Origin of the sequence: Sporosarcina sp. P13 (assembly GCF_002743055.1) — a bacterium.
Classification (GTDB): domain Bacteria; phylum Bacillota; class Bacilli; order Bacillales_A; family Planococcaceae; genus Sporosarcina.
On record NZ_PDYM01000023.1, the window covers coordinates 1 to 50716 of the forward strand.

A 50716-nucleotide genomic window follows, 5' to 3' on the forward strand; every position below is an offset into this window, starting at 1 on the left:
AACTTCAGCACCTTTCTTATCCTCCGTTTCATCAGTTATCAAATACACTCTAAGTTTAACTGATAGGAGGATGTGTGAGCGAAAAGTGTTCATTTTTATCGAGCAGAAACTGTCCAGTTTAGTTTAGCAGTTACATTTGACCAAGCGTCGTCAAAATTGCAATACACAAATTTACGATAAAAGAACGGATACACATACTATTTTCTTGTGTACTGTAATTACTTATTAGCGCATTGATTACTTAGATCAAATCAGATTGAATATCAAATGTTGTGGCCTGTAGAAATCGCTTCAGCTGCGTGCAAAACATTTTATAAGCTGTTCGATATATGTGCGAGTGTATTCATAATCGTCAAAAGTAAGCATGAAACTCCTCATCAGTTGTCAATATAATGTTTATTCCTTCACTTTCCAGCGGTTATTTAGAAAGTGCAAACTTTTTGTCAGAAAACTGCTCTCTAAATTGCCACTTTCTAATGAAATGATGTAGGATAGAGGAAGCAAACTCTTATGGAGCGGGAAGAAGGAGAAGTTAGATGAAAATAGTAAATGGTAAAGCAGAAGAACTGGTAGATCCTACTGGTATTATAGAGGGGCAACGTTATGAGTTCTTATTGACTGTAACCTTTGATGAGGATGATGAGTTGTTCAATGAAAAAGGAACAGGTTTACGTTTACTGTATTCAGTAAAGGATGGTCAGCGCAAAATGTTAACCTATCAGTTTTATGAACTGGCTACGGAAAGTCCATTTGATTTGGAATGGGATGAAGAGGAACAAACAACAGCAGAACAATATTGTATTGAATATTTTCAGGGAATCTGAATATAAAATAGATGTATTTCTCTTTAAAATAGTAGATAATATACGTAAGCAACATAAGTGGTACACAATGAATAGCTTATCAAAACAGAATCGATTATGGGAGTGTTTTACATGAATCAAGAAATAGTGGATATTACGATTATCGGTGGAGGGCCTACTGGATTATTTTCGACATTCTATGCAGGTATGCGTGAAATGTCTGTTAAAATTATCGACAGCTTACCACAACTAGGTGGCCAATTAATCGAGCTATATCCTGATAAATACATTTATGATGTAGGTGGATTCCCTAAAATATTAGCGAAGGATCTTATATCCAATCTTGTGACCCAAGCACATTATGCGAAGCCGGAGATTTGTCTAGGCGAAGCAGCATTGTCTGTAGAAAAGAAAGATGATCATTTTGTCTTAACAACAGATAAAGGACAGCACTTGACACGCACCATTTTATTAACTGCCGGAATTGGTGCATTCCAACCACGTAAAATTGGTTTAAAAGAAGAGTCTGTATTTGAAGGTAAAACGTTGCATTATGGTATTAAGGATCTTTCTATGTTTAAAGACCAAGAGATCCTGGTTTGTGGTGGTGGAGACTCCGCACTAGACTGGGCTTTGATGCTTGAAAATATTGCGAAGAGAGTAACGCTAGTTCACCGCAGAGAACGATTTACTGCACACGAAACAAGTGTCAATCAGCTTCATAATTCTACAGTCAATGTATTAACATCACATGCGATAAGCGAAATCCACGGTGATGGTGAGACCATTGAAAAAGTGGTTTTGAAAGAAAAAGACGGCAATGAAAAACAGCTAGAAGTAGATCATGTAGTTGTGAACTATGGTAATATTTCTTCCCTTGGACCATTGAAGCAGTGGGGGCTTGATATGGATCGAAACTCGATTATAGTCAATTCCCGAATGGAAACAACTATCGAAGGAATTTATGCAGCCGGTGACGTAACAACATACGATGGCAAAGTAAAATTGATAGCTGTTGGTATGGGTGAAGCGCCAATCGCGATTAGCCATGCAAAAGCATTTCTTGATCCAAAGGCAAAAGTTCAACCGCTTCACAGTACAAGTGTTTTTGGCTAACGATATAAAATAGAAGAAACTATTTGACAATTCGATAGCTATTTGTTATTTTTAACGTAAGAGTACGGTGAAATTAAATAGTTTCAGCCAGTTTGTTGATGTGAAGTACTTCCATACTTTACATAGTCAGCAAATAGCGGCATTAATCTTTGGGTTTATTCCTCTGATTAATGTCGCTTTTTTTTATAAACTAAGGGGGATATTAGATGATGAAAAGAGTTGCGATAATAGATGCTGTTAGAACACCGATTGGTAGATATGCGGGAGGTTTAAGTACAGTTCGTCCGGATGATTTAGGTGCTATTGTTATTCGTGGATTGCTTGATAGAAATCCGCAGCTAGATCCGATGCAGATTGATGATATTATTTTCGGTAATGCGAATGGAGCGGGAGAAGAAAATCGTAACGTGGCACGAATGTCTGCTTTACTTGCAGGGTTGCCAATTGAAGTAGGTGGAGCGACTGTTAATCGACTATGCGGATCTGGCTTGGACGCGATCAATATCGCAGCTCGATCTATTCTGTCTGGAGAACTTAGTGTAGTCATTGCTGGCGGGACGGAGAGCATGTCACGGGCACCTTTAGTTATGGCGAAACCAGATAAAGCTTTACCCCGTGGAAATATGCAATTACAAGATACAACAATTGGTTGGCGTTTTATTAATCCGCAGCTTGAAGAAAAGTATGGTGTAGATTCGATGCCTGAAACTGCAGAGAATGTTGCACAGGAATTTGGTATTTCTAGACAACGTCAAGATGAATTTGCACTTTCTTCTCAAATGAAAACGAAACAGGCGATGGAAGCAGATGTATTTAAAGAGGAGATATTGCCTGTTTCATATCAAACAAGAAAAGGGGATGTAGTGATTACAGCAGATGAACATCCTCGTCATGATTCCTCGGCAGCCGCTTTAGAAAAACTGAAGCCACTTTTTGCTGATGGTTCCATAACAGCAGGAAATGCTTCAGGAGTGAATGATGGAGCCTCTGCCTTACTATTGATGGATGAAGAATTAGCAAAATCGATGAATTTAGAGATTCTCGGTTTTTATAAAATGTCAGCAACAGCAGGCGTTGAGCCACGTGTGATGGGAATTGGTCCAATCGCGTCCACGAGAAAGTTGTTGGAAAAAGCTCATGTGGAAATGGAGCAAATCGATTTAATAGAATTGAATGAAGCATTTGCTGCACAAGCTTTAGCATGTATTGATGGATTAGAACTGCCAATGGACAAAGTGAATGTGAACGGAGGCGCTATTGCGCTTGGACATCCGTTAGGTGCAAGCGGTGCCAGAATTTTAACGACATTACTACATGAAATGAAACGTAGGGATGCAAAGTTAGGACTTGCCACGATGTGTATCGGCGTAGGACAGGGAATTTCTACATTGGTGGAAAGAGATTGAGTACACAGTAACTAGTGAATATAAAAAAGCAACAAACCTCCTGAATAAAAGGAGGTTTGCTGCTTTTTTTAGTTAGGAAACAGTTTCGCTTGAACGTGACGCTTCAATGTTTGCTATACGTTGATCGAATTCGTCAACAGTTAAGTTATGCTCTACAAAATAACGATTGCGTGGATGTGTACGGCAGTCATCTGAACAGCTACGCATGTAGAAGTGTTCGTTCTCTTCAGAGCAGAGGATCTTCGCGTTACATTCAGGGTTTGCACAGTTAACATAGCGTTCACATGGTGTTCCGTCAAAATGATCACGGCCAACGATTACATGTTCCACTTGATTGATTGGAACAGCAATGCGCTCATCGAATACATAACATTGACCATCCCAAAGTTGACCTTTTGCTACAGGATCTTTACCGTAAGAAACGATTCCACCATGTAAATGGGCAACATCTTCAAAACCTTCACGCTTTAACCAACCAGTAAACTTTTCACAACGGATTCCACCAGTACAGTAAGCTAAAATCTTTTTTCCTTCAAGCTGTTCTTTGTTTTCTAGAACCCATTCAGGAAGATCACGGAAGTTTTCGATGTCTGGACGAATAGCACCGCGGAAATGACCTAAATCATACTCATAGTCATTACGAGCATCTAGTACAACTGTATTTTCATCTTGCATTTGCTGTAAGAATTGTTCAGGCTCTAGATATTCACCTGTTAGTTCTAAAGGATTAACATCATCAGGTAAGCTTAAGTTTACAATTTCCGGACGGTGGCGTACGTGCATTTTTTTGAATGCATGGCCATCAGTTTCATCAATTTTAAACCAAACATCAGCAAAACGTGGATCAGCTTTCATATGATCCATATATGCATTGGTTTGTTCAACCGTACCTGAACAGGTACCGTTGATACCTTCTTCTCCAACAAGAATTCGTCCTTTTAAACCAGTTTCTTTACAAAATGCTAGATGAGAAGCCGCAAACTCTTCAGGATCCTCAATTGTCAGATATTTGTAAAATAATAATACTCGATAGTCTTTCTTTTCCATTGTAATTACCGCCTTCTGTTTTCTCTTTGCAATAGACAACAGCCGAGATCGGTGTGTATAAAAGGGAAGTAGTATCCCTTCGTCCGGATTTGCAAGATTCGGACTTACGCATTATAACATAAAATATATTGTAGTAAAAGTATATCAACACTAAATTAGGTGGAAAAACAGTGTAACACAAGGAAATGATTGTTTCATTCCAATTTTGTAGTATACTATTAGCCAGATGTATATTCGTAGTTTAGGCTATGGATAGGTAATGTACATATAAAAGAAGAAGTTGTTATATGGAAAAAGGGGTCTTAAGATGAAGAAAGACAACAAGAGAAAAAGGCGTGCACGTTTAATAGATATCGGTTTTTTGAGTGTAATCGGCATTCTGTCTGTGATTGCAGTATTATTAGTCATGGATACATTCAGTAGTTCAACGAGCGCGTCACCAAATAAAATTACACACAAAAAACCTGATGTGCCAAAAGCAGAAGTGGTAGTTCGTTCAACGGACTCTAACTTCCCGGGCATAAAAATTGTGACTGAAACAACGGATGATACAACGAAGCCATTTACGATACAATACCCTCAAAGTGAATTTGAAGAATTTAATAGGGAAATTACAGACTATATCGAGAAAGTGAAAACGGACTATCAAGCAGTGGAAACAGGGTCTGCGAACGCAACACATAATCAATTGAGTATTTTCTTTGATACCTTGCATCATTCGTCTGGGAATTATTCATTGGTCCTACACACGACGACATCAACAAGTAATAAGGATAGTATAACGGAAATACGGACATTCCATATCGATCCTATTACAGGAATTGAATTAACTATGGCGGATGTAGTCGATCGTAATGCTGAAAAATTAAAACGAGTAGCTAAAGTAGTGAGAGATCATATTTACCAGGATCCAGCGTTGCAAGAGACATTAATTGCTGACAGTGTGTGGCAACCGACTGAACCTACTTGGATGAATTACCGAAATTTCGCATTGACTGATGACACATTAATTCTATATTATGGTACCGGGGTAATAACGAAACGACAAGCGGGTCCAATACAAGTAGAAGTGCCGTTAGAAAAAGTAAATTCTTTACTGTCTAAGAAATTTCAAGTGCAGACGGCCGTAGCAGGTCCTGAGAAAAAAGTTGCTTTAACATTTGATGATGGGCCTGATCCGCACTTTACGAAGAAAGTACTCGAAACGTTACAAAAATATAATGTGAAAGCAACATTCTTTATGCTTGGAAACCGAGTGGAGGAGTACCCAAACATCGCGAAGATGGTAGCGGAGGCAGGTCATGAAATAGGAAATCATTCATGGAATCATCCTCCGTTAACGGGGTTAACGGATGAAGAACTTCATGATGAAGTACGAGCTACGGAAGATATTATTTTACAAGCAACTGGTCAGCGTGCTACGGTGTTCAGACCGCCATACGGAGCGGTAAATCAACAGGTTCGAGAGAGTTCAAAATTGCCGGTCGTTTTATGGAATGTTGATACATTAGATTGGCAACATTTGGATCCGGAAAAGTTATTGGAGAACATCGAAGCTGATGTGAAAAGCGATAGTATTGTATTGATGCATGATATTCATAAGTCTACAGCAGAAGGGCTTGACGCAGTACTTGAATTTTTACAATCACAAGGCTATTCATTTGTCACTGTTTCTGAAATGGAGAATTATTGATTTGAAAGTTGTTCCATTGTTTTCATTAAACAATGGAACAACTTTTGTTTTGCAACAGTCCTATATAGGGGAAACTATTCATAGGATAAAAAATAGGATTCTATACAGACACAGATAGTTGCAATATGCAATCTGCAGTAAGTACCGTGGTATACTGTAAGGAATGAAATCATTGGAGGAACAGAAGGTATGGAGTGGAGAAATTTATATCGTGGATTTTTAATGGGAATCAGTGACCTAGTTCCGGGTGTTAGTGGCGGAACAATTGCTTTTATATTAGGTATTTATGATCGATTACTCATTTCAATTAGTGGATTTTTCAGCAAGGATTGGAAAAAACATATTGGATTCTTGTTGCCACTCGGTATTGGAATGGGTGCAACTATTATTATATTTAGTAAAGTAATTTCTTATTTACTAAAGCATTATCATGAGCCGACGCAATACTTATTTTTAGGGTTGATCATAGGTGTCATTCCTTTCGTTTCTAAGCAGGCGGGATTAAAAAAGAATTTTAAGTTCCATCATTTAGTGTTGATGTTAGTCGTAGCAGTAGCGCTCGCCTCAACTATCTGGCTGAAGCCGGTAGATCCTCTTGTTATTACGCATCTTACTGTAAAAACAGCGATTATTTTGTTTTTCTCAGGATGGGCAGGCAGTATGGCAATGCTTTTGCCTGGAGTAAGTGGATCGTTTGTGTTGCTGTTACTTGGTGTCTACACGACGGTTATTACAGCCATTTCAGATTTCAACATACCAATTATTTTAGCTACAGGTGCAGGAATAGCGGTTGGTTTCATTGTGAGTAGTAAGTTGATTCGTTTGTTATTGGCGCATTATCGAACTGGTATGTTTGCGGTGATTATAGGATTGATTATCGGTTCGGTATTTGTGATTTTTCCAGGAATTCCAGAGAGTGGAACACCGTACGTCATGAGCATCATAGCGATTATTACAGGATTAATCATCGCTAATATTTTAAATGGTATGGGTGAAAATTAAATGAACTATCAAAAAGCCCGGTGATTTCAAATCTCCGGGCTTTTTGTGGTTCTAATTAGTCTTCTACAATTGTAGTAGTATTTTCGATGTCTACGTCTGCCATTGGAATATCAAGAGCTTTTGCTACACCTTCGCCATATTTCGTATCTGCTAAGTAACAGTGGCGGATATGTTTGATCTTGATTTCTTTTGGAGCGTCGCCCATATTGCGAGCTGTATTGTCGAATAGGCGTTGCTGTTCTTCGCTAGTTAAAATATTAAATAATTTACCTGGCTGTGTGAAGTAATCATCATCATCTTCACGGAAATTCCAGTTATCTGCATCGCCTTGAATTTTAAGTGGTGGCTCTTTGAAATCTGGTTGTTCTTTCCACTCGCCATAGCTGTTTGGTTCATAGTGAATTGTAGAACCCATATTGCCGTCCACACGCATTTGACCATCACGATGGAAGCTATGAAATGGACATTTCGGTGCGTTGACCGGAATTTGGTGGTGATTGACACCTAAACGATAACGTTGTGCATCGCCGTAAGAGAATAAGCGAGCTTGTAGCATTTTGTCTGGAGAGAAACCGATACCAGGCACGATTGCTGCAGGTGTGAACGCTGCTTGTTCTACTTCTGCAAAATAGTTTTCAGCATTGCGATTTAATTCGAATTCCCCTACTTCAATTAAAGGAAAGTCCTTTTTGTACCAAACTTTAGTTACGTCAAATGGGTGGTATGGTAAGTTATTGGCTTGTTCTTCTGTCATCACTTGAATGAACATCTTCCATTTTGGGAAGTTACCTTCGTCTATGTTTGTTAGTAAGTCGCGCTGTGAACTTTCACGATCATCTGCAATAATTGATGCAGATTCTTCATCCGTCAAATTTTTAATGCCTTGTTGGGAACGGAAGTGGAATTTAACCCAATGACGCTCGTTGTTTGCATTAATCATGCTGAACGTGTGGCTTCCGAATCCGTGCATTTCGCGGAATGATTTTGGAATTCCACGATCACTCATCAGGATTGTAATCTGATGGAGTGCTTCAGGAAGAGATGTCCAGAAGTCCCAGTTGTTTGTTGCGCTTCTCATATTCGTCCGTGGATCGCGTTTAACAGCATGATTCAAGTCAGGGAACTGTAGTGGATCACGGAAGAAAAATACAGGTGTATTATTACCGACTAAATCCCAGTTACCTTCTTCTGTATAGAATTTCAGTGCGAATCCGCGGATATCTCGTTCAGCATCTGCAGCGCCACGTTCGCCTGCAACTGTTGAGAAACGTGCAAACATCTCGGTCTTCTTACCAATCTCTGAAAATAACTTAGCTTTCGTATATTGCGTAATATCATGTGTCACAGTAAACGTACCATACGCTCCTGATCCTTTAGCGTGCATACGACGCTCAGGAATAACTTCGCGATCAAAATGCGCTAACTTTTCCAATAGCCAAACGTCTTGAAGTAATAGAGGACCTCGTGACCCTGCTGACATAGAGTTTTGATTATCAACTACAGGTGCACCAGCGGCTGTCGTTAATTTTCTTTTTTGAGACTTGTTTTCATTAATCGTCATAATATACTCCTCCTAGATTTTCATTATTACTTTGTAAATCCATTATAGCAAAGGGTTATATAAATTAAAAGAGTTATTTATAATAATTATCAACTAATAATTATTATTAAAAAATAGGTATTATTGTAATATTAAATTCATCATAATTTGTAGGCCGCGAATTGTCTATAAAAACGTATTACCTACGAAAAATGTTAGGATGATGTATAATAATGATAGATATTGCTTAATATAGAAAGGACTTAGTCTAATGAAATTGATTACTAAATTAAATATGAGTCTTATAGTAGTTTGTAGTTTGCTATTGATCATGGGGGCTTGTAGTAAGAAAGATGAAACGCCAGAGCCTGTGAAAAAGCCAGACGTCATCCCGCCCGAAGAAGTTGTCATAATACCTGCTTTAACTGATGAAGCGTTTTTTGAAAAGGTGCATACCAAATTGCAAAACGAAGGTTTTACGGTAAGTGAACCGTTACAAGCAAACGTAGAGATGTTTCGTGCTGATACTGGTATCACACTAGTAGTGAACGGTGAATCATTGTTACCACTTCATATTTATAAAATTGCATCTGCTGATGAACGTCTGGGATTAGTAGATGAAACGGGAAATATAGAAGTATCACTAGGTAGTAAACGTGAACCATTGGCTGTCAAACGAATGGGGAACTTCATTATATATCTTCATAAAGCTCATCCGGATTTTGAACAGATTATGAAAACGGTACTATAATAATTTCATTTGATGGGGATGGTGAAGATGAAGATGAAGATGGATACTATTCTCTTCTTGGAAGATGGCGAGATTGTCATGCATGGAACACATGAAGAACTGCTTGCTAAAAATGAAAGGTATCGGAAGTTATATGAGTTAGATGAAGTATTTTGATAAATACTAGAAAAAGGCTACGGATTCATCCCGTAGCCTTTTTTTCATGTGATAGGATCAAACCATAGAGGCGCTACATCGTCTGGATCGCCATTATAGTTTATTGTTATTTCATCGCCTGGAGCTATTGTCTGGATTGCATAGAAGTCAATTGTTCGATTTTTACTATTTACTTCAAATCGGACATTCGGTTGATAGGAATGATTAATTAGTGAACCATATCCAAGAGCGATTGCGGCTTTACTATAGTCTTCTCCCCAAATAAAGAAGTAATTACTCAAAATGGTCTTTTTTATATACTTACACTCTTTTTTCTCTATGATGATGACGGGTGACGCTTCAATTAGATCGTTGGATTGAATTTCTTTTTCGGCAAATACTCCCCTATCATATTTTCCGGTATCTCGTACGCTTATTAACAATGAACCATCCTTTCGACACGTTCATTATGGGGCTAGCAAATACTTTTTTAGATATTCGCTTCGATCTTGTATGAATTGAAAGATTAACTCGGGTTCTTGATCAAATTGGTGAACCTTATTATTTATATAAGGATCAAGCAGGACGGATGGTCTAATTTTTTCTACGATAGCATTCACTTTTTCTTCTATATGTTGCACAGTAAATAGAGTGTCTAATGTTTCTTCCAAAAGCAACCGGTATTGATTGCGAAAAGCGGGTATTCGCATCATTAAATAGCATAAATGATTTGAAATTTTACCTTCAGGTGGGACGTATTGGTGATGCATAATTCCACCGCTCACTTTTCTTCCCCATGTCGCATCATAATCCCAAGGAATGATTTCGAATAAATCAGTTTCGTTATTTCTATACAATGCATAATTATGGGTGAATCCATCATTATTCATTGTGCACACAACTCCAACCAACCACCGTAAATACGACTCAATATTCAAATGCTGTTCAAGTGCTTCAGGAAATTCTGGAAAGGGTGTCGTATTGATTAGTTGAATAAGTTTTACTAATTCTTGATCACTATTCGCATCGCCAACTACGCGGTGATATCCTGACAGTAAGTTTTTTTTTGGACGTCTTTCATGTAATAAGGAGAAGTTAGCTTGACTGTTTACAGCATAATAAATAGAGCCCTTTGGCAATCCTCTATTTTGTAAAAACTTGCTGTCAACGGCTTCTAATTGTAAGTACACACCATTTCTCGCACCATTTCTAAATAAATTCACATGTTTACTTTCCGGTGCTAAGACGCCCAACTCTTGAAAAAAGTCTAGTGATAGTTTGTTTCGTACCAACGATGGATCATTATATTCAGCATTCATATGAATTTCTCGTGCCCCATGGAATGAAGATGGGTTGATAAATACTATATGATAAGAACGTTTTGGAAGCTTTCTTGTATACGAACCTCTATAAGCGATATCGAGATCGTATATGTGATTATTACATACTAAATCAGCTGGAACGGGATCGTTATTCCAAATATCGCTTTGCAGTTCAGTTAAATTTTCATCTGTAAATTGTAAATAATATGATGGAAGTCGATTGGGCATAGATCTCATCCCTTCTATCTATTCAGCCAACTTCATTTCCGTTTCCTTAGCCCTTCCCTTTGCCTTTCCCTTTGCCTTTACCATTATTACCAGATTTGCTAGAAGAGCTGGAGCTACTGGAGCTACCAGATCCGCTTGAGGTACAGGAGCTACTAGAACTACTAGAACTACTAGAACTACTGGAACTACTAGAGCTACTATGTCCTGAACCGTTTGAACGACTCGTGCAATGATTCTCCATACTTGTTTCTTCGCTTGATGATGAATACCTTCGTTTTCTTCTCACCAATTTAATTCCACCCTTCGTAGGTTATTCCCCATTCTATGCAATAAAGAAGGAAATGTGCTAGAAACAATCTCCTCAATTATAAATAATAAGTTGGAAGTCGATAGGGCATAGATCTCATCCATACTATTATTCAGCCAACTTCATTTCCGTTTTCTTAGCCCTTCCCTTTGCCTTTACCTTTACCTTTACCTTTACCATTATTGCCAGATCTGCTAGAAGAGCAGGAGCTACTGGAGCTGCCAGATCCGCTTGAGGTACAGGAGCTACTGGAGCTGCCAGATCCGCTTGAGGTACAGGAGCTACTAGAGCTACTATGTCCTGAACCGTTTGAACGACTCGTGCAATGATTCTCCATACTTGTTTCTTCGCTTGATGATGAATACCTTCGTTTTCTTCTTGCCAATTTAATTCCACCCTTCGTAGGTTATGCCTCATTCTATGCAATTGAAAAGGAATTGTGTTAGAAACAAAAATTCTTAATAGAAGTGAACGATGAATGTAGCTATGTGGTAAGAAAACTAAACTGTAACTCGAACTGGGCGAATGACCATCCCCAACTAAGCCTAGGATACATATAGATAATAGGACACCAAAAAAGGAGGCTACAAAAATTGAATAAAGAAATGTTAAGCTCATTAGTAGGGAAGGTAATAAAGGTAGATCGTGGGGGACCAGAGTCCCGAATTGGAAAGTTATTGTCGGGAAATGAACAGTATCTTACATTATTAACAGAAGACGATGGAATTGTTTATTATAAGACGCATCACATCAAAAGCATTACAGATAATTCGAAAAATGAAATGTCCATTGATGTAGAATTACCAATAGATTTCAAATTGATTGAGGAAGCGGATTTTCCAGGTGTATTGAAAACGCTTGAATATCAATGGGTGAAAATTAATCGTGGTGGACCTGAGACTTTAGAAGGTGTCGTAAAAGCCGTAACAAATGACTTTGTTGAGATTGTTTATAATGAAGAAGTCATTCGACTATCAATGTTTCATATCCGAAATGTTAGTCATGGAGTAAAATTTGAAAGTGCAAAAGCGAAAGATGTGCAAGAAGAATCTAAAGATAATAAGAAAAAAGAATAAATATAATGGTCATCACTTCTTTTAGAAGCGATGACCATTTTATAAAGGAGGTGTGTTGATTGAATACTAATAATTTTGGAAAAAATTGTCGCAACTTGCAAGGATATAAGATAAGCGTGTTACTTTCATCTGATGAACCGATAGAAGGAATACTTATCAGCTTGCATCAGGATTATATTCTTTTGAAAGTTGATGAATTCGTTCTATATATAATGTTACCATCGATTGTATCGATTACTAAAAATACCAAAGAGATGCGTGTAACCCCTGAGGTTGAATGTTATCGTTCTCCTCAATTTTTTTCTAATGTATTGCTAGACCTGCATGACAAATGGGTGACGTTAAATGAATTTAGTGAACAGCCGGTACATGGAGTCCTTAGTGAAGTTAAAGAATCGTATGTTCTATTGATTGATAAAGAGGAGCTATTAATAATACCTATTACTTCCATTCAAACATTGCGAATAGGAAGTGTTCAATTAGAAGAACCAATGAAGTCACAAATAGAACAATCGAATGAAACTGTTTTATTGGCGAAGGATAAAGAGTATTCTAGAAGTGAAGTTCTATCAAATGTTTCAGAAATAAAGCAGGTAAAAGATGAACTACCTATGGCTATAGAAGTAGAGATAAAAGAAAAAAATGATGAAGTAGAAAAAGTAATCGATGAACCTAATCAAAAATCGAGCATCGAGACCGAAAAATCTCATAAGCCACCAAGTACTAATGATATACTTTCCGAAATTGGGGCTATTGATGAAGAAAAACATATAGAAACCGTAAGTGGAAATAATATTTCGGATGAAGAAAAACAAGAACTCCCTATAAACGAGAAGAACGTATTAAATAACGCTACATTTGTTTCAGAAATTAAGGCACTAATAGATGAATTACCCTTTTCAAAAGATGTAGAGATAAAAGAAAAAAATGATGAAGTAGAAAAAGTAATCGATGAACCTAGTCCAAAATCGAACATAGAGACGGAAAACACTTATAAGCCACTAAGTGCTAATGAAAAATACTCCGAATTCGGATCTATTGATGAAGAAAAACAGAATGAGACTGTAAATGAAAATGATATGTTGGTAGAAGAAAAAAAGGATCATCCTATAAAAGGGATTAACGTATTAAATAACGATCCATTCATTTCAGAAATAAAGCAGGTGGAAGATGAACTACTCGTTGCTAAAGAAGTAGAGCTAGAAGCCAAAAATGATGAAGTAGAAAAAGTAATTGATGAACCTAACCAAAAATCGAGCATAGAGACTGAAAACACTCATAAGCCACTAAGTACTAATGATAAATACTCCAAATTCGGATCTATTGATGAAGAAAAACAGAATGAGACTGTAAATGAAAATGATATGTTGGTGGAAGAAAAAAAGGATCATCCTATAAAAGAGATTAACGTATTAAATAACGCTCCATTTATTTCAGAAATAAAGCAGGTGGAAGATGAACTACCCGTTGCTAAAGAAGTAGAGTTAGTAGCCAAAAATGATAAAGTAGAAAAAGTAATTGATGAACCTAACCAAAAATCGAGCATAGAGACTGAAAACACTCATAAAACACTAAGTACTAATGAAAAATACTCCAAATTCGGAGCTATTGAGGAAGAAAAACAGAATGAGACTGTAAATGAAAATGATATGTTGGTAGAAGAACAAAAGGAACACCCTATAAAAGGGATTAATGTATTAAATAATGCTCCATTTATTTCAGAAATAAAGCAGGTGGAAGATGAACTACCCGTTGCTATAGAAGTAGAAATGAAAGCAAAAATTGAAGAAGTAGAAAAAGTAGTCGATGAACCTAATCCAAAATCGAACATCAAGACTGAAAACACTGATACGCCACTAAGTACTAGTGATAAACTTTGTAAATTTGAGGCTATTGAAGACGAAAAACATAACGAGACTATAAGTGAAAGAGATGTATTGGTAGAAGAAAAAATGGAACTTCCCATAAATGAGATTAGAGTATTAAATAACGCTTCATTTAAAGAGTTAATGGGGAAGATGAATGAGGACCGGAATCAGGACATCGAATTGGTAGAAGATGAAGAAGAAATTGTACATTTCAACACGGAAAATCGGCCAACTACCGGAATGAAAAACGAAAAAGTCTTGCCGTGTGTCGACTGTTTGCAAAATCCCGGCGGAGGCAACTCACAAAATGACTCGAAACATCTTATGCCACGACAAGAAAAAGAAGGCTTGGAAACGCTTGGCACGACACATGCAAAAATGAGACCTGAAGAACAAAATGCTATGTTAGAAAAACAATATCATGCATTGATGAAGCATGCAGCGAAGAATTCAAGTTCGTCTAATGGTATCTATGATAAGGGTTCAGTCGAAAGAATTGCAACAGAGAAACAGTATACTTCACTATTAAAGCATGCTGCAGACATGCACCATCATATTCTACACAAATAAGAAAACGCTGAACCTCCCAATTGGAAGGTTCAGCGTTTTTTTGACTATATGTAAATTTACTTGAATTATGGACTAACGACTCTACGAGGGCTTCATTGTCTGAATATACATAGTAAGACAAGTTAGAAAGTGCAAAAAGAAAATAGGAAAGGAGAATAGACAGAATGACTTTTCAAATCATCTTTACCTGTATAGTATTTTTATCAACTATGCTCGTGATTTTTTGGCGACCGAAAGGGATCAATGAAGCATGGCCAGCCGCTGTCGGGGCAGTTCTTATAATCGTTACAGGAATTGTTTCAAGAGTCGATTTACTAGATATTTTCGACAAAATTGGAGGAGCCTCGGTAACGATTATTTCGACGATTGTGATGGCGGTCATATTGGAAAGCTTTGGTTTTTTTCACTGGGCTGCGATTAAGCTTGCCGCATTTTCAAAGCAATCAGGCTATCGACTATATTGGAATATTCAGTTACTATGTTTTCTGATGACATTACTCTTTAACAATGATGGCAGTATTTTAATTACTACACCTATACTACTGTTACTGTTAAAAAATTTACAGCTGAAAACAGAACAACAAATTCCTTATTTACTGAGTGGTGCATTAATCGCAACAGCGTCAAGTGCCCCAATTGGTGTTAGTAATATTGTGAATTTAATCGCATTGAAGATCGTTGATATGTCCCTTTGGATGCATACAGCCATGATGTTTGTTCCGGCCACCATTGGCTTGATCTTCATGTCGACCCTTATGTTCTACGTTGTTCGTAAAAAGTTGCCTCAAACTCTTCCAGATATAGTCTCTATAGAGAATGTATTCGAAAAAAAGTTTTTTAAAAAGTTACAACGAAAAAAAATATTTAATAATGAAAAAACACGCACCATATTTATGCTGAAAATCTTGTTCTTTGTTTTCTTTATGCGATGTATGTTGTTTGTTGCATCGTATATTAACGTCCCCGTAGAAATCGTTGCCGTCCTAGGATCTGTAGCATTGCTCATTTGGCGTTGGATTCAATTAGGAATATCTCCGTGGGATATCTTACGAAAAACACCTTGGAATATACTTGTGTTCGCTTTCTCTATGTATGTCATCATCTACGGACTGCATAATGTCGGGCTGACTGAATTACTAGTTAGCTGGAGCGAACCCATTGTCAATCAAGGGTTACTATCAGCAAGTCTTTTAATGGGGGGTGTGGTTTCCCTTTTATCCAATATATTCAATAACCATCCTGCGTTGATGATTGGAACGATTACGCTGACTGAAATGGGAATTGATCCGATTACATTAAAGACCATATATTTAGCCAATATTATAGGAAGTGATATAGGTTCATTATTATTGCCAATCGGAACGCTCGCTTCACTCATTTGGTTCCACATTTTGCGTAAACACCGAATTGAAATCACGTGGAGAGACTATATGAATGTTTCATTCAAAGTGATTCCACTCACAACCTTAGTGACTTTAATTCTATTGTATTTTTGGATACAGTTAGTGTTTAACTAAATAAAATGTGATTTGTATTCAGTATGAATCAGTAGCCAAAAGATTTCATATTGTCTAGTAACCGAACTAAGTCTATGATAAAGGTAGGGTATATAGCCTGCTTCTACCAAATTGAAGGTGCTTGCAAAAGGTCAAAAAAATCGAAGTATAGATAAGAAAGCTGTTAGATAGCTGTAAGTAGACGCGGTTAATCTTCCTCAAACAGGAGAAGATCAACCGTTTTTATTTTTCAGAAGAAAGGTAGACGAAGGAAGTAACCTAAATTAAAGCAAATAATTGTAGATAAAATCACGCCGGGAATGGCAAAGAGAACGTAGCGTCTTATACTCATGCCACTCATACCTGAAACATAACAGACTACATGTCGCATACCGGGTAAGAAATAGCCGAAAGTTACCGCCCAAGAACCGTGTTCCATGAAAAAGCGTTCCACTTTTTGCAGACGATGAGGCGATAGGAATAAATAATTGCCGAATCGCTGGATCAAGGGTTTGCCAATTTTTCTGCCAAGCATATAGGTGACTAACGTTCCGACCATTACACCGGAAGTTGTAAATATAATCGCGAATACAAAACGAAACGTACCTACAGAAGCTAAATAGCCCGCAAAGGTTACGATGAGTTCATCAGGCATTGGTAATCCGAAAATTCCTAACGCCAAAAAGGTGAAGACGGACAAGTACCCATATTGTGCGATAAACCCTTGAATTTGTTCCATTATAAACCTCATCTATTTAGGATTGCCACACTCCAATTCTATCACCTACTTGCACTTCTTTAAAAGCGTCAATTGTTGGAGTTAGTTCACTCTTATTTTCAATAAATAAAATTACGGTAGACCCAAATGCAAAATGACCGAAATCCTGTCCTTTTATACATTCTCTGAAAGAATTTTCTATCCGAATACTATTAACATTCAGTGCCCCGACCTTCACTACTGAGACTTTACCAAACGTACTTTGTATTTCTGAAATGATGCGATAATTAGATGAAAACAAATCATCCTTTAAACGAACCCCTAATTCGTTGACTGGATAAGAAGTCGTTCCAAGTGCATAGCGGCTGATTAGTTTCCCTGAAACGGGATAGTGAAAATGATGGTAATGTTTAGGCGATAGATAAAATAAATAATAATAACCGTTTTGGTAAGGTGCCGCTTTGGAGGGGTCTCCTAACAACGCGGGAAGACTGTATGTTTTGTCCTTTACGACGAATTCTTGCTGTTCGTTGACAAGACCTGAGCAACTTAACACACCGTCTACAGGTGAAATAAGTACATTTGGGTCGCTATCGATTGGACGACTATTAGCTTTTAATGAGCGAGTGAAATAATCATTTAGGCTCTTATACTCGTTTATTGGGTATTCTGCTTCCTCTTGTTGTATATGATAGAAAGACGCAAACGGCTTAATTAATGGCTTACTTATTGCAGAGGTAGTGAATTTCTGTAACAGTGTAGAACTAAACGGATGACCTGTTAATTCTACAAATGATTTAAAAACTTGGCTTTTCATCTTTTCATCCTTTCATTTTAAGACTATAATAAGTTAGTTAAAGAGGAGGCAATGCGGTGTTTTCATTCAGATATTTTGATTATACTAAACTAAAATCACAATTGGCGAACATCATTACACTTTTTAATTTAAGTTTAGGAATAATAGCAATAATACTCGTATTAAAAGGCCATGGCCACATGAGTTTGATGTTCATCTTTTTTGCAGCATTATTCGATAGATTTGATGGTATGGTCGCTAGACATTATAATGCGGAGTCTGCTTTTGGTAAAGAACTTGATTCACTTAGCGATTTAGTTTCATTTGGCGTAGCACCTGCTATGCTGATTTATCATGCGGCTTTATCAGATACACTTTGGATTGGTTTATCGGCGGTGGTATTCTATATTCTAGCCGGTGCAGTGCGTTTGGCACGTTATAACGTAGAAGAATTTGATGGTTCGTTTTATGGTCTGCCGATAACAGTGGCAGGTGTTTTTCTTACATTAGGCTATTTTGCTGTTCCTTATATTGCTGCACCATACTTTGTCATCTATATGTCTATTTTAGCATGGATGATGGTGAGTCGAATACGTATCGCGAAAGTCTAAAGTAGGTCTTGTAGGGTGAACCCCTGCAAGGCTTTTTCATTTTGAGAAACTTTCATAGCTTTGTTAATTCTGTTATGCTTAGGATAAAGAAGAAGGAGTGGTTTATGTGTCTGGACCCGCATTAAGACAGCTTCATTCCCATCGGGCGATTCACGAAGGCGGCCTATCTGGGGCTGTAATGAACACAGAAAATTTAATTGGTTATCTACAGCGAGGAGAAGTGGAAATGGTTAACCAAGCATGCGACCATTTACTTGAGTATTGGAAAACTAGAGTCATCAGTCATGCAGACGCTGAAGAAGAAGGTTTCTATAAGCAATTGTTGGAGGAGAATCCTGGACTCGAGCGTGAAATCATTCAACTGACACGTGATCATGATCTTCTACGTTTACTTGTTGCAGATATTGAAGCTGCGCGACAGAAGGATCTAAACGTAACGGCGGAGATCATGCAGAAATTTCATGCATTATTAGTCATTAACGAATTACATAGTCGTGAAGAAGAACGATTGTTATTTCAATAAAATGATAGGTATAGAAGAAGGAGGTGGCGATGATCCAAGATCCATTAGACATTTTAGCTAAGTATTTTGGTTATTCAGCATTTCGTGATGGTCAACAACGTGTCATCGATCAAGTATTGCAAGGTGATGATACACTTTGTGTCATGCCAACAGGTGGCGGAAAGTCTGTTTGTTATCAAGTGCCTGCTTTAGCGATGGAAGGGACCGTTCTTGTAATATCCCCACTCATTTCATTGATGAAGGATCAGGTCGATGCATTGCACCAGCTAGGTATTCCTGCAGCGTATATCAATAGTACGTTATCAACGGAAGAGTATTTCGGTACGATGGATCTCGCATTAGCAGGGAAATATAAATTATTATACGTGGCGCCTGAGCGATTAGATTCGGAATCATTTCTCAATCAATTGCGGAAAATGACAATTCCTTTAATCGCGATTGATGAAGCGCATTGTATTTCACAATGGGGGCATGATTTCCGACCGAGCTATCGCAATATCCATCGTATTTTAGACTATTTGAAAAACCGCCCCATCATTCTTGCGTTAACTGCGACCGCTACGCCAGAAGTACAGGATGATATTTGTCAGCAACTACATATTCCTCCTGTTAGCCGTGTCGTTACTGGCTTCGAACGCAGTAATTTAGTGTTTTCTGTAGTTAAAGGACAAAATCGTGATCAGTTCGTTAAGGATTACACACAGAAAAATAAAAATGAATCGGGTATTATTTATGCAGCTACGAGAAAAGCAGTGGAACAAGTATATGTAGCACTTGAGAAGAACGGTATCGCTGTAGCGAAATACCATGCAGGCTTGCCTGACCATGAACGACAGCGTCAGCAAGATCGCTTCATCATGGAAGATGCGCGTGTGATGGTCGCGACCAATGCGTTCGGAATGGGTATCGATAAATCCAATATACGCTATGTCATTCATTACCAAATGCCGAAAAATATGGAGAGTTATTATCAAGAAGCCGGCAGAGCGGGGCGTGATGGGCTTGATAGTGATTGCTATTTATTATTTTCTTCGCAAGATGTCCTGACGCAACGCTTCCTTATTGATCAATCCCCTGATCCATCACGTGTTTCCAATGAGCTCAAAAAGATGCAGGTGATGGTCGATTATTGCCATACAGAAGGCTGCCTACAAAGACATATTATCACATACTTTGGTGAAGGAGACGCACAAGACTGTAAGCGTTGCGGCAACTGTACTGACACACGAGAGCAATTTGATGTGACATTAGAAACGCAAAAAGTATTATCCTGTGTCATTCGGATGGGGCAACGTTTCGGTAAAACGATGGTGGCGCAAGTACTAACAGGGTCAAAAAATAAGAAAGTGAAAGAATTCAATTTCGATCAACTGACAACTTATGGATTGTTGAAAGAACGTAGCGCCAAAGATGTTGCGGATTTCATTGAGTTTTTAATATCAGAGAACTATTTGCAAGTAGAAAGCGGCACATTTCCCATCATTTACGTGTCAGAACAAGGAAAAGATGTTTTGTTGGGCAAGGAAAAAGTTTGGCGTAAAGGCGAAATGGTCACGACGGTCGTCGCGAAAGATGATCCGTTATTTAACGAACTGCGTGCGCTACGCTTAAAGTTAGCACAAGAAGCAGGCGTCCCACCATTCGTCATTTTCTCGGACAAGACATTGCGCGACATGGTAGCTAAAATGCCAACAACTGAAGAGGATTTATTGACTGTACAGGGTGTAGGAGAAACAAAGCTAGAACGCTACGGTGACGTCTTCCTAGAAATCATCGAGTCATTTGCAACACAGCAAGCGTAAAAAGAGCCATTCCAACTTGGAATGGCTCTTTTCATATCATGTGTTTATTGGTTGGACAGCATTTCATCCGATTTGCTAAAAGGATCGGAATGAGGACTTTGCTTACCTTCCATCTTACGGCAAATTGCCACTAAGAAATAGACAATCGGTGTATCGATCAAGGCAACAACAAACTTGAAAATATATTGTGTAATGATCAATCCAAGTAAGGCGCTTACTGGCATGACACCGTAAAATGCTATAGTAATAAAAATCACTGTATCGACTAATTGGCTAGCCATTGTTGATGCATTATTACGGATCCATAACTTCTTTTCCCCGTGTTTTTCCTTCAGCTTATGGAAAATAGTAACGTCTAGATTTTGACTTACGATATAGGCAATTAGACTGGCAAGGGTCACGCGAAAACCTGCAGAAAAAATCGTCTGGAATGCCTCCTGATCTTCGTAAAATGGGGCAGCAGGCAAATGAATCGCAAGCCAAATGAAAAAACTAGATAAAAGTTGGGCGATTAAACCGGTAAAGACCGTCTGACGCGCTGCTTCCTTACCATAGGTTTCGGTCAATACATCCAAAATGGGGTATGTGCATACATAGACTAAAGCTGCTGCAGGTAATACAATCCAGCTTCCGAAACTGACCAACTTAATCGCTAAAATATTGGATAAAATAAGTAAACCCACGAATATACCACTTAAATAATACCTCATCATCTAGTCACCGATTATCGACTTTCTCAGGATAGAGATCATGCTGGAATAGACGCTGCTCAGCCATTTGTTCGAATTTCGTACCCGGCTTACCATAATTACAATACGGATCAATTGACAGACCGCCACGTGGAGTAAACTTCCCCCAAACTTCAATATAGCGTGGTTCTAGTAATTTGACCAAATCCAACATGATCGAATTAACACAATCCTCATGAAAATCCCCATGATTGCGGAAGCTAAATAAATATAGCTTCAATGACTTACTTTCCACTAATTTACGATCTGGAATAAAACTAATATAAATTGTTGCGAAATCAGGCTGTCCTGTTTGTGGACAAAGCGACGTGAATTCTGGACAATTAAATTTCACGAAGTAATCTCTTGAGTGATGTAAATTATCGATTGCTTCTAGAACATCTGGATTATAGGAATAATCATAGACTGTTTCTTGATTACCTAGTAACGTTAAATCTCCTAATGTTGCTTCATCTCTTCCTGCCATTTAAAAAAACCTCCTGAGTATGTAGTCAGGGAGGTTCATAGACGTGTTGAATTCTATACTCTATTCTCAGTAAAAAGTCGCTGAAAATATAGAAAGCCATGTCAATGGACATGGCGAAAATTCATCATCCATAGTTTTTTATAGAGGGTCGCTATGAACCTCTCCCGAACAGGTTATTCATTTCTTACAAGATATTACTGGATGGTTGTCGCTTTGTCAACGGGGCGAATATCTTTTCGAAGACCATAAAGCGTAAATAGGCCCGCGATAAATAAGATACTACTTGCGACTATGAATGCGTACTGGAAACTTAAATCCAAACCACCAATTACGCTTGAACCCGCTACCACACCAAACGAAAAGAATGCATAGAAGAAACCGTACGCTTTCCCTCTCGTTTGGACTTCAGTCGAATCGATTAACAACGAATTGATAGAAGGGAACAACAGCGCGAACCCGATTCCATAGACAACCATCGCCGTCATCATCAGTGATAACTCATCGACTTGTGATAAAAATAGCATACTTCCACTCATTAAAAATAAACCTAGCGCCAATGTCAACATCGGCCGAGCGACATCGAAGATTCGGTTGACCGGCAGAACGAATATTAACACAGCAACCAACCCGAAGATACTTAATAACATACCCGTCGTTTTGGCATCATACTGTAAAAATTCCACTTTCAGAGGTAACACTAAAGCGAGAACCCCTTGTGAAAACATTAAGAAAAAGGCACCTAGAAATGCACGGATGATACCAGGGTGGTGGAAGAAAGACCATGGTTTCACTGCGTTTTGCGTTTCAGATTTTATTTTCCTAACATAAGTAAACGTACGTAAAAATAAAATCGTGCCAATCGTCAATAGCAACATAAACACACCGTTAATTGCCATGATGGTCACGACGTTTGTTTTTACGGAAACGATCCCGCTATAAGCAGGTCCAAAAATTGCAGCTAGTCCAACAAATGCACCTGAAATAGCGGCATTACGTCCTCTTTTCGAACGTTCTGAACCATTCGCAAGAAACGTGAATGCAGCTGGAATGATTAAACCTTCCGTCAATCCATGTAAAAAGCGAATCCCGATCAATGATACTGAACCACTGATTAATCCATAAGAGAACAAAGATAAAGCGGAAGTGAATAGACCAAACAGCAAAATATAGAAGGGGCCTTTTCGGTCAGTCAGTATACCTGAAATGATATTGCCGAAGATGTTAGCAAATGAATAGATCCCGACAGACAATCCAATAATGAACGCAGGAGAACCGAGTTGCGTTGCGAATGGACTAATGACAGGGAGTTGGGAAAATAAATCAAAAAATGAGAAGAAAACAATTAAATAGACAAAAAAGCGCACGAAAGATCCCTACTTTACAAATTATTCAACTGTCCTCTATTTTACCATGAAACTTTATGAAATGAACGGAACTGCTCATGAAGAAAAAAAGTCCGAATGGAACGTTAAATATTTCATACGAACTATAGAAATATTCGCAATCTCGTAGCCTTCACGGTAAAATGGGAAAGGTAAACAAGAAAGTGGAAGGGGATCGGTTAATTTGACTAATGTAATTCGAGTAGGTATCGCGGGATACGGAAATTTGGGGCGTGGCGTTGAATCCTCAATCAGTCAGAATGGGGATATGGAGTTAGTTGGTGTCTTCACGCGCAGAGAGCCTGAAGATGTTCAACTGCTTTCTGATCAAGTGCCTGTCTACAAACTTGATGAAATTGAATCATTCAAAGAAAAAATCGATGTCCTGATTTTATGTGGCGGTTCAAAAAACGATCTTCCTGAGCAAGGTCCTGCACTCGCCAAATATTTCACAACGGTCGATAGTTTTGATACACATGCTAAAATTCCTGAGTATTTCGCTGCGGTCGATGAAGTAGCAAAAGCAGCAGGTACAACAGCGATCATTTCAGTTGGCTGGGATCCAGGTCTATTCTCTATCAATCGTTTAATGGGTGAAGCGATTTTGCCTGTAGGGGAAACGTATACATTCTGGGGTAAAGGTTTGAGCCAAGGACACTCTGATGCAGTTAGACGAGTGGATGGAGTCAAAGCTGGCGTTCAATATACAATACCTGCAGAAGATGCAATCAATCGTGTGCGTAATGGTGAACACCCGGAATTAACAACAAAAGAGAAACATACACGTGAATGTTATGTTGTATTAGAAGAAGGCGCAAGCGAAGAACAAGTGCGTGAAACAATCGTTACTATGCCAGATTATTTCGCAGAATACAATACAACAGTTAACTTCATCACAGAAGATGAATTACGTCGTGATCACGCGAAAATGCCGCATGGTGGATTTGTTATTAGAAGTGGTAGTACTGGTAAGCATACAGACCAAGTGATCGAGTTTTCATTGAAACTAGATAGCAACCCTGAATTTACTTCTAGCGTACTAGTAGCTTACGCACGTGCAGCATACAAGTTACAACAAAAAGGTGATACAGGCGCGAAAACGGTCTATGACATCGCTCCAGGTTTACTATCACCGAAGTCTCCAGCGGACTTAAGGAAAGAACTTCTATAAGTACGTGTTACGTTAAAAGGTAGTAAAAAGAGGAGGAACGCTTTTTATGGAACTAGATGAAACGTTAGAGATGCTTAAAGAGTTGACAGATGCACGTGGGATCCCAGGCAATGAGAGAGAAGCACGTGACGTGATGAAAAAACATATCGAACCATTTGTAGATGAAATCGATCACGACGGTCTTGGTTCATTGATCGCGCACAAAGAAGGCGATGCGAATGGACCTAAAATTATGATTGCTGGGCACTTGGATGAAGTCGGTTTTATGGTTACACGAATAGATGATAAAGGCTTCATTTATTTCCAAACAGTAGGTGGTTGGTGGTCACAAGTGATGCTCGCTCAACGTGTGTCCATCGTCACGCGCTCAGGCGAAACGATTACAGGTGTCATTGGCTCAAAACCGCCACATATTCTAACTCCTGAAGCGCGTAAAAAGCCAGTAGATATTAAAGACATGTTTTTTGACGTTGGTGCTACATCTAAGGAAGAAGTATTGTCGTGGGGAATTCTACCGGGTGATATGGCAGTACCGTACTTTGATTTTACTGTTATGAAAAACGAAAATTTCTTACTTGCAAAAGCGTGGGATAACCGAATTGGTTGTGCAATCGCAATTGAAGTGATGAAACAGTTAAAAGATGAAAAGCATCCAAACCGGGTCTACGGTGTCGGTGCGATTCAAGAAGAAGTGGGTTTACGTGGAGCAAAAACCGCGACAAATAAAATTCAACCAGCAATCGGCTTTGCGGTAGACGTAGGAATTGCAGGAGATACGCCAGGAGTGACGGCTAAAGAATCCGTAGGTAATATGGGCGAAGGTCCACAAATCCTGTTGTATGATGCATCAATGGTATCGCATAGAGGCTTGCGTAATTTTGTAGTAGAGACAGCAGAAGAGCTTAAAATCCCTTATCAGTTTGCCACAATGGCTGGTGGTGGAACGGATGCAGGATCCATTCATGTAAGTGGTACAGGAATTCCGACATTGGCGATTTGTATCCCTACCCGTTACATTCACTCCCATGCAGCTATGTTACATCGTGCAGACTTTGAGAACACAGTGAAACTTTTAGTGGAACTAGTGAAACGATTGGATGCCGAAACAGTTCATAAAATAACATTCGAATAATTTTTAGCAGCGGTGCCATCATGGTATCGCTGTTATTGTTTAAACAATGATTAAAGTAATAAAAATTCATTTGACTTCATAAATATACATAGGTATACTAATTTATACATACTTCAAATGGATGGTAGGGATCAGGAAATGACAAATAATAATCAAACAAAATCACTGATAGAAAAAGAAAGTCTAAAGGGACGCGACTTCTTGACATTATTAGATTATTCAAGTGAAGAAATTGCTTATTTACTTCAACTTGCATATGATATGAAACAAGATACACTTGCTGGAAAAAAGCCACCTGTATTGGCGGGCAAAACGCTTGGTATGATTTTTGAGAAGCATTCCACTCGTACGCGTATTTCATTCGAAGTCGGCATGATTCATCTTGGTGGACATGGCCTATTCATGAACGCACGTGATTTGCAAATCGGTCGTGGGGAGTCCGTATCAGATACTGGGAAAGTATTGTCACAATTTTTGGATGGTGTCATGATTCGTGCAAAATCGCATAAAATGGTAGAAGAATTAGCTGAACATACAACCGTTCCAGTAATTAATGGACTTACGGATTTATTCCACCCATGTCAGGCAATGGCTGATCTATTAACGATCAAAGAAGTGAAAGGCGATCTAAAGGGCCAGAAGCTTTCCTATATTGGAGACGGCAATAACGTAGCGCATTCACTAGTTATTGCAGGTGCACATATGGGGATGAACGTGGCAGTCGCTACACCTAAAGGTTATGAATACCATGCAGGTTTACTAGAAAAAGCGAAGAAAATTGCTGAAGCAAATGGCGGTAGCGTGACGGCGACATATGATCCAATTGAAGCGGCAACAGACGCAGATGCAATCTATACAGACGTATGGACGAGTATGGGTCAAGAAGAAGAAGCGGCGAAACGTCTAATCGATTTCAAAGACTTTCAAATCAATGATCAACTAGTAGGTCATGCGAAAAAAGATTATGTATTTTTACATTGTCTACCTGCGCACCGTGAAGAAGAGGTTACCGCGTCAGTTATTGATGGTGAAAATTCTTATGTATTCCAACAAGCAGGCAACCGTCTACATGCACAAAAAGCTGTCTTGGCTTCATTGCTATAAGAATATAACTGCTTTCCTAATTTAATAGGAGGGCAGTTTTTTTATGTCTACTACTACATGTCTTTGCTATACTGTAATCAACCCGAATGAGGGAGGAAAAAAGTTTGTTAACGTATATACTTGTGTTTCTCTTAGGCGCCGCGCCAGGCTTTGAAGTTCTTGTGGCGGTTCCCCTCGGTATTTTAAGAGGAATGTCGCCAGTAACTGCAACTATAATTGGATTTGCTGGAAATGCTACTACTATTTTGATTGAAGTGATTGTATTTCAGAAGTTGAAAACATGGTGGGATAGTAAAAGAAAGAAGGCTGTTGCACTACCTTCCAAACGAACCGCGCGAGCTGAAACGATTTGGAGACGTTATGGTGTACCTGGGCTTGCGTTACTCGGACCTATTTTGATAGGGTCCCATCTCGCTGCATTCTTAGCTTTGGCACTTGGTTCATCTAAAAAACTAACGTCGATCTGGCTTGTAATTAGTCTAGCCATTTGGTCCATCGTCTTTGCGTTCTTAGCCGTACTAGGGATTGATGTTTTTTCTTGGGTGTTTCAGAAACTATTTTAATAAACAATACATCCTTCACTCGCGTAGAATGAAGGATGTATTGTTATGTTTTTTGCTAAGTAGTCAAAACTTATTGCGCTTTAGCAAATGCCTGCGCCAGTTCGCTTGTCATTTCTTGCTTTTCTTGATCGTCAGCACGTCGCCAAAGTTGTTCGAAAAACACACCTAATCCTGGCAGTAAATGTTCCTCACCACGCGCAATTGCATCATCAATCACATTACGTACATCTGAAGCACTATTATTCGTCATATTCGCCGCAATCGCATCTCGTATTTGAAAATCCATATTATCAGCCTCCTATCATCATCTTTTCCACAACAGTATCTAAATATACGTGTATTTGGTACACTAAAAAGAAAAAAGGATGTACTGCCTCTTGAATAAACGAATCGAATCAACTCAAAACTCCTTAGTAAAACATTGGAAAAAGCTAGTGACTACAAGAAAAGAGCGTGATCAGACGAAAGAGTTTCTCGTTGAAGGTTTTCATCTTGTGGAAGAAGCGTTGAAACAACCAGACTTGGTTATTCAGCTACTTGTACGTGAAGACATCGCTATTCCATCACACTGGAACGCGCCGATTATTGATTTGACGGCAACGGTTGCGAAAGAGATTTCTGAAACAGAACAAACACAAGGCGTTTTTGCCTATTGCCGACAGCCGAAATATGATGAAACGGACCAACGTCAATGGAAACGTCTATTGCTGATTGACGCTGTTCAAGATCCAGGAAATATTGGCACGATGATCCGTACAGCGGATGCAGCTGGATTAGATGCAGTCATTCTTGGTAAAGGTTGCGCGGATCCATTCAATCCAAAGACGGTACGTTCAGCACAAGGATCACATTTCCATATTCCGGTCGTACGTGAAGAATTGACAACATGGCTTGAACGTTTGAAATCAGAAAACATCCCAGTCATTGGCACAGGGCTACAGGAAGCGGTCACATTAAGTGAGATGAAACCACAACCGGCTTTTGCCTTACTCGTCGGCAATGAAGGAAGCGGTGTAGATCCTGAACTATTGTCTCAAGCAGATCACGTTGTGAAAATCCCTCTTTATGGACAAGCTGAATCACTAAATGTAGCCGTTGCGACAGGCATTCTATTATATACACTACGCGAGCTGTAATAAGCCTATTGAAGGCGAAATCGTTTTACGGTATACTGTGAGATGAATCAAAACAATAGCAACGACCGGGAAAAGTAGATGAAAAGTTGCGTTCTTAGGGATTTCACACCTCGACTGAAAGTGTGAAAAACGCGCCTCACCGAAGTTCACCCCGCGAGCTGCACGCTTGGACCATTTATGTAAAGGCGTGCCGGCAAAGGACCGTTATTCCAATTTAAGTGATTTTGCATCCTATTTTTTTATGATGCAAACTAATCAGGGTGGTACCGCGAAATCGACCTCGTCCCTTTTATAGGGGCGAGTTTTTTGTTTTTCGTAAAACTTCCTATATGGAACGTGTGAAAACCACACCTGAAATAGAGAGAGGAGCTCATACACATGAAAGAACAGCTACATGAACTGAAAGAACAAGTCATGGAGAAAATCAAACAGTCTAATACTGTTAAAGAACTAAACGATGTCCGCGTGGCCTACCTTGGGAAAAAAGGTCCGATCACAGACTTACTTAAAGGAATGGGAAAACTGCCTGCGGAAGAACGTCCGAAAATGGGCGCGCTTGTCAACGAAATTCGTGAAAGCGTAACGGAAATCTTGGAGGAACGCAAAGAAGTCCTAGAACAAGCAGCGATCCAGGAACAGCTCGCTAAAGAATCAATCGACGTCACACTACCTGGTCGTCCAGTAGAACTTGGTAACCACCATCCGCTAACACGCGTTGTTGAAGAAATTGAAGATTTCTTTATTAGCATGGGCTATGAAATTGCAGAAGGTCCTGAAGTTGAAAAGGACTACTATAACTTTGAAGCATTGAACTTGCCAAAAGGTCATCCAGCACGTGATATGCAAGATTCCTTCTATATTACAGAAGACATCTTACTGCGTACGCACACTTCACCTGTACAAGCACGTACGATGGAAGCTAAAGAAGGTTCTGCGATAAAGATCATCTGTCCAGGAAAAGTGTATCGCCGCGACTCAGATGACGCGACGCATTCCCACCAATTTACACAAATTGAAGGATTGGTTGTCGGAGAAAATATCCGTATGAGTGATTTAAAAGGTACGCTTGATTTATTGGCGAAGAAATTATTCGGTGCAGAGCGTGAAATTCGTCTGCGTCCAAGCTTTTTCCCATTCACTGAGCCTTCTGTAGAAATGGATATTTCTTGTTTCAAATGTGGCGGGTCAGGCTGTAACGTGTGTAAGAAAACCGGCTGGATTGAAATTTTAGGTGCAGGTATGGTACACCCGAACGTTCTTCAGATGGCCGGCTATAATCCGGAAGAAGTCACAGGATTTGCGTTCGGTATGGGACCAGAACGAATTGCGATGTTAAAATACGGCGTGGAAGATATTCGTCATTTCTATACAAATGACATTCGGTTTATTTCACAATTCCACCGGGCAGAGGCATAAGGAGGAATACTGATGTTAGTATCAACAAATTGGTTAAGTACGTATGTAGATTGGAATGAATTGAGCGTAGAGGATTTGGCAGAAAAAATCACACGCGCGGGAATTGAAGTAGACGGTATTATCAATCGTTCATTAGGAATGGATAATATTGTTATAGGGTATGTGACAGATTGCGTTAAGCATCCAGAAGCAGACAAGCTTCATATTTGTCAAGTTGATGTAGGCGGGGAAGTCACGCAAATTATTTGTGGTGCACCGAATATCGCGGCGGGACAAAAAGTAATCGTTGCACGTCCGGGCGCTGTTTTACCTGGTGGAATGAAAATTAAAAAAGCAAAACTTCGTGGCGAAGAGTCAAACGGTATGATCTGTTCATTGCAAGAGCTTGGCATCGAAGGAAAGCTTGTGCCGAAAGCCTATGCAGAAGGAATTTATGTCTTGCCAAGTGATGTACGTGCAGGAGATAGTGCGTTGAGACATCTTGGACTGTACGACCAAGTGCTTGAGTTTGATTTGACACCGAACCGTTCAGATGCGTTAAGCATGCTAGGTGTAGCGTACGAAGTAGGGGCTATTCTTTCAAAAGAAGTTAAATTACCGGTTATTTCTTATAAGGCATCAGCTGAAAAAGCACAGGATTATTTGAAATTGACAGTAGAAGCAACTGAAGATAATCCGATGTATGTAGCGAAAGTCGTGAAGAACGTTAAAGTAGCAGAATCACCGCAATGGTTACAAAATACACTGATGTCAGCAGGCATTCGTCCGCATAATAACATCGTTGACATTACGAACTATGTGTTGATGGAATATGGACAGCCATTGCACGCGTTCGACTATAATCGTCTTGAAACGAAAGAAATCGTCGTTCGACATGCACGTGTTGACGAAACGATCGTGACACTTGATCAGGCTGAACGTACATTGAATGATCACAACCTTGTGATTACAAACGGCATCGAACCAGTGGCACTTGCGGGTGTAATGGGTGGTGCGAATTCTGAAGTACACGAAGGCACAACGACTGTCGTGATTGAATCGGCTTATTTCGCTCCGGGATCCGTGCGTCAGACATCGAAAGAAGTTGGACTACGTAGTGATGCGAGTACACGTTTTGAAAAAGGTGTAGATCCAAACCGTGTAGTAGATGCAGCCGAACGTGCAGCGCAATTAATGGCTGAACTTGCTGGTGGAGAAGTGTTAGGTGGCTCTGTAACATTTGACGAGCTAGACAAAACGCCTGAGCGTATTATTCTTTCACCGGATTACGTCAATAATCGTCTAGGTATGAAAATTCCGATGGACGAAATGAAAAGCATCATGGATCGCTTACAAATTCCTACAGAAGCAATCAACGGCCAACTGGTGATGGATATTCCAACGAGACGCCAAGATTTACGTATTAAAGAAGATATGATCGAGGAAATTGCTCGTCTTTATGGTTATGATGAAATTCCAAAAACATTGCCTGTCGGAGAAAGTACACCAGGCGGCTTAACTCCTTATCAAGCAAAGCGCCGAATCGTCCGCAGATTTTTAGAAGCAGCGGGACTTTCACAAGCGTTAACATATTCTTTGGCTTCACCTAAAGATGCACAGGCATTTGCGTTGGAGACAGCACCTGTCACGGAATTGCTCATGCCAATGAGTGAAGAACGTAGTGTTCTTCGTCAAAGCATAATCCCTCATTTATTGGATGCTGCGACATATAACGTAGCACGCCGTAATGAGTCAGTGGCACTTTATGAAACAGGTTCTGTATTCTTAGGTATCGAGGAAGATGGCTTACCTAAAGAAGTCGAGCATGTCGCTGCAGTTCTAACGGGTAAATGGGTTAATCATGCGTGGCAAGGTGAGTCTAAAAAGGTAGACTTCTTCGTAATGAAGGGAATTGTGGAAGGTATGTTCGAACAGCTGGGTCTACTTGAGCGTATTGAATTCACAAAAGCGACTGTAGAAGGAATGCACCCTGGTCGTACCGCAACTGTATGGCTAGGTGATACAGCTGTTGGTATGATCGGCCAAGTGCATCCAACGGTACAAAATGAGCGTGATTTACAAGAAACGTATGTAATGGAAATGAACTTACGTGTAATTTTGGAAACAGCGGCAGAAGAATTATTCTACACTCCAGTCCCGCGTTTCCCATCAATTTCACGTGATATTGCATTAGTTGTAAATAGCGATACATCTGCTGCGAACTTGGAGAAGATTATTCACCAAGCGGGCGGCAAGCTATTGAAAAGTGTTCAGTTGTTTGACTTGTATGAAGGTAAGAATGTCGAAGATGGCAAGAAGTCATTGGCGTTCTCGTTGACGTACTTTGATCCAGAACGTACATTAACGGATGAAGAAGTCGTTACTGTTCATAGTAAGGTGCTAGATGCGTTGACTGTTCAGGCCAATGCTCAGTTGAGATCATAAGATGGAGAAAGGGCTGGGACATTACTAGAAAATAGCCCGTTCCCCTGCGCTCCTGTATCTTAAAAAAGTTACGTTTATAAATACGTAGTCAAAAAGAAAAATGCATGAAGGAGAAGAAAGATCCTTCATGCATTTTTTTGTTTGTCCCACCCCTTTTGCATTTTAATGGAAATAATAGGGGAATAGAAATCTCGAGCCACAACCCTAGTTTACTTCTTATAAACCAATTTCAAAGCCTTTTGCGTGTTGGCAAAGTGTACTTTTGTGAGGGTTTTTAAAAACGCTTCGCCTTTTTTGCGGATGATCTGGCAAGCGATTTGGTCGACCTTGGGTCCTGCTCCTTTTGGTAAGGTAACGCCTGCTTTAACGCTAAGCTGATCCATCGCTTCAAGAAACGCTACTCGTGCTAAAATAGATGCAGTCGCTACGGAGACATGCAAATTCTCGGCTTTTGTAGAGAAAAGTACTTTGTCGCGGATAATTGTCGACTCGTTTTTTAAATGATTATAGTAAACTTTTCGTTCAGCGAATTGGTCGATTAAAATGTATTCAGGTGTGTTTGGTGCCATTTGCTGTAACACTCGCTCAAGCGCTTGGTTATGCAAAACAGCTTTGATCTTTCCTTGTGACCACCCTTGACTTTGTATTTCGTTATATTTATCATTATCGAGCGTCAAAACAGCATAGGTGACGACTCGCTTCAGATCACCTGCAATTTGTTGCATATGGGCATCTGTCAATTGTTTTGAGTCTTTTACGCCTAATTCACGGACGAGCTCGATTTGATCACTACTGACAAAACATGCAGCGACTGTGATTGGACCAAAGAAATCGCCGGTACCTGTTTCGTCTGATCCGAGGACGGATAATGAAGCGAAGTTTGCGGGTAAGACATCTCCCTTCGAGCTTGAGCTTTTCGCTTTAGTTGCAGTGATTGTGGCGAGGGAACCGAAACGTGCAGCTTCGCGATCAGCACCTGCCCCCTGGAATAATACTTTTCCTGACTTATAAGCCGTAATCGATGTATCAGCTATCTTTGCGGCGAATATTACGCCGGGTGCGTTGCGGGTAATTTTACTCGCTGCGTAAAATTGAAACACCTTAGACATTTCATTTTCTGTTAAAACAATCACTTGGTTACTCAACGGTTCATTCACTCACTTCCTGAAAGGATATCCACTAGTATACCTGAAATAGTGTAGTGTAATGAATGAATCCTTGCAAAATATAGTGACAATGCTGATGTGAGGCATATTTGATTCACAACTAAATGTCTTTCATGGTATGATTGTGTAAGGGTTTTAGGGGGAGGGCGTAATCATGGCTGACAAAAATAGGTCAAGAGTGACTGTTGAAATTTATGGGCAAACATATACGGTTGTTGGTACAGAAACGTCTGGGCATGTGCGGTATGTAGCCTCGCTCGTTGATGAAAGAATGCGAGAAATTAGTAAACATAATCGACACTTGGATAGTAAAAAAATAGCTGTCTTGACAGCGGTTAATAGTGTACATGATTTTTTGAAATTAGAAGCAAAAGTAAAACAGTTAGAAGAAGAACTGGAAAATTTGAAGGGTTGAGAGGTAAAATATGATTGATTTACTACTGGTCGTTCTATTAGTGGGCGGCTTGATAACAGGATTTAGAAGAGGATTAGTCGTGCAGATTATCCATATGTTTGGATTGATTGTTTCGATTATCGTAGCGTATAAATATTATAAACCATTTGCGGAAAAACTAGTTTTATGGATTCCTTATCCAGGGGCTACAGCGAGTGAATCATTAAGTTGGACATTCGAGCATTTGGACTTAGATATGACATTTTATCGTTTGATTGCATTTATCTTTATTTTCGTGGCGGTTAAACTTGTATTACAGTTGATTGGTTCCATGCTAGACTTTTTAAAGCATTTACCAGTTCTAGGTTTCGGTGCACGTCTTTTAGGTGCGGGATTTGGGTTTATCGAGTTTTATTTGATCCTTTTCTTCCTATTATCGGTTTTAGTGATCTTACCAGTTGAAGTAATTCAGAATTCATTGGACAAATCTTTACTGGCGAAAGCGATGTTTGAGCATACACCGATTATTTCCTCGGCAATAAAAAACTGGTGGTTTGTTTACATGGGTTAATGGTTGAATGAAATGATGTGTACATATGAACGAAAAGCTTCCCGATTGCGTGGAAGCTTTTTTATCAGAGTAGGGAGGATACTGATTTGAACAAAAAAACGATAATCCGTACATTTGAAAAAATTGCATTATATATGGAATTACTTGGAGAAAATCATTTCAAAGTAGCAGCATTCCGAAAAGCAGCGTCTACTTTGGAGTTAGATACAAGAAGTCTTTCGGAGATGGATGATATTCTATCTTTAAAAGGAATTGGTAAAGGAACGGGAGCTGTTATTACGGATTTGATAGACAACGGTACATCCGAGGTGCTAAAGGAATTAGAGGAGAAAGTACCAAAAGGTTTAATCCCGTTGTTAAATATACCAGGTCTAGGCGGCAAGAAGATTGCGAAATTGTATGAAGCGCTTAGCATTGATTCAGTAGAATCTCTGCGCGAAGCTTGTGAAAAGCAAGAGGTGAGCAAACTACCAGGCTTTGGAAAGAAAACGGAAGAGAATTTGCTGCGAGAGATTGACGTATTAGCAGAGCGCTCAGGAAAAACGCCGATTTGGCAAGTGGAGAAAGTTGTTGAATTTGTAGAAGCGGAACTTCGAGGTATTGAGGAAATCGAGAAATTCCATGTAGCGGGTAGTTACAGAAGACGCGAGGAAGAAAGTTCTGATGTGGATTGGATAGTGGTCACAAAGGATCCAGAATCCGTCCGGGAACAAATTTTAGCTGCATTGCCAATAGAAAAAGTCATTGCGCAGGGAGATGCGAAACTTTCAATCTCACTTGATACAGAAAACCCAATTGATGCGGATTTTCGTTTTGTAACGAGCGCACAATTCGCTACAGCTATGCATCATTTTACAGGGTCTGCTGCGCATAATATACGCATGCGTCAATTAGCGAAGAGCAAGAAAATGAAAATTAGTGAGTATGGGGTAGAGGATGAAGTAGGCAATGTACAAACGTTTGAAAGTGAAGAAGCGTTTTTTGCACACTTTGATTTGCCATTCATTCCACCGAGTATTCGAAAAGATGGTAGCGAACTTGAACGTACGAAAGAAATTGCGAAACTTATTACACCGGATCACATTCGGTCTGATCTGCATATGCATACAACATGGTCTGACGGTGGATATTCTGTAGAAGAAATGGTACAAGCGTGCCGTGCAAAAGGCTATTCACATTTGGTCATCACTGATCATTCCCACTATTTGAAAGTAGCTAATGGTTTAACGCCAGAACGGTTATTGAAACAAATTGAAGAAATCCGTGAAGTGAGCGCAAAATACGATGATATTGAAGTTTTCTGTGGAACGGAAATGGATATTCTACCGGACGGTCAATTAGATTACGAAGACGAGATTCTGCAACAACTCGATTTTGTTATTGCATCTATCCATTCCAGTTTCAATCAGCCACAAGAGCAAATCATGGAGCGCTTGCACATGGCTTGTAAAAATCCGTATGTCCATATGATTGCACATCCAACAGGACGAATTATCGGCCAACGAGAAGGGTATAATCCGGATATTGAACAGCTGATCAAATGGGCGAGTGAATACGGTAAAATATTAGAAGTGAATGCTAACCCATATCGCTTAGATTTACGTATAGAACATTTGATTCAAGCAAAAGAGGCAGGAGTTTCTATTGCGATCAATACAGATGCACACGCGACAGAGCAGTTGGACTATATGCCAATTGGTGTAGAATACGCCCAGAAGGCTTGGTTACCTGCTGAACAAGTCGTGAATACTTGGTCGCTTGAAACTTTTATAGAGAAAGTGATTCGTAAATGAAAGGGAGCGTAAGACATTGGAAAAGCGTGTCTTAAAAACACTTGAGTTTGACAAAATTATTTTACAAGTTGCTGCGCAATGTACATCATCGGCGGGCCGAATGCATGTTGAAAAGCTTGTACCCTCGCAGAAGTTAGAAGATGTTACTCGTTTATTGGAAGAAACAGATGAAGGTTTGGCGCTTCTGCGAATTCGTGGTAACGTGCCAATGGGCGGAATCCATGATATACGTCCACATGCCAAACGCGCACAAATTGGTGGTATGTTGAGTGCGATGGAATTAGTGGAAATTGCCGGCACCATCCGAGCGAGTAGAGTTCTTCGTCAATTTCTAGAAGGTGTGGCTGCGGAAGATGATATTTCGATTCCGCATTTACTTGCACGTAAAGAAGCGATGCCCATCCTAACAGCTCTTGAACATGAAATTCATGCGTCAATTGATGATAATGGCCGTGTGGTAGACAGCGCGTCTTCTGCATTGCGCTCGATACGTCAAAGCTTACGCATACAGGAAAGCCGTGTGCGGGAACGTTTAGAGAGCTATACGAGAGGTAAGAATGCTGCGAAAATGCTATCGGATTCTATTGTTACGATTCGGAATGATCGCTATGTGATCCCGGTGAAGGCAGAATATCGTTCGCATTACGGTGGCGTCATTCATGATATGTCGTCTTCCGGTCAGACATTGTTTATCGAACCAGATGCAGTCGTACAAGCAAATAATGAAATTCGTACGTTAAAAGTGAAAGAGCAAGAAGAAATAGAGAAGATTCTGCTTGCGTTGTCCGCTAGTGTTCAGGAAGTGGCACATGATTTATTTACTTTAGTTCAATTACTAGCAGAAATCGATGTCATTTTGGCTAAAGCAAAATACGGTACTGCGAATAAATGTACTAAACCAACTGTTAACGCAGATGGCTATATGCGACTGGCTAAAGCGCGTCATCCTTTATTGGCAATCGAAGAAGCGGTTGCCAATACAATTGAATTTGGCTCGGAAATAACGACGATTGTTATAACTGGACCAAACACGGGCGGGAAGACGGTGACGTTAAAAACGGTGGGCCTATGTACGCTGATGGCACAAGCCGGATTACCTATTCCGGTACTAGATGGTTCTGAAATCGCGGTGTTTGACTCAATTTATGCGGATATCGGAGACGAGCAATCAATTGAACAAAGCTTAAGTACGTTTTCTTCCCATATGGTGAACATCGTGGATATTTTGAAAAAGTATGATGATCGTTCATTGTTATTATTCGATGAATTGGGATCAGGAACAGATCCGCAAGAAGGGGCTGCACTCGCAATCTCTATTCTTGACGAAGTACACGGTAGCGGCGCGCGGGTCATGGCGACGACCCACTATCCCGAATTAAAAGCGTATGGCTATAATCGACCAGGAGTCGCAAATGCGAGCGTAGAATTCGATATCGACACATTGAGTCCAACGTATCGATTGCTCATCGGTGTGCCTGGACGAAGTAATGCGTTCGAAATATCCAAACGACTAGGCTTGCATACTCACATTATTGATCGGGCAAAAACTTTTACAGGAGAGGACCGTGGAGAAGTTGATTTGATGATTGCATCGCTTGAAACGAGTCGCGTGCAATCCGAAAAAGATGCGGAACGTACACATGATTTACTCCTTGAAACAGAGAAGCTAAAAGCAGAATTGAATGCGAAACTCGCAGAATTTGATGAGCAGAAAGATCGCTTAACGGAAGCTGCAAAGGAGCGCGCAAAGAAAATCGTGGAGCAGGCAAGGACAGAATCAGAAGCTGTTATTTCTGATCTGCGTGCGCTTCGTATGAATGCGGGAGCAAGCGTCAAAGAACATGAACTAATTGAAGCTCGCAAACGACTAGAAGGTGCAGCGCCTGAAGAAAAGAAGAAGAAAGTAGCTAAAGCACAGGCTGGTCCACGTCCATTGCAACTAGGCGATGAAGTGAAAGTACTAGCCTACGGACAAAAAGGGACACTTATTGAAAAAGTATCAGATAAAGAATGGGTTGTTCAAATTGGTATTTTGAAAATGAAATTACAAGAGTCTGGCCTGCAATATACCAAGCCCGAGAAAGAGAAAAAGCAAGTAGTGGCGGCAGCGGTTCGCGGACGTTCGGAACATGTTAAATTAGAATTAGATTTACGTGGTGAACGCTATGAGGATGCAATTGCACGTACAGAGAAATATTTGGACGATGCTTTGCTTTCCAATTATCATCAAGTATCGATCATTCACGGCAAAGGAACAGGCGCCCTGCAAAAAGGTGTCCAGCAATATTTAAAGAAGCATTCGCGCGTCAAAAACTATCGCTTTGGCGAAGCAAGTGAAGGCGGCCACGGTGTAACAGTCGTCGAATTAAAATAAAGTGAATCCTTTTTGTTTCTTGAACCGTATGACAAGCAAGAGAACATAAAGAGGGTGCGAAGTTATGAAGCATACGGGATTTTGGAGTCATCCATTGGTCGAAACGGCTGGTTATTTCAGTGTAGTCACACTTTGTTTGATTGTCTCCATGGTGTTATTCGAAGTCGTAACAAAATATAAAAACTGGGATGAGATTCGAAAAGGGAATTTGTCAGTTGCGATGGCGACAGGTGGAAAGATTTTTGGTGTAGCCAATATTTTTCGCTATTCCATCGAGCAGCATAATAGCTTGCCGCAAATGATAGGGTGGGGATTATTTGGCTTCACGTTACTCGTCTTCGCATACCTTCTCTTCGAATTCCTGACCCCGAAGTTCAAAGTGGATGAAGAAATACAGGCAGACAACCGCTCCGTCGGCTTCATCTCGCTTTGTATTTCCGTCGGTCTATCATTCGTCATCGGCGCAAGTATTTCATAGGAGTGCATGTATTATGGAAAGATTAATTAAAATTCTACTCGCGGTCTGTGTACTCTTCGTGTTAATCGGAGTATACTGGCTTGTCACCAACACACCCTGACCACGGTCTCGGTGTTTTTTTACTTTGCAAGTTTGTAAATGGTGGTGATCGGGAATTTGCTATTTGGATGGACACCCTCCGGAACGCGTCCTCTTTGAAGCGTAAATCCCGTACAACTCACATGGTAATTCATTGTAATTTAGTCTTTAAATTAAGCATATAAATATCTAACATGCAATAGAATAGAAGGTCAGTACCGTTTATTTAATTATCAACAGGTAAAATCTTTGTCTATGACTCTAAAGGTTAAGCGCTTTCATGTTTATCTTGATAACTATTTAGCTTATCGATATACTATAAATAAGGAATGTTCAAACGATTATATTCAAGTGGAGGAGTTGTGGAGATGACGCAAAAACCTTGGCTTTCAACGTATCCCCCTGAAATTCCGGCAACTTTGGATTATGAACAAATACCATTGCAAGACTATTTAACAAGGTCAAGTAAGAAATATCCAGATAAGACCGCGATTCACTTTTTAGGGAAGGATATCTCGTACACAGAGTTCCACGAATCGGCTTTGAAGTTTGCGACATACTTGCAAAAGCTAGGTGTCGTAAAAGGTGATCGAGTGGCAATCATGCTTCCGAACTGTCCGCAAGGTGCGATTGCGTACTACGGAATCCTTTATGCGGGGGGAATCGTCGTACAGACAAACCCGCTGTATACCGAACGTGAACTGACGTATCAAATGGATGACTCGGGAGCGAAAGTTATTATCTCGCTCGATATTCTATTTCCAAGAATTACTAAGTCCATGAAAGAAACGTCGTTAGAACATATTATCATTACGAGTATCAAAGATTATCTACCGTTTCCTAAAAATCTGATTTATCCGTTTTTACAGAAGAAAGAGCATAAAATGTCGGTGAAAATAGAACATCGTGGCATTCATCATTTGTATACTGAAATAATGAAATCCACACGACCTGAACCGATTCACGTTTCGTTTGAGAAAGGTGATATTGCATTATTGCAATATACGGGTGGAACTACAGGACCGCCAAAAGGTGTAGAACTGACGCATGCCAATTTAATTAGCAATACGGAAATGTGTAGTGCTTGGTTGTACAAAACAGAAGACGGAAAAGAAACGATTATGGGTATTTTACCGTTTTTTCATGTGTATGGAATGACTACAGTTCTGATTTTTGCTGTTATGAAAGGGCACCGTATGGTATTGGTTCCTAAATTTGATTTTAAAACGGCATTAAAAGAAATTGATAAACAAAAACCAACGCTATTTCCGGGGGCACCTACGATTTATATTGGTCTTTTAAATCAACCAGATATAGTAAAATACGATTTATCTTCAATTAAAGCATGTATTAGTGGTTCTGCTGCATTGCCAGTCGAAGTAAAAGATAAATTTGAAGCAGTAACAGGCGGGAAATTGGTAGAAGGCTATGGTTTGACCGAAACCTCACCTGTAGCGATGGCGAACTTTGTGTGGGGGGGACTGCAAAAAAGAGGATCCGTAGGCGTACCTTGGCCAGATACAGATGCTTGTATTTTAGGACCAAACTCAACAGAGCCTATGCCGATCGGGGAAATTGGAGAAATCGCTGTGAAAGGTCCCCAAGTGATGACAGGATATTGGAATAGGCCAGAAGATACGCTAGAAACATTTCGTGATGGTTGGTTTTTAACAGGAGATTTAGGGTATATGGATGAGGATGGATACTTCTATGTCGTAGATCGTAAAAAAGATATGATTATCGCAAGTGGCTTTAATGTCTATCCGCGCGAAATTGAGGAAGTACTATATGAACATCCAGCAATCCAAGAATGCATCGTAGCAGGTGTTCCGGATCCGTATCGCGGAGAAACAATTAAAGCATATATTGTTTTAAAAGAAGGTTATTCTGTAACAGAAGTAGAATTAGATCAGTACTGTAGAAAACAATTAGCAGCATTTAAAGTACCGAGACAATATGATTTCCGAGATGATTTACCGAAAACAGCTGTCGGTAAAATTTTACGTAGGACGTTAGTAGAGGAAGAGAAAAAGAAACTATCGGAAACTAACGATACATTGAAAACTTCTTAACAAAATGCTTGACTACAACTGAAAACTTTATTAACATGAAAATGTGAATGAATAATCATTCATATTTTCTTTTTTGGTGGTGAAGCACATTGAAGCGTACAAAGCCTAAATATAAACAAATTGTAGATGCTGCGGTTATCGTAATTGCGGAAAATGGTTACCATCAGGCACAAGTCTCGAAGATTGCCAAAAAAGCCGGTGTTGCGGATGGAACAATATATCTTTATTTTAAAAATAAAGAAGACATCCTCGTTTCTGTGTTCAGAGAAAAAATGGCCGTTTTTGGAGTGAACATTAAAGAGATACTAGAAAAAGATCTTCCTATCTCTGAAAAATTACTACAAGTAATAGAAAACCATTTCAGAGTACTGCAAGAAGATCCGCATTTGGCGATTGTTACACAATTAGAACTCAGACAGTCAAACAAAGAACTACGGTCACAAATTAACGGTGTACTAAAAGAATATATGGTTTTATTGGATGAACTGCTTAAAGGAGGCGTAGAGACAGGAGAACTTTCTCCCGACTTAGATCTACGACTTGCACGACAAATGTTATTCGGCACAATGGATGAAACCATAACTTCTTGGGTATTGAATGATCAGAAGTTTGATTTGCTTAAGACGGCACCAAAAGTCAGTAAAATGCTATTGCATGGCTATTGTCAATAGTAAATATTTTTAAAGGAGATGTAGTAGATGGCATTGATCACTTTAGAAAAGGATGGTCACGTCGCCTTGGCGAAAATCAACCATCCGCCAGCAAATGCACTGTCTTCGAAATTGATTGAAGAAGTGGATCATCTTCTGACGAAAGTAGAACATGACGATGATATAAGAGTCGTTGTTCTACATGGTGAAGGTAGATTCTTCTCGGCAGGTGCAGATATTAAAGAGTTTACTTCTGTGGATACTGGAGAAGAGTTTTCCAAGATGTCCGCTAATGGTCAGAAAGTCTTTGAACGGTTAGAGAACTTTGTTAAACCTGTAATTGCTTCCATTCATGGTGCCGCACTTGGAGGTGGCTTGGAGCTAGCGATGGCTTGTCATATCCGGTTGGTAACGAAAAGTGCTAAACTCGGATTACCTGAACTTCAATTAGGACTCATTCCTGGATTTGCGGGTACACAAAGACTGCCAAGGTTGGTCGGTGTAGCAAAAGCAGCAGAAATTATGCTGACGAGTGATCCGATCACAGGTGAGGAAGCTGTACAGTGGGGCCTTGCAAATCATGCATACGCGGATGAAGAGTTGATGGAAGCGACGTTAAAACTTGCCAAGAAAATCTCGCTAAAGAGCCCCATTGCAATGAAACATACTCTACACATGCTTTCCTATTCAAAAGATCAATCGTTCTATGATGGTGTGGAAGCAGAAGCAAAATCATTTGGAGAAGTGTTCGTGTCAGCGGATGCGAAAGAAGGCATTCAAGCTTTTATTGAAAAGCGTCAACCTACATTTACCGGAAAGTAATTATCGAATAGGAGGTTCTATTAATGAACATTTATGCATTGGTAAAAAGAACATTTGATACGGAAGAAAAGATTTCAATCTCAAACGGTGCGATTGCAGAAGACGGTGCGGAATTCATCATTAATCCATACGATGAGTATGCGGTGGAAGAAGCAATTCAATTACGGGATGAACATGGTGGAGAAGTAACTGTGCTATCTATCGGTAACGAAGATTCCGAGAAGCAATTGCGTACAGCGTTAGCAATGGGCGCTGACAAGGCCGTGTTAATTAACATAGAAGATGATATTGACGACATAGATGAATATACATCAGCGAAAGTCATTGCAGACTACTTAAAAGACAAAAAAGCAGATTTAATTCTTGCGGGTAATGTAGCGATTGACGGAGGTTCTGGGCAAGTTGGACCTCGTGTAGCAGAATTGCTTGGTATCAACTACGTAACAACAATAACGAAATTAACAGTAGATGGAACAAATGTAACGGTCGTTCGGGACGTAGAAGGGGATTCCGAAACAATCGAAACATCTCTTCCACTTCTCGTGACGGCACAGCAAGGTCTAAACGAACCTCGCTATCCTTCATTGCCAGGAATTATGAAAGCAAAGAAAAAGCCGCTTGAAGAAGTCGAGTTCGATGACTTAGATCTTGAAGAAGATGATGTGGAAGCAAAGACAGAAACGAAAGAAGTATTCTTACCACCAGCAAAATCAGCAGGACGTGTACTAGAAGGCGAACCGGCAGATCAAGCAGCTGAACTTGTGAAGTTATTGCATTCTGAAGCGAAAGTTATTTGATTTCATATTGAACCGTTATGAGGAGGACTACACTATGTCAAAGAAAATGTTAGTTTTAGGTGAAGTGCGGGATGGAGAACTGCGTAACGTATCTTTTGAGACGATCGCAGCTGCAAAGAAAATTTCAGGTGGCGGAGAAGTCGTCGCTGTATTAATAGGGGAACAAGTACAATCATTAGGTGAAGAAATGATTCATTATGGAGCAGATCGTGTCGTAACGGTTGAGCATCCACACTTGAAACATTACACGCCAGACGGTTTTGGCCAAGCATTCATGGCGGTCTATGAAGACGAATCACCAGAAGGTATTGTGTTCGGACATACGGCAATGGGTAAGGACTTATCGCCAAAAGTAGCAAGTAAACTGGGTGCTGGACTGATCTCGGATGTTACTAAAATTGAAGGAGAAGGAGACGATGCAGAGTTCGTACGCCCAATCTACTCAGGTAAAGCATTCGAGAAGGTTGAAATTAAAGAAGGTTTATTGTTCATCTCTATTCGTCCGAACAACATTGAGCCGTTAGCGCATGATGCTAGCCGTTCAGGCGATGTAGCTTCAAAATCTGTAGAGATTACTAATCTTCGCTCAATCATCAAAGACGTCGTACGCAAGTCAACTGAAGGTGTGGATCTGTCAGAAGCGAAGGTTATCGTAGCGGGTGGTCGTGGTGTTAAAGGACCAGAAGGGTTCGAACCATTGAAAGAACTAGCTAATTTACTTGGTGGAGCAGTAGGTGCTTCGCGTGGCGCATGTGATGCTGACTACTGTGACTATTCACTACAAATTGGCCAAACGGGTAAAGTGGTAACACCGGATCTATACATCGCGGCGGGAATTTCGGGCGCAATCCAACACGTAGCAGGAATGTCGAACTCAAAAGTGATCGTAGCGATTAATAAAGATCCAGAAGCCAACATTTTTAAAATTGCGGACTATGGTATCGTAGGAGATCTTTTTGAAATCCTTCCAATAATGATTGAGGAAGTCAAAAAAATTAAAGTAAACTAAGTGAAAATGGATTCATAAGCATTATTTTAGCCGATGAGAATCCTCCATGATATAATGCGAATATAGCTGTAGATTAAAGGAGGAAATAATAATGGCAATTATCAATGCAACCGATTCAAACTTTGCTGAAAACATTAAAGAAGGCGTAGTACTAGTAGACTTTTGGGCACCTTGGTGTGGACCATGCAAAATGATCGCTCCTGTGCTTGAAGAACTTTCAGGTGAAGTTGAAGGGAAAGCAAACATCGTTAAAGTAAATGTCGATGATAACCAAGCAACTGCTAGTCAGTTCGGAATCATGTCAATCCCAACTTTGTTACTCTTCAAAGACGGAGAAGTAGCTGAGAAGGTAGTAGGCTTCCAACCGAAAGAAGCACTTGCACAACTAGTTGAAAAACACGCATAAATACAACAAACCGGGGGCTATCGCAGCATCCCGGTTTTTTAGTAGGTGAATATAATGAATGAAATCATTGAACATAAATTATCGATCCTCCCTGACTTTCCTGGTTGTTACTTAATGAAGGATCGCCAAGGCACCGTTATCTATGTTGGAAAAGCGAAAGTGCTGAAAAACCGTGTACGCAGCTATTTCACCGGCTCACATGACGGAAAAACACAGCGACTGGTCGGAGAAATTGAGGACTTTGAATATATTATTACAAACTCAGAAATTGAAGCGCTTATTCTTGAGTTGAATATGATTAAGAAATATGATCCGAAATACAATATTATGTTAAAAGATGATAAAACGTATCCATACTTGAAAATTACAAATGAACGACATCCTAAATTAATCATTACGAGAAAAGTGAATAAAAAAACAGGTAAATACTTTGGGCCTTATCCGAATGCGACTGCAGCACATGAGACAAAAAAACTATTGGATCGCTTATATCCGTATCGTAAGTGTCAAAGTATTCCAACACGTGCTTGTCTTTATTATCATATTGGGCAATGCTTGGCCCCTTGTATTAAAGAGGTGCCTGCGGATGCGTATACTGAAATGATTCAAGATATCACTCGTTTTCTTAATGGTGGATATAAGCAAGTGAAAAAAGAATTGCAACAGAAGATGAATGAATCGGCTGAGGAATTGGAATTCGAACGCGCGAAAGAATACCGCGATCAGATTACCAATATAGAAACTGTGATGGAAAAGCAGAATATGAATGCTAATGACTTCACGGATCGAGATGTATTTGGCTATGCGGTCGATAAAGGGTGGATGTGTGTTCAAGTTTTTTTCGTTCGTCAAGGGAAATTGATTGAACGGGATGTTTCGATTTTCCCGGCATATCAAGATCCAGAAGACGAATTATTAACCTTCCTCGGACGTTTTTACGGTGAAGGTCAACATTTATTACCTAAAGAAGTATTCCTACCTGAGTCAGTAGATTTAAGTCTAGCTGAACAATTACTCGATACAACTGTGTTTGTACCACAACGTGGGAAGAAAAAAGATCTTGTACAATTGGCTCAAAAAAACGCAACAATTGCATTGAATGCGAAGTTCCAATTAATCGAGCGGCAAGAAGAGCGGACGATTGGAGCTTGTGAAGAACTAGGCAAAGTGATGGCTATTAGCACGCCGCTTAGAATTGAAGCATTTGATAACTCGCATACACATGGAGTAGAGCCGGTATCCGCGATGATTTCATTTATCGACGGCCGACCGAATCGTAAAGACTATCGAAAATATAAAACGAAGACGGCCGCTGCACATGATGATTACGGTGCTATGCGCGAAGTCATCAGACGTCGTTATACGCGCGTCTTGAAAGATCAATTGCCTTTGCCGGATTTGATTGTCATTGATGGTGGGAAAGGTCAGATGGAAGTAGCGAGGGAAGTACTAGAGGATGAATTAGGATTAGCTATTCCGATTGCTGGTCTGGCAAAAGATGATAAACACAATACGGCACAACTGTTATATGGCAGTCCTCCAGAAATCGTAGCTTTGAAGAAGACGAGTGAGGCGTTTTATTTACTGCAACGTGTGCAAGATGAAGTGCACCGATTTGCGATTACGTTCCATAGACAACGAAGAGGTGCTTCTTCTTTAACTTCTTCACTCGATGGAATTGAAGGTGTAGGACCTAAACGTAAACAGCAGTTACTTAAGCATTTCAAAACAGTCAAGGCGATTCGGCAAGCAACAGAGGAAGAATTAAAGGAAGCAGGTTTACCTTTAAAAGTAGCTAGCGATTTGTTGGCGCACTTCCAACAGCCCGTGACAACAGAAGATCCCTTAACCGATGAAGGTTAAGGGATCTTTTGTGTATTTAATAGAATTAAAACATTCTTCTTTCGACATTTCTAGACAATTAAATACGAATAACCTATAAGGATTTACAGAATCTTCCTAACCGTTGATTAAGTAGGTTCTTTCTATAGAAGAAACCGTGGGAAGTAACTTGTGAATCGTGTATTATTGGAAAAATCATAATATAATAAGAAAAGCAGATGACGTCTTGACCTGTCTTAAACTGAGGAGTACAATATACATGTTATCATATTGTATCACGAAAGAGAGAGACCGATGAAAATAGCAGACCAATAGAGAACTGCATCATCAAAGGGGGATCTCAGAAATAAGGGAGGGTAAAAACTTGTCGAAAGAAACAGATTTTTTCTTACGCCGCTTACACTCGTTGCTTGGTGTTATTCCAGTTGGACTTTTTGTTGCCCAACACTTAGTCATCAACCACTTTGCGACGCGCGGTGAAGAAGCATTTAACAATGCATCTAATTTTATGGGGAACTTGCCGTTTGTATTTTTCTTGGAATGGTTCATTATCTATATTCCATTGATGTTCCACGCTTTTTACGGAGTGTACATAGCTTTTTCTGCGAAATACAATGTAGGCAATTATGGGACATTCCGTAACTGGATGTTTACACTACAGCGTTTCACGGGCGTATTCCTTGTAATCTTTATTGCATGGCATGTGTACGAAACACGTATCCAAAAAGCGCTTGGTACAGAAGTAGACTTCAACATGATGGCTGATATCTTATCAAATCCATTAATGCTTGTATTCTATATCGTTGGAGTTCTATCAGCGACTTTCCACTTGGCAAACGGACTTTGGTCTTTCTGTGTCACTTGGGGTCTTGCGCAATCACCAAATTCACAAAAGATTGTATCTTACATTACAATCATCGTGTTCTTAGTACTTTCTGTAATCGGTGTACAAGCACTTCTAGCATTTGTTTAATCTACTAACTAAACTTAAAAACCAATGAAATCACGTATAATTGAGGAGTGAAACAATAATGGCAAAAGGCAGATTGATTGTCGTCGGTGGAGGATTAGCTGGTTTAATGGCTACCATCAAATCAGCAGAAGCTGGCACACCGGTTGACTTGTTCTCGCTAGTACCAGTGAAACGTTCCCACTCTGTATGTGCCCAAGGCGGCATTAACGGTGCTGTAAACACGAAAGGTGAAGGCGACTCAGTCGATATTCACTTTGATGATACAGTTTACGGTGGAGACTTCCTAGCGAATCAAAAACCAGTGCAAGCAATGACGGCAGCAGCTCCTGGTATTATCCACTTATTAGACCGTATGGGAGTTATGTTCAACCGTACACCAGAAGGTCTATTGGATTTCCGCCGTTTCGGTGGTACACTTCACCACCGTACAGCTTATGCGGGTGCGACAACTGGACAACAATTACTTTACGCTCTAGATGAACAAGTACGTTCACATGAGGTAACAGGATTAGTACAAAAGTACGAGCACTGGGAATTCCTTGGAATCATTAAAGATGAAGAGGGAGTTTGCCGCGGTATTAAAGCGCAAAACATGAAGACAATGGAAATTCAAGCATTCAAAGCGGATGCGGTCATCATGGCTACTGGCGGACCTGGTATTATTTTCGGTAAATCTACAAACTCTGTTATTAACACAGGTTCAGCAGCTTCAATCGTTTATCAGCAAGGTGCAAAGTATGCAAATGGAGAGTTTATCCAAATTCACCCAACTGCTATTCCGGGAGACGATAAACTACGTCTAATGAGTGAATCTGCACGTGGTGAAGGTGGACGAATCTGGACATATAAAGATGGTAAGCCGTGGTACTTCTTGGAAGAAAAGTATCCAGACTACGGTAATTTAGTACCACGTGATATTGCAACACGTGAAATTTTTGACGTGTGTGTAAACCAAAAACTAGGTATTAACGGTGAAAATATGGTGTACTTGGATCTATCTCACAAGGACCCTAAAGAATTAGATATTAAACTAGGTGGAATCATCGAGATTTACGAGAAGTTCACAGGTGACGATCCTCGTAAATTACCAATGAAGATATTCCCGGCTGTTCACTATTCAATGGGTGGACTATGGGTTGATGATCATCAACAAACAAATATTCCAGGTCTATTTGCAGCAGGAGAATGTGACTTCTCACAACACGGTGCAAACCGTCTAGGAGCGAACTCATTGCTTTCTGCAATCTACGGCGGAATGGTCGCTGGACCGTATGCAATCGACTACATGAAGCAACTGAAGCGTACTGCTGATGAACTTCCTGCAACGATATTCGAAGATGCGGTCAAAGAAGAGCAAGGAAAATGGGAAGAATTGCTTAAAATGGATGGCACGGAAAATGCGTATCTCCTTCACAGAGAGCTTGGCGAATGGATGACTGACAACGTAACGGTTGTTCGTTTCAACGACAAGTTGAAGCAAACAGACGAAAAAATTGTTGAGTTGCTGGAACGTTATGAAAATATTAGCATGACGGATACACAGCAATGGTCTAACCAAGGAGCTATGTTTACACGTCAATTGAAAAACATGCTATACCTAGCACGTGTTATTACATTAGGAGCATTGCAACGTGATGAAAGTCGTGGCGCGCACTACAAGCCAGACTTCCCGAATCGTGACGATGAGAACTTCCTGAAGACAACTATTGCGGAATTTGATGGACAATCTGCGCCTATCATCTCTTATGAAGAAGTAGATACATCACTAATTCCTCCACGTATACGCGATTATTCTGCGAAGAAAGGAGACTGAAAAAAGTGAGTGAACAACAAACTGCAACTGCACAAAAAACAGTCGTATTTGATATTCAACGTCAAGATACTGCAACTTCAAGTTCCTACACAGAGCGTTTTGAAATTCCATACCGTCCGAATATGAACGTTATTTCGGCACTTATGGAAATCAGACGTAACCCGGTAAACGCAAAAGGCGAAAAAACTACACCTGTAAACTGGGACATGAACTGTTTGGAAGAAGTTTGTGGAGCATGTTCTATGGTAATTAACGGTCGTCCACGTCAGTCTTGTACTGCGTTAGTTGATCAATTAACACAGCCAATCAAATTAGAGCCTATGCGCACATTCCCAGTCGTTCGTGACTTGATTGTAGATCGTGAATTCATGTTTGATTCCTTAAAGCGTATCAAAGCATGGGTACCAATCGACGGTACGTATGATCTTGGTGAAGGACCTCGTATGCCTGAGCGTAAACGCCAATGGGCATATGAATTGTCTAAATGTATGACATGTGGTGTTTGTCTAGAAGCTTGTCCGAACGTTAACGACAAGACGAACTTCATGGGGCCTGCATTGATGTCACAAGTACGTTTATTCAACGCTCACCCAACTGGTGCAATGAACAAAGATGAGCGTCTAGCTACAGTTATGGCTGACGGCGGAATCACTGAGTGCGGTAACTCACAAAACTGTGTAGTTGCTTGTCCAAAAGGTATTCCATTGACGACTTCTATCGGTGCTATCGGTAGAGCGACAACAATTCAGATGTTCAAAAACTTCTTCGGAAGTGACCACCAAGTAGACTAACTTCTACAAAACGAACGACTCGCCTTCAGGGCGGGTCGTTTTTTTGTTGTTTATAGAGGAGATCCTGGTTGGTTTAAACAATAGACCCCTGGTGTCGCGCTCATAGACCTTGGTATCGCGCTCATAGACCTTGGCATCGCGCTCATAGATCTTGGCGTCGCGCTCATAGACCTTGGTATCGCGCTCATAGACCTTGGTATCGCGCTCATAGACCTTGGTATCGCGCTCATAGACCTTGGTATCGCGCTCATAGACCTTGGCATCGCGCTCATAGATCTTGGCGTCGCGCTCATAGACCTTGGTATCGCGCTCATAGACCTTGGTATCGCGCTCA

At 40.0% G+C, this 50716-nt stretch carries 49 protein-coding genes, 1 riboswitch and 1 other annotated feature; of the genes, 36 read left to right on the plus strand and 13 right to left on the minus strand.

All coding sequences use genetic code 11. The features are described from left to right. The first annotated feature begins 536 nt into the window (after positions 1-536). The 3 genes from CSV79_RS10950 (at position 537) to CSV79_RS10960 (ending at position 3325) form a co-directional block, all read left to right on the plus strand. On the plus strand, positions 537-824 hold the full coding sequence (locus tag CSV79_RS10950; protein WP_099689094.1) for a DUF6509 family protein: 288 nt from the start codon (positions 537-539) through the stop codon (positions 822-824). 111 nt (positions 825-935) lie between these two features. Then, entirely contained in the window at positions 936-1919 is a 984-nt protein-coding gene (locus tag CSV79_RS10955; protein ID WP_099689095.1) for an NAD(P)/FAD-dependent oxidoreductase, read from the plus strand. Between the two features lie 209 nt (positions 1920-2128). After that, complete coding sequence (locus tag CSV79_RS10960) at positions 2129-3325, plus strand: acetyl-CoA C-acyltransferase (protein ID WP_099689137.1); 1197 nt, start codon at positions 2129-2131, stop codon at positions 3323-3325. A gap of 72 nt (positions 3326-3397) precedes the next feature. Here the strand turns inward: CSV79_RS10960 and trhO are convergent, their stop codons facing one another. After that, positions 3398-4372, minus strand: a complete 975-nt coding sequence (gene trhO / locus CSV79_RS10965) for an oxygen-dependent tRNA uridine(34) hydroxylase TrhO (protein WP_099689096.1) — start codon at positions 4370-4372, stop codon at positions 3398-3400. 307 nt (positions 4373-4679) lie between these two features. Here trhO and CSV79_RS10970 point away from each other — a divergent pair, with 307 nt between their 5' ends. Both CSV79_RS10970 and CSV79_RS10975 read left to right on the plus strand, forming a co-directional pair. Then, positions 4680-6065: a polysaccharide deacetylase family protein gene (locus CSV79_RS10970; protein ID WP_099689097.1), complete on the plus strand. Its 1386-nt coding sequence runs from the start codon at positions 4680-4682 to the stop codon at positions 6063-6065. A gap of 189 nt (positions 6066-6254) precedes the next feature. After that, on the plus strand, positions 6255-7067 hold the full coding sequence (locus tag CSV79_RS10975; protein WP_099689098.1) for a DUF368 domain-containing protein: 813 nt from the start codon (positions 6255-6257) through the stop codon (positions 7065-7067). A gap of 55 nt (positions 7068-7122) precedes the next feature. Here the strand turns inward: CSV79_RS10975 and CSV79_RS10980 are convergent, their stop codons facing one another. Further along, positions 7123-8628, minus strand: coding sequence for a catalase (locus CSV79_RS10980; protein ID WP_099689099.1), 1506 nt, complete (start codon positions 8626-8628; stop codon positions 7123-7125). 250 nt (positions 8629-8878) lie between these two features. On the opposite strand from CSV79_RS10980, the gene CSV79_RS10985 reads away from it, so the two are divergent. Together CSV79_RS10985 and CSV79_RS17310 are read left to right on the plus strand one after the other, a co-directional pair. After that, positions 8879-9358 (plus strand): hypothetical protein, encoded by a 480-nt coding sequence (locus tag CSV79_RS10985; RefSeq protein ID WP_099689100.1) that lies wholly within the window; start codon positions 8879-8881, stop codon positions 9356-9358. A gap of 27 nt (positions 9359-9385) precedes the next feature. Beyond that, a complete protein-coding gene (locus tag CSV79_RS17310) occupies positions 9386-9514 on the plus strand; it encodes a hypothetical protein (protein ID WP_255407438.1) in 129 nt (42 codons plus the stop codon). Between the two features lie 44 nt (positions 9515-9558). On the opposite strand, the gene CSV79_RS10990 is transcribed toward CSV79_RS17310, so the two are convergent. Next, a complete protein-coding gene (locus CSV79_RS10990; RefSeq protein WP_099689101.1) occupies positions 9559-9936 on the minus strand; it encodes an SET domain-containing protein in 378 nt (125 codons plus the stop codon). Positions 9937-9960: 24 nt separating this feature from the next. After that, positions 9961-11043 (minus strand): CotH kinase family protein, encoded by a 1083-nt coding sequence (locus tag CSV79_RS10995; RefSeq protein WP_369824952.1) that lies wholly within the window; start codon positions 11041-11043, stop codon positions 9961-9963. A 71-nt stretch (positions 11044-11114) separates the two neighbouring features. Between CSV79_RS10995 and CSV79_RS16830 the strand changes: the two genes are divergently transcribed. Continuing rightward, positions 11115-11276 (plus strand): hypothetical protein, encoded by a 162-nt coding sequence (locus tag CSV79_RS16830; RefSeq protein ID WP_158232517.1) that lies wholly within the window; start codon positions 11115-11117, stop codon positions 11274-11276. 182 nt (positions 11277-11458) lie between these two features. Here CSV79_RS16830 and CSV79_RS11005 read toward each other — a convergent pair whose 3' ends face one another. Then, positions 11459-11746: a hypothetical protein gene (locus tag CSV79_RS11005; RefSeq protein ID WP_158232518.1), complete on the minus strand. Its 288-nt coding sequence runs from the start codon at positions 11744-11746 to the stop codon at positions 11459-11461. Between the two features lie 197 nt (positions 11747-11943). Here CSV79_RS11005 and CSV79_RS11010 point away from each other — a divergent pair, with 197 nt between their 5' ends. The 3 genes from CSV79_RS11010 to CSV79_RS11020 all read left to right on the plus strand — a co-directional run bounded on the left by CSV79_RS11010 (position 11944) and on the right by CSV79_RS11020 (position 16381). Then, positions 11944-12426, plus strand: coding sequence for a hypothetical protein (locus CSV79_RS11010; RefSeq protein ID WP_199171912.1), 483 nt, complete (start codon positions 11944-11946; stop codon positions 12424-12426). 59 nt (positions 12427-12485) lie between these two features. Next, positions 12486-14864: a hypothetical protein gene (locus CSV79_RS11015; RefSeq protein ID WP_099689104.1), complete on the plus strand. Its 2379-nt coding sequence runs from the start codon at positions 12486-12488 to the stop codon at positions 14862-14864. Positions 14865-15028: 164 nt separating this feature from the next. Next, a complete protein-coding gene (locus tag CSV79_RS11020) occupies positions 15029-16381 on the plus strand; it encodes an arsenic transporter (protein ID WP_099689105.1) in 1353 nt (450 codons plus the stop codon). A 229-nt stretch (positions 16382-16610) separates the two neighbouring features. Here the strand turns inward: CSV79_RS11020 and CSV79_RS11025 are convergent, their stop codons facing one another. Further along, complete coding sequence (locus CSV79_RS11025) at positions 16611-17099, minus strand: DedA family protein (protein ID WP_099689106.1); 489 nt, start codon at positions 17097-17099, stop codon at positions 16611-16613. Positions 17100-17115: 16 nt separating this feature from the next. Next, positions 17116-17895 carry an archaetidylserine decarboxylase gene (gene asd / locus CSV79_RS11030; protein WP_099689107.1) on the minus strand — a complete coding sequence of 260 codons (780 nt, stop codon included), beginning with the start codon at positions 17893-17895 and terminating at the stop codon, positions 17116-17118. 56 nt (positions 17896-17951) lie between these two features. Here asd and pssA point away from each other — a divergent pair, with 56 nt between their 5' ends. The 3 genes from pssA (at position 17952) to recQ (ending at position 20810) form a co-directional block, all read left to right on the plus strand. After that, positions 17952-18485, plus strand: a complete 534-nt coding sequence (pssA, locus tag CSV79_RS11035) for a CDP-diacylglycerol--serine O-phosphatidyltransferase (protein ID WP_099689108.1) — start codon at positions 17952-17954, stop codon at positions 18483-18485. Positions 18486-18591: 106 nt separating this feature from the next. Further along, complete coding sequence (locus CSV79_RS11040; RefSeq protein ID WP_099689109.1) at positions 18592-19008, plus strand: hemerythrin domain-containing protein; 417 nt, start codon at positions 18592-18594, stop codon at positions 19006-19008. 29 nt (positions 19009-19037) lie between these two features. Then, positions 19038-20810 carry a DNA helicase RecQ gene (gene recQ / locus CSV79_RS11045; protein WP_099689110.1) on the plus strand — a complete coding sequence of 591 codons (1773 nt, stop codon included), beginning with the start codon at positions 19038-19040 and terminating at the stop codon, positions 20808-20810. Between the two features lie 44 nt (positions 20811-20854). Here recQ and CSV79_RS11050 read toward each other — a convergent pair whose 3' ends face one another. The 3 genes from CSV79_RS11050 to CSV79_RS11060 form a co-directional block, all read right to left on the minus strand. Further along, a complete protein-coding gene (locus CSV79_RS11050) occupies positions 20855-21520 on the minus strand; it encodes a queuosine precursor transporter (protein ID WP_099689111.1) in 666 nt (221 codons plus the stop codon). 7 nt (positions 21521-21527) lie between these two features. Further along, positions 21528-22025 carry a preQ(1) synthase gene (gene queF, locus CSV79_RS11055; RefSeq protein WP_099689112.1) on the minus strand — a complete coding sequence of 166 codons (498 nt, stop codon included), beginning with the start codon at positions 22023-22025 and terminating at the stop codon, positions 21528-21530. Between the two features lie 124 nt (positions 22026-22149). Beyond that, positions 22150-22193: riboswitch (PreQ1 riboswitch) on the minus strand. A 26-nt stretch (positions 22194-22219) separates the two neighbouring features. Beyond that, positions 22220-23389: an MFS transporter gene (locus tag CSV79_RS11060; RefSeq protein WP_099689113.1), complete on the minus strand. Its 1170-nt coding sequence runs from the start codon at positions 23387-23389 to the stop codon at positions 22220-22222. Positions 23390-23591: 202 nt separating this feature from the next. Here CSV79_RS11060 and CSV79_RS11065 point away from each other — a divergent pair, with 202 nt between their 5' ends. From CSV79_RS11065 to CSV79_RS11080, 4 genes are all read left to right on the plus strand, one after another. After that, positions 23592-24578, plus strand: a complete 987-nt coding sequence (locus CSV79_RS11065) for a diaminopimelate dehydrogenase (protein ID WP_099689114.1) — start codon at positions 23592-23594, stop codon at positions 24576-24578. Between the two features lie 46 nt (positions 24579-24624). Beyond that, a complete protein-coding gene (locus CSV79_RS11070; RefSeq protein ID WP_099689115.1) occupies positions 24625-25710 on the plus strand; it encodes a M42 family metallopeptidase in 1086 nt (361 codons plus the stop codon). Positions 25711-25848: 138 nt separating this feature from the next. Then, a complete protein-coding gene (gene argF / locus CSV79_RS11075) occupies positions 25849-26814 on the plus strand; it encodes an ornithine carbamoyltransferase (RefSeq protein WP_099689116.1) in 966 nt (321 codons plus the stop codon). A 104-nt stretch (positions 26815-26918) separates the two neighbouring features. Next, entirely contained in the window at positions 26919-27377 is a 459-nt protein-coding gene (locus CSV79_RS11080; RefSeq protein WP_099689117.1) for a small multi-drug export protein, read from the plus strand. A 70-nt stretch (positions 27378-27447) separates the two neighbouring features. Here CSV79_RS11080 and sspI read toward each other — a convergent pair whose 3' ends face one another. Beyond that, positions 27448-27663 (minus strand): small acid-soluble spore protein SspI, encoded by a 216-nt coding sequence (gene sspI / locus CSV79_RS11085; RefSeq protein ID WP_099689118.1) that lies wholly within the window; start codon positions 27661-27663, stop codon positions 27448-27450. 79 nt (positions 27664-27742) lie between these two features. Between sspI and CSV79_RS11090 the strand changes: the two genes are divergently transcribed. The 3 genes from CSV79_RS11090 (at position 27743) to pheT (ending at position 32353) form a co-directional block, all read left to right on the plus strand. After that, positions 27743-28513: a TrmH family RNA methyltransferase gene (locus CSV79_RS11090; protein ID WP_099689119.1), complete on the plus strand. Its 771-nt coding sequence runs from the start codon at positions 27743-27745 to the stop codon at positions 28511-28513. Positions 28514-28565: 52 nt separating this feature from the next. Continuing rightward, positions 28566-28804: a binding site (T-box leader), on the plus strand. An 87-nt stretch (positions 28805-28891) separates the two neighbouring features. Next, entirely contained in the window at positions 28892-29929 is a 1038-nt protein-coding gene (gene pheS, locus CSV79_RS11095; protein ID WP_099689120.1) for a phenylalanine--tRNA ligase subunit alpha, read from the plus strand. Between the two features lie 12 nt (positions 29930-29941). Further along, entirely contained in the window at positions 29942-32353 is a 2412-nt protein-coding gene (pheT, locus tag CSV79_RS11100; protein WP_099689121.1) for a phenylalanine--tRNA ligase subunit beta, read from the plus strand. Between the two features lie 209 nt (positions 32354-32562). Here the strand turns inward: pheT and rnhC are convergent, their stop codons facing one another. Next, positions 32563-33498, minus strand: a complete 936-nt coding sequence (gene rnhC, locus CSV79_RS11105) for a ribonuclease HIII (RefSeq protein WP_099689138.1) — start codon at positions 33496-33498, stop codon at positions 32563-32565. Positions 33499-33673: 175 nt separating this feature from the next. Between rnhC and zapA the strand changes: the two genes are divergently transcribed. The 15 genes from zapA (at position 33674) to sdhB (ending at position 50382) form a co-directional block, all read left to right on the plus strand. Beyond that, positions 33674-33934, plus strand: coding sequence for a cell division protein ZapA (gene zapA / locus CSV79_RS11110; protein ID WP_099689122.1), 261 nt, complete (start codon positions 33674-33676; stop codon positions 33932-33934). A 10-nt stretch (positions 33935-33944) separates the two neighbouring features. After that, complete coding sequence (locus CSV79_RS11115) at positions 33945-34484, plus strand: CvpA family protein (RefSeq protein ID WP_099689123.1); 540 nt, start codon at positions 33945-33947, stop codon at positions 34482-34484. Between the two features lie 86 nt (positions 34485-34570). After that, positions 34571-36277 (plus strand): DNA polymerase/3'-5' exonuclease PolX, encoded by a 1707-nt coding sequence (gene polX, locus CSV79_RS11120; RefSeq protein WP_099689124.1) that lies wholly within the window; start codon positions 34571-34573, stop codon positions 36275-36277. A gap of 16 nt (positions 36278-36293) precedes the next feature. Continuing rightward, the gene (locus tag CSV79_RS11125; protein ID WP_099689125.1) at positions 36294-38651 is read left to right on the plus strand and encodes an endonuclease MutS2; all 2358 of its coding nucleotides are present in this window, start codon (positions 36294-36296) and stop codon (positions 38649-38651) included. 64 nt (positions 38652-38715) lie between these two features. Further along, complete coding sequence (locus CSV79_RS11130; RefSeq protein WP_099689126.1) at positions 38716-39129, plus strand: DUF350 domain-containing protein; 414 nt, start codon at positions 38716-38718, stop codon at positions 39127-39129. Between the two features lie 446 nt (positions 39130-39575). Further along, positions 39576-41279, plus strand: a complete 1704-nt coding sequence (locus CSV79_RS11135; RefSeq protein ID WP_099689127.1) for an AMP-binding protein — start codon at positions 39576-39578, stop codon at positions 41277-41279. Between the two features lie 89 nt (positions 41280-41368). Further along, positions 41369-41950, plus strand: a complete 582-nt coding sequence (locus CSV79_RS11140; RefSeq protein ID WP_099689128.1) for a fatty acid metabolism transcriptional regulator FadR — start codon at positions 41369-41371, stop codon at positions 41948-41950. 27 nt (positions 41951-41977) lie between these two features. Beyond that, positions 41978-42751: an enoyl-CoA hydratase gene (locus CSV79_RS11145; protein ID WP_099689129.1), complete on the plus strand. Its 774-nt coding sequence runs from the start codon at positions 41978-41980 to the stop codon at positions 42749-42751. Positions 42752-42774: 23 nt separating this feature from the next. Beyond that, the gene (locus CSV79_RS11150; RefSeq protein WP_099689130.1) at positions 42775-43548 is read left to right on the plus strand and encodes an electron transfer flavoprotein subunit beta/FixA family protein; all 774 of its coding nucleotides are present in this window, start codon (positions 42775-42777) and stop codon (positions 43546-43548) included. 34 nt (positions 43549-43582) lie between these two features. Further along, on the plus strand, positions 43583-44557 hold the full coding sequence (locus CSV79_RS11155; RefSeq protein WP_099689131.1) for an electron transfer flavoprotein subunit alpha/FixB family protein: 975 nt from the start codon (positions 43583-43585) through the stop codon (positions 44555-44557). A 91-nt stretch (positions 44558-44648) separates the two neighbouring features. Next, positions 44649-44963, plus strand: coding sequence for a thioredoxin (gene trxA / locus CSV79_RS11160; protein ID WP_099689132.1), 315 nt, complete (start codon positions 44649-44651; stop codon positions 44961-44963). 54 nt (positions 44964-45017) lie between these two features. Continuing rightward, positions 45018-46826: an excinuclease ABC subunit UvrC gene (gene uvrC / locus CSV79_RS11165; RefSeq protein WP_099689133.1), complete on the plus strand. Its 1809-nt coding sequence runs from the start codon at positions 45018-45020 to the stop codon at positions 46824-46826. 343 nt (positions 46827-47169) lie between these two features. Further along, positions 47170-47778, plus strand: a complete 609-nt coding sequence (locus CSV79_RS11170; protein ID WP_099689134.1) for a succinate dehydrogenase cytochrome b558 subunit — start codon at positions 47170-47172, stop codon at positions 47776-47778. Positions 47779-47836: 58 nt separating this feature from the next. Then, complete coding sequence (gene sdhA / locus CSV79_RS11175) at positions 47837-49591, plus strand: succinate dehydrogenase flavoprotein subunit (protein WP_099689135.1); 1755 nt, start codon at positions 47837-47839, stop codon at positions 49589-49591. Beyond that, positions 49588-50382, plus strand: a complete 795-nt coding sequence (sdhB, locus tag CSV79_RS11180) for a succinate dehydrogenase iron-sulfur subunit (protein ID WP_199171914.1) — start codon at positions 49588-49590, stop codon at positions 50380-50382. The genes sdhA and sdhB overlap by 4 nt, the downstream gene beginning before the upstream one ends. A gap of 3 nt (positions 50383-50385) precedes the next feature. Here the strand turns inward: sdhB and CSV79_RS16835 are convergent. Then, on the minus strand, positions 50386-50716 hold a 331-nt coding region (locus CSV79_RS16835), incomplete at its 5' end, for a hypothetical protein (RefSeq protein WP_199171913.1).

What these genes read in the sequence shown, in the direction of transcription:
- CSV79_RS10950 (WP_099689094.1), top strand. Translation starts at nt 537, where the DNA reads ATGAAAATAGTAAATGGTAAAGCAGAAGAACTGGTAGATCCTACTGGT.
- CSV79_RS10955 (WP_099689095.1), top strand. Translation starts at nt 936, where the DNA reads ATGAATCAAGAAATAGTGGATATTACGATTATCGGTGGAGGGCCTACT.
- CSV79_RS10960 (WP_099689137.1), top strand. Translation starts at nt 2,129, where the DNA reads ATGAAAAGAGTTGCGATAATAGATGCTGTTAGAACACCGATTGGTAGA.
- trhO (WP_099689096.1), bottom strand. Translation starts at nt 4,372, where the DNA reads ATGGAAAAGAAAGACTATCGAGTATTATTATTTTACAAATATCTGACA.
- CSV79_RS10970 (WP_099689097.1), top strand. Translation starts at nt 4,680, where the DNA reads ATGAAGAAAGACAACAAGAGAAAAAGGCGTGCACGTTTAATAGATATC.
- CSV79_RS10975 (WP_099689098.1), top strand. Translation starts at nt 6,255, where the DNA reads ATGGAGTGGAGAAATTTATATCGTGGATTTTTAATGGGAATCAGTGAC.
- CSV79_RS10980 (WP_099689099.1), bottom strand. Translation starts at nt 8,628, where the DNA reads ATGACGATTAATGAAAACAAGTCTCAAAAAAGAAAATTAACGACAGCC.
- CSV79_RS10985 (WP_099689100.1), top strand. Translation starts at nt 8,879, where the DNA reads ATGAAATTGATTACTAAATTAAATATGAGTCTTATAGTAGTTTGTAGT.
- CSV79_RS17310 (WP_255407438.1), top strand. Translation starts at nt 9,386, where the DNA reads ATGAAGATGAAGATGGATACTATTCTCTTCTTGGAAGATGGCGAGATT.
- CSV79_RS10995 (WP_369824952.1), bottom strand. Translation starts at nt 11,043, where the DNA reads ATGCCCAATCGACTTCCATCATATTATTTACAATTTACAGATGAAAAT.
- CSV79_RS11020 (WP_099689105.1), top strand. Translation starts at nt 15,029, where the DNA reads ATGACTTTTCAAATCATCTTTACCTGTATAGTATTTTTATCAACTATG.
- CSV79_RS11025 (WP_099689106.1), bottom strand. Translation starts at nt 17,099, where the DNA reads ATGGAACAAATTCAAGGGTTTATCGCACAATATGGGTACTTGTCCGTC.
- asd (WP_099689107.1), bottom strand. Translation starts at nt 17,895, where the DNA reads ATGAAAAGCCAAGTTTTTAAATCATTTGTAGAATTAACAGGTCATCCG.
- recQ (WP_099689110.1), top strand. Translation starts at nt 19,038, where the DNA reads ATGATCCAAGATCCATTAGACATTTTAGCTAAGTATTTTGGTTATTCA.
- CSV79_RS11050 (WP_099689111.1), bottom strand. Translation starts at nt 21,520, where the DNA reads ATGAGGTATTATTTAAGTGGTATATTCGTGGGTTTACTTATTTTATCC.
- queF (WP_099689112.1), bottom strand. Translation starts at nt 22,025, where the DNA reads ATGGCAGGAAGAGATGAAGCAACATTAGGAGATTTAACGTTACTAGGT.
- CSV79_RS11070 (WP_099689115.1), top strand. Translation starts at nt 24,625, where the DNA reads ATGGAACTAGATGAAACGTTAGAGATGCTTAAAGAGTTGACAGATGCA.
- argF (WP_099689116.1), top strand. Translation starts at nt 25,849, where the DNA reads ATGACAAATAATAATCAAACAAAATCACTGATAGAAAAAGAAAGTCTA.
- sspI (WP_099689118.1), bottom strand. Translation starts at nt 27,663, where the DNA reads ATGGATTTTCAAATACGAGATGCGATTGCGGCGAATATGACGAATAAT.
- CSV79_RS11090 (WP_099689119.1), top strand. Translation starts at nt 27,743, where the DNA reads ATGTACTGCCTCTTGAATAAACGAATCGAATCAACTCAAAACTCCTTA.
- pheS (WP_099689120.1), top strand. Translation starts at nt 28,892, where the DNA reads ATGAAAGAACAGCTACATGAACTGAAAGAACAAGTCATGGAGAAAATC.
- pheT (WP_099689121.1), top strand. Translation starts at nt 29,942, where the DNA reads ATGTTAGTATCAACAAATTGGTTAAGTACGTATGTAGATTGGAATGAA.
- zapA (WP_099689122.1), top strand. Translation starts at nt 33,674, where the DNA reads ATGGCTGACAAAAATAGGTCAAGAGTGACTGTTGAAATTTATGGGCAA.
- CSV79_RS11115 (WP_099689123.1), top strand. Translation starts at nt 33,945, where the DNA reads ATGATTGATTTACTACTGGTCGTTCTATTAGTGGGCGGCTTGATAACA.
- CSV79_RS11130 (WP_099689126.1), top strand. Translation starts at nt 38,716, where the DNA reads ATGAAGCATACGGGATTTTGGAGTCATCCATTGGTCGAAACGGCTGGT.
- CSV79_RS11135 (WP_099689127.1), top strand. Translation starts at nt 39,576, where the DNA reads ATGACGCAAAAACCTTGGCTTTCAACGTATCCCCCTGAAATTCCGGCA.
- CSV79_RS11145 (WP_099689129.1), top strand. Translation starts at nt 41,978, where the DNA reads ATGGCATTGATCACTTTAGAAAAGGATGGTCACGTCGCCTTGGCGAAA.
- CSV79_RS11150 (WP_099689130.1), top strand. Translation starts at nt 42,775, where the DNA reads ATGAACATTTATGCATTGGTAAAAAGAACATTTGATACGGAAGAAAAG.
- CSV79_RS11155 (WP_099689131.1), top strand. Translation starts at nt 43,583, where the DNA reads ATGTCAAAGAAAATGTTAGTTTTAGGTGAAGTGCGGGATGGAGAACTG.
- trxA (WP_099689132.1), top strand. Translation starts at nt 44,649, where the DNA reads ATGGCAATTATCAATGCAACCGATTCAAACTTTGCTGAAAACATTAAA.
- uvrC (WP_099689133.1), top strand. Translation starts at nt 45,018, where the DNA reads ATGAATGAAATCATTGAACATAAATTATCGATCCTCCCTGACTTTCCT.
- sdhA (WP_099689135.1), top strand. Translation starts at nt 47,837, where the DNA reads ATGGCAAAAGGCAGATTGATTGTCGTCGGTGGAGGATTAGCTGGTTTA.